The 57,671-nt window shown below is 70.0% G+C and carries 45 protein-coding genes and 2 pseudogenes (1 of these 47 running past the window's edge); 22 read left to right on the top strand and 25 right to left on the bottom strand.

What is annotated here, in order from left to right; genetic code table 11:
* From AC5WS8_RS28600 to AC5WS8_RS28585, 4 genes are all read right to left on the bottom strand, one after another.
* On the bottom strand, positions 1-885 hold the 5' portion of the coding sequence (locus tag AC5WS8_RS28600) for a TauD/TfdA family dioxygenase (protein WP_496106377.1). The gene continues 120 nt to the left of window position 1, outside the view; the window shows 885 of its 1,005 coding nt (coding positions 1-885); the start codon lies at positions 883-885; its stop codon lies beyond the left edge, outside the window.
* Positions 886-937: 52 nt separating this feature from the next.
* Positions 938-4,201, bottom strand: a complete 3,264-nt coding sequence (locus AC5WS8_RS28595; protein WP_496106376.1) for a non-ribosomal peptide synthetase — start codon at positions 4,199-4,201, stop codon at positions 938-940.
* A gap of 24 nt (positions 4,202-4,225) precedes the next feature.
* Complete coding sequence (locus AC5WS8_RS28590; protein WP_496106375.1) at positions 4,226-6,805, bottom strand: Pls/PosA family non-ribosomal peptide synthetase; 2,580 nt, start codon at positions 6,803-6,805, stop codon at positions 4,226-4,228.
* A 357-nt stretch (positions 6,806-7,162) separates the two neighbouring features.
* Positions 7,163-7,669 (bottom strand): MarR family winged helix-turn-helix transcriptional regulator, encoded by a 507-nt coding sequence (locus AC5WS8_RS28585; RefSeq protein ID WP_496106374.1) that lies wholly within the window; start codon positions 7,667-7,669, stop codon positions 7,163-7,165.
* Between the two features lie 144 nt (positions 7,670-7,813).
* On the opposite strand from AC5WS8_RS28585, the gene AC5WS8_RS28580 reads away from it, so the two are divergent.
* From AC5WS8_RS28580 to AC5WS8_RS28560, 5 genes are all read left to right on the top strand, one after another.
* Entirely contained in the window at positions 7,814-8,332 is a 519-nt protein-coding gene (locus AC5WS8_RS28580; RefSeq protein ID WP_496106373.1) for a YceI family protein, read from the top strand.
* Positions 8,333-8,600: 268 nt separating this feature from the next.
* Positions 8,601-9,791, top strand: coding sequence for an FAD-dependent monooxygenase (locus AC5WS8_RS28575; RefSeq protein WP_496106372.1), 1,191 nt, complete (start codon positions 8,601-8,603; stop codon positions 9,789-9,791).
* Positions 9,792-10,736: 945 nt separating this feature from the next.
* A complete protein-coding gene (locus AC5WS8_RS28570; protein ID WP_496106371.1) occupies positions 10,737-11,282 on the top strand; it encodes a MarR family winged helix-turn-helix transcriptional regulator in 546 nt (181 codons plus the stop codon).
* 248 nt (positions 11,283-11,530) lie between these two features.
* A complete protein-coding gene (locus tag AC5WS8_RS28565; protein WP_496106370.1) occupies positions 11,531-12,211 on the top strand; it encodes a hypothetical protein in 681 nt (226 codons plus the stop codon).
* A 1,088-nt stretch (positions 12,212-13,299) separates the two neighbouring features.
* Positions 13,300-14,001 (top strand): ribonuclease BN, encoded by a 702-nt coding sequence (locus AC5WS8_RS28560; protein ID WP_496106465.1) that lies wholly within the window; start codon positions 13,300-13,302, stop codon positions 13,999-14,001.
* A gap of 98 nt (positions 14,002-14,099) precedes the next feature.
* On the opposite strand, the gene AC5WS8_RS28555 is transcribed toward AC5WS8_RS28560, so the two are convergent.
* Complete coding sequence (locus AC5WS8_RS28555) at positions 14,100-15,257, bottom strand: alpha-hydroxy-acid oxidizing protein (RefSeq protein WP_496106369.1); 1,158 nt, start codon at positions 15,255-15,257, stop codon at positions 14,100-14,102.
* 683 nt (positions 15,258-15,940) lie between these two features.
* Between AC5WS8_RS28555 and AC5WS8_RS28550 the strand changes: the two genes are divergently transcribed.
* The gene (locus tag AC5WS8_RS28550) at positions 15,941-16,351 is read left to right on the top strand and encodes an SPW repeat protein (RefSeq protein ID WP_496106464.1); all 411 of its coding nucleotides are present in this window, start codon (positions 15,941-15,943) and stop codon (positions 16,349-16,351) included.
* A gap of 278 nt (positions 16,352-16,629) precedes the next feature.
* Here the strand turns inward: AC5WS8_RS28550 and AC5WS8_RS28545 are convergent, their stop codons facing one another.
* The 3 genes from AC5WS8_RS28545 to AC5WS8_RS28535 form a co-directional block, all read right to left on the bottom strand.
* Complete coding sequence (locus AC5WS8_RS28545) at positions 16,630-17,391, bottom strand: DUF4142 domain-containing protein (RefSeq protein WP_496106368.1); 762 nt, start codon at positions 17,389-17,391, stop codon at positions 16,630-16,632.
* A 214-nt stretch (positions 17,392-17,605) separates the two neighbouring features.
* A complete protein-coding gene (locus AC5WS8_RS28540; protein ID WP_496106367.1) occupies positions 17,606-18,037 on the bottom strand; it encodes an SPW repeat protein in 432 nt (143 codons plus the stop codon).
* A gap of 90 nt (positions 18,038-18,127) precedes the next feature.
* Positions 18,128-19,807 carry a chloride channel protein gene (locus AC5WS8_RS28535; protein WP_496106366.1) on the bottom strand — a complete coding sequence of 560 codons (1,680 nt, stop codon included), beginning with the start codon at positions 19,805-19,807 and terminating at the stop codon, positions 18,128-18,130.
* A gap of 899 nt (positions 19,808-20,706) precedes the next feature.
* Between AC5WS8_RS28535 and AC5WS8_RS28530 the strand changes: the two genes are divergently transcribed.
* The gene (locus AC5WS8_RS28530) at positions 20,707-21,300 is read left to right on the top strand and encodes an Rv1733c family protein (RefSeq protein WP_496106365.1); all 594 of its coding nucleotides are present in this window, start codon (positions 20,707-20,709) and stop codon (positions 21,298-21,300) included.
* Positions 21,301-21,331: 31 nt separating this feature from the next.
* On the opposite strand, the gene AC5WS8_RS28525 is transcribed toward AC5WS8_RS28530, so the two are convergent.
* Positions 21,332-22,729: an APC family permease gene (locus AC5WS8_RS28525; RefSeq protein WP_496106364.1), complete on the bottom strand. Its 1,398-nt coding sequence runs from the start codon at positions 22,727-22,729 to the stop codon at positions 21,332-21,334.
* Between the two features lie 647 nt (positions 22,730-23,376).
* Here AC5WS8_RS28525 and AC5WS8_RS28520 point away from each other — a divergent pair.
* The 3 genes from AC5WS8_RS28520 to AC5WS8_RS28510 are packed head-to-tail and all read left to right on the top strand — an operon-like array spanning position 23,377 to position 26,554.
* Complete coding sequence (locus AC5WS8_RS28520) at positions 23,377-24,492, top strand: acyl-CoA dehydrogenase family protein (protein ID WP_496106363.1); 1,116 nt, start codon at positions 23,377-23,379, stop codon at positions 24,490-24,492.
* Positions 24,489-25,343, top strand: coding sequence for a phosphate/phosphite/phosphonate ABC transporter substrate-binding protein (locus AC5WS8_RS28515; protein ID WP_496106362.1), 855 nt, complete (start codon positions 24,489-24,491; stop codon positions 25,341-25,343). The genes AC5WS8_RS28520 and AC5WS8_RS28515 overlap by 4 nt, the downstream gene beginning before the upstream one ends.
* Positions 25,340-26,554, top strand: a complete 1,215-nt coding sequence (locus AC5WS8_RS28510; protein ID WP_496106361.1) for a ferritin-like domain-containing protein — start codon at positions 25,340-25,342, stop codon at positions 26,552-26,554. Before AC5WS8_RS28515 ends, AC5WS8_RS28510 begins: the two co-directional genes overlap by 4 nt.
* Before the next feature lie 290 nt (positions 26,555-26,844).
* Here AC5WS8_RS28510 and AC5WS8_RS28505 read toward each other — a convergent pair whose 3' ends face one another.
* Positions 26,845-27,351 carry a nitroreductase family deazaflavin-dependent oxidoreductase gene (locus AC5WS8_RS28505; RefSeq protein ID WP_496106360.1) on the bottom strand — a complete coding sequence of 169 codons (507 nt, stop codon included), beginning with the start codon at positions 27,349-27,351 and terminating at the stop codon, positions 26,845-26,847.
* A 164-nt stretch (positions 27,352-27,515) separates the two neighbouring features.
* Here AC5WS8_RS28505 and AC5WS8_RS28500 point away from each other — a divergent pair, with 164 nt between their 5' ends.
* Positions 27,516-28,604 (top strand): PP2C family protein-serine/threonine phosphatase, encoded by a 1,089-nt coding sequence (locus AC5WS8_RS28500; protein ID WP_496106359.1) that lies wholly within the window; start codon positions 27,516-27,518, stop codon positions 28,602-28,604.
* A gap of 146 nt (positions 28,605-28,750) precedes the next feature.
* Here AC5WS8_RS28500 and AC5WS8_RS28495 read toward each other — a convergent pair whose 3' ends face one another.
* From AC5WS8_RS28495 to AC5WS8_RS28460, 8 genes are all read right to left on the bottom strand, one after another.
* Positions 28,751-28,996, bottom strand: coding sequence for a hypothetical protein (locus AC5WS8_RS28495; RefSeq protein WP_496106358.1), 246 nt, complete (start codon positions 28,994-28,996; stop codon positions 28,751-28,753).
* A 365-nt stretch (positions 28,997-29,361) separates the two neighbouring features.
* Positions 29,362-30,348 carry a cytochrome c oxidase assembly protein gene (locus tag AC5WS8_RS28490; RefSeq protein ID WP_496106357.1) on the bottom strand — a complete coding sequence of 329 codons (987 nt, stop codon included), beginning with the start codon at positions 30,346-30,348 and terminating at the stop codon, positions 29,362-29,364.
* A 1-nt stretch (position 30,349) separates the two neighbouring features.
* Complete coding sequence (gene efeB / locus AC5WS8_RS28485; protein ID WP_496106356.1) at positions 30,350-31,609, bottom strand: iron uptake transporter deferrochelatase/peroxidase subunit; 1,260 nt, start codon at positions 31,607-31,609, stop codon at positions 30,350-30,352.
* Positions 31,610-31,682: 73 nt separating this feature from the next.
* Complete coding sequence (locus AC5WS8_RS28480; protein ID WP_496106355.1) at positions 31,683-32,207, bottom strand: copper chaperone PCu(A)C; 525 nt, start codon at positions 32,205-32,207, stop codon at positions 31,683-31,685.
* Complete coding sequence (locus tag AC5WS8_RS28475; protein WP_496106354.1) at positions 32,204-32,866, bottom strand: SCO family protein; 663 nt, start codon at positions 32,864-32,866, stop codon at positions 32,204-32,206. Before AC5WS8_RS28475 ends, AC5WS8_RS28480 begins: the two co-directional genes overlap by 4 nt.
* A gap of 251 nt (positions 32,867-33,117) precedes the next feature.
* Positions 33,118-33,939 (bottom strand): hypothetical protein, encoded by an 822-nt coding sequence (locus AC5WS8_RS28470; RefSeq protein ID WP_496106353.1) that lies wholly within the window; start codon positions 33,937-33,939, stop codon positions 33,118-33,120.
* Positions 33,940-34,390: 451 nt separating this feature from the next.
* The gene (locus AC5WS8_RS28465) at positions 34,391-35,452 is read right to left on the bottom strand and encodes a YihY/virulence factor BrkB family protein (protein WP_496106352.1); all 1,062 of its coding nucleotides are present in this window, start codon (positions 35,450-35,452) and stop codon (positions 34,391-34,393) included.
* A 166-nt stretch (positions 35,453-35,618) separates the two neighbouring features.
* A complete protein-coding gene (locus AC5WS8_RS28460) occupies positions 35,619-38,048 on the bottom strand; it encodes a SpoIIE family protein phosphatase (RefSeq protein WP_496106351.1) in 2,430 nt (809 codons plus the stop codon).
* A gap of 733 nt (positions 38,049-38,781) precedes the next feature.
* Between AC5WS8_RS28460 and AC5WS8_RS28455 the strand changes: the two genes are divergently transcribed.
* The 4 genes from AC5WS8_RS28455 to AC5WS8_RS28440 all read left to right on the top strand — a co-directional run bounded on the left by AC5WS8_RS28455 (position 38,782) and on the right by AC5WS8_RS28440 (position 44,358).
* Complete coding sequence (locus tag AC5WS8_RS28455) at positions 38,782-39,693, top strand: DMT family transporter (RefSeq protein ID WP_496106350.1); 912 nt, start codon at positions 38,782-38,784, stop codon at positions 39,691-39,693.
* Positions 39,690-41,216: an MFS transporter gene (locus AC5WS8_RS28450; RefSeq protein ID WP_496106349.1), complete on the top strand. Its 1,527-nt coding sequence runs from the start codon at positions 39,690-39,692 to the stop codon at positions 41,214-41,216. The genes AC5WS8_RS28455 and AC5WS8_RS28450 overlap by 4 nt, the downstream gene beginning before the upstream one ends.
* A 146-nt stretch (positions 41,217-41,362) precedes the next feature.
* Positions 41,363-43,150, top strand: coding sequence for an esterase/lipase family protein (locus AC5WS8_RS28445; RefSeq protein ID WP_496106348.1), 1,788 nt, complete (start codon positions 41,363-41,365; stop codon positions 43,148-43,150).
* Positions 43,151-43,554: 404 nt separating this feature from the next.
* The gene (locus AC5WS8_RS28440) at positions 43,555-44,358 is read left to right on the top strand and encodes an acetate uptake transporter family protein (RefSeq protein WP_496106347.1); all 804 of its coding nucleotides are present in this window, start codon (positions 43,555-43,557) and stop codon (positions 44,356-44,358) included.
* A gap of 58 nt (positions 44,359-44,416) precedes the next feature.
* Here AC5WS8_RS28440 and AC5WS8_RS28435 read toward each other — a convergent pair whose 3' ends face one another.
* Positions 44,417-44,860, bottom strand: a complete 444-nt coding sequence (locus AC5WS8_RS28435) for a hypothetical protein (protein WP_496106346.1) — start codon at positions 44,858-44,860, stop codon at positions 44,417-44,419.
* Between the two features lie 479 nt (positions 44,861-45,339).
* Between AC5WS8_RS28435 and AC5WS8_RS28430 the strand changes: the two genes are divergently transcribed.
* The 6 genes and pseudogenes from AC5WS8_RS28430 (at position 45,340) to AC5WS8_RS28405 (ending at position 51,462) form a co-directional block, all read left to right on the top strand.
* Complete coding sequence (locus tag AC5WS8_RS28430) at positions 45,340-45,894, top strand: PRC-barrel domain-containing protein (RefSeq protein ID WP_496106345.1); 555 nt, start codon at positions 45,340-45,342, stop codon at positions 45,892-45,894.
* Positions 45,891-46,328: a PRC-barrel domain-containing protein gene (locus tag AC5WS8_RS28425; RefSeq protein ID WP_496106344.1), complete on the top strand. Its 438-nt coding sequence runs from the start codon at positions 45,891-45,893 to the stop codon at positions 46,326-46,328. Before AC5WS8_RS28430 ends, AC5WS8_RS28425 begins: the two co-directional genes overlap by 4 nt.
* Positions 46,329-46,521: 193 nt before the next feature.
* Positions 46,522-47,877 (top strand): DUF2254 domain-containing protein, encoded by a 1,356-nt coding sequence (locus tag AC5WS8_RS28420; protein ID WP_496106343.1) that lies wholly within the window; start codon positions 46,522-46,524, stop codon positions 47,875-47,877.
* 187 nt (positions 47,878-48,064) lie between these two features.
* On the top strand, positions 48,065-49,159 hold the full coding sequence (locus AC5WS8_RS28415; RefSeq protein ID WP_496106342.1) for a YVTN family beta-propeller repeat protein: 1,095 nt from the start codon (positions 48,065-48,067) through the stop codon (positions 49,157-49,159).
* Positions 49,160-49,171: 12 nt separating this feature from the next.
* Positions 49,172-49,468, top strand: a pseudogene (locus AC5WS8_RS28410) (TlpA family protein disulfide reductase); the annotation flags it as partial.
* Between the two features lie 515 nt (positions 49,469-49,983).
* Entirely contained in the window at positions 49,984-51,462 is a 1,479-nt protein-coding gene (locus AC5WS8_RS28405; RefSeq protein WP_496106341.1) for a cation:proton antiporter domain-containing protein, read from the top strand.
* 209 nt (positions 51,463-51,671) lie between these two features.
* Here AC5WS8_RS28405 and AC5WS8_RS28400 read toward each other — a convergent pair whose 3' ends face one another.
* Both AC5WS8_RS28400 and AC5WS8_RS28395 read right to left on the bottom strand, forming a co-directional pair.
* A complete protein-coding gene (locus AC5WS8_RS28400; RefSeq protein ID WP_496106463.1) occupies positions 51,672-52,061 on the bottom strand; it encodes a hypothetical protein in 390 nt (129 codons plus the stop codon).
* A 95-nt stretch (positions 52,062-52,156) separates the two neighbouring features.
* Positions 52,157-52,861 (bottom strand): DUF4396 domain-containing protein, encoded by a 705-nt coding sequence (locus AC5WS8_RS28395; RefSeq protein ID WP_496106340.1) that lies wholly within the window; start codon positions 52,859-52,861, stop codon positions 52,157-52,159.
* A gap of 475 nt (positions 52,862-53,336) precedes the next feature.
* On the opposite strand from AC5WS8_RS28395, the gene AC5WS8_RS28390 reads away from it, so the two are divergent.
* Entirely contained in the window at positions 53,337-53,918 is a 582-nt protein-coding gene (locus AC5WS8_RS28390) for a YceI family protein (protein ID WP_496106339.1), read from the top strand.
* Positions 53,919-54,200: 282 nt separating this feature from the next.
* Here the strand turns inward: AC5WS8_RS28390 and AC5WS8_RS28385 are convergent, their stop codons facing one another.
* From AC5WS8_RS28385 to AC5WS8_RS28370, 4 genes and pseudogenes are all read right to left on the bottom strand, one after another.
* Positions 54,201-54,611, bottom strand: coding sequence for an SPW repeat protein (locus AC5WS8_RS28385; RefSeq protein WP_496106462.1), 411 nt, complete (start codon positions 54,609-54,611; stop codon positions 54,201-54,203).
* A gap of 167 nt (positions 54,612-54,778) precedes the next feature.
* On the bottom strand, positions 54,779-55,360 hold the full coding sequence (locus AC5WS8_RS28380) for a DUF4232 domain-containing protein (RefSeq protein ID WP_496106461.1): 582 nt from the start codon (positions 55,358-55,360) through the stop codon (positions 54,779-54,781).
* 730 nt (positions 55,361-56,090) lie between these two features.
* Positions 56,091-56,732 (bottom strand): annotated as a pseudogene (locus tag AC5WS8_RS28375) (sigma-70 family RNA polymerase sigma factor); the annotation flags it as partial.
* Positions 56,733-57,434: 702 nt separating this feature from the next.
* Positions 57,435-57,671 (bottom strand): copper chaperone PCu(A)C domain-containing protein (locus AC5WS8_RS28370; protein ID WP_496106338.1); only part of this gene is annotated, 237 nt, incomplete at its 5' end.

Raw genomic sequence — 57,671 nt, 5'->3', positions numbered from 1 at the left:
GTCGACCAGCATCACGTCGCCCGCCTGCCACGGCTCGCGACGCGTGTGCTGCTCGTAGACGGTGTTGAGCAGGTCGACGACGTCCCGGCCGATGGGACCGCCGTCTCCGAAACGGGTGTTGAACGGCAGCCCGTCCTGGCCGTACTCGTCCACCAGGTACTCGCGCACCTCCGGCGCGAGCGTCCATTCGTTGAGGAAGGCGATCTGGTTGAACCAGCAGCGCCGTCCCGTGACCGGGTGCCGCACCACGGCGGCGCGCCTCTGCCGGGTGCGCAGCGACCCGTCGGGCCGCCACTCGGTGTCGATGGCGTTCTCTCGGCAGTAGCGCTCGACGGCGGCCCGGTCGTCGGTGCCGAACGACTCCGTCAGGGACGCCCCGATCTCGTCGTTGTAGCTGCGGGTGAGCAGCCAGCCCTCCCGCTCGAACCGCTCGCTGAGCTCGGCCGGCAGTGCCTGCAGCACCGCTTCGGCGTCGGCCACCGCGGTCGCCCCGCCCTGGCCTGGCGCGGTCAGGCACGCGAAAAGCATCAGCCCGGGACACTCCAGGGTGTAGCTCAGCTCGTGGTGCATGCACATCGGCTGGTTGGCCGGCCAGGTCGCGGAGGAGTACAGCCGGGGGCCGCGGGTCTGCCGGGGGGCGAACGCCTCCCGTTCCGTCATCAGCTCCCCGGCGAGCGCGGTGAAGACGGCGCCGACCTGCTCCGCCTCCTTCAGCCCCAGGCCGCGAAGCAGCAGTGCGCCGTGCTCGGCGACCGGCGCGCGCAGCGCGTCCCGGTTCTGCGCCGCCCAGCTCGCCGCCTCACCGGGGGCCTCGACGCGCAGGATCGGCGGTTTGCCCGGCTGCAGTGCCACTTCGGGCAGTGAGGCCAGGGACGATGACGACATACGTGTTCTTCCTTTCGGGTGCCTGACGCGGAGCTGACGGCGCGGCAGGGGCTCATGAGGAGGGCAGCAGTGCGGTCGCCCCCAGGACGGCCCGGGCCGTTCCGGTCGGGCGGGTGCGCGGGAAGTAGTGGCCGCCGTCGGGCAGTTCGAACAGCTCCACGTGCTCGGCCAGCACCTGCCAGTCGCGGTGGCGGGCACCGTACTCCGCCGTGTTCGGATCGTCGGCGGCGACGACCACGGTGACGGGTGCGGACAGCCGTACCGCGGGCGGGTTTTCCAGGGCGTCGGCGAAGTAGTGGTGCGCGGCGACGCAGTCGTGCCGGTAGGCGGCGCCGACGTGCTCCGCGTGCTCGGCGCTCAGCTCCCCCAGTTCGGTGTAGCCGCTGTCCGCGCTCAACCGGGCGGCGATCTCGGCGTTGCTCCGCCCCGTCAGCTCGGCGGCGGCGGCGCGCCGCTCGGCCGCGGTGCCGAGCAATTGGGCACCGAGGAACACCCGCGGCACCTCCACTCCGCGTTCCCGCAGCCTCCGCGCCGTCTCCAGCGCCAGGGCGGTGCCCGAGGAGTGGCCCCACAGCATGACCCTCATCAGGCCACGCCCGGTGATCTCGGCGACGACCTGCTCGGCCACCCGGGCGATCGACGCGAACGGCTCGCTCGTGGCGGCGAGGTCGTGACCGGGCAGTTCGACCGCGTACACCGCGGGGCCGCCGTCCGCCAGGGCCCCGGCCATCGGACGGAAGTTGACCGCGTTGCCGCCCGCGTACGGGAAGCAGACCAGGGCCGGCTCCGGCGACTCCGCGGGCCGTGACAGCGGCTGCAGCAGCTCAGGTCGCTGCGGGGCGGCACCGTCGAGGAGGGCGGCCAGGTCGGCGAGCACCGGGTGCCGGGTGATGTCCTTCAGGGAGACCGCACGGTCCAGGGCGATGGTGAGCTTGACCGCCGACAGGGAGGTGCCGCCGGAGTCGAAGAAGTGGTCCTGCCGGCCGACCCGGTGCTCGGGAAGGCCCAGCAACTCGGCCCAGGTCGCCGCGAGCTTCCGCTCGGTCGGGGTGCGCGGGGCACGGTCCTGGTCACCGGCCCGGTCGCCGTCCCCGTCCGGCTCGGTGCGTTCGGCGAGCGCGGTCAGGGCCTTCCGGTCGATCTTGCCGTTGTCGGTCAGCGGCAGACCGTCCTGCCAGTGGAACGCCGTCGGGACCATGTAGGCGGGCAGCACGGCGCCCAGCGCCTCGCGCAGTGCCTCCCTCTCCTGGCGCCGGCCGGTGTAGAAGGCGATCAGGTGCTTGCTGCCACCGGCCAGTTCGGCGGTGACCACCGCACCGTCGCGCACTCCGGGCACCCGCAGCAGCGTGTTCTCGATCTCGCCGGTCTCGATGCGGAAACCGCGGATCTTGACCTGGTTGTCCCGGCGGCCCAGGAACTCCAGTTTTCCGTCGGGATGCCAGCGCCCCCAGTCACCTCCCAGATAGAGGCGCTCACCGGGCCGGTACGGATCCCGCAGATACGCCTGGCGGGTCCGCTCGGGATCGTTGACGTACCCCCGCCCCACGCACACGCCGGAGAACGCGATCACTCCGGGGGCGCCCAGCGGTACCAGCGACAGATGCTCGTCGACGACGTAGACGCGCACGTTGCTGACGGGACGTCCGAGCAGCACCCGTTCGGGCACCCGGTCAAGGACCTCGTGGTTGGTGTCGTCCGAGGTCTCGGTCAGCCCGTAGGCGTTCAGCAGCCGGATCCCCGGCTGGACTGCGAACCAGCGCTGCACCAGCTCCCGTTTCAGGGCCTCACCGGTCACCGACACACACGTCAGATCCGGGAGCTCGCGGGGGTGCCGCTCCAGATACGACACCACCACCTCCAGATAGGAGGGCACGACCTGGACCACGCCGACTGCGCCGCGGACCAGGGTGTCGACGAACCGCTCCACGTCGACGACCACGTCCTGTTCGACCAGCAGCGTCCGCCCGCCGACCAGCAGCGCGGCCAGCAACTGCCACAGCGAGATGTCGAAGCACTGCGGGGCCGTCTGCGCCACGACGCGCCCCTGGCCGATCCCCAGGTCCTCGATCTTGGCGTGAAGGTGGTTGAGCATGCCCGCGTGCTCGCACATCGCCCCCTTGGGCTCGCCGGTGGAGCCGGAGGTGAAGTAGATGTACGCGAGTTGGCCGGCGCTCACCTTGACGCCGAGGTCGTCCTCCCCGTGCTCCTCTGCGTACGCCGTCTCGACCAGCAGCTTCTCGACGCCCGGCAGTGTGGCCAGAGCCTGGTCGAGGGTGACGGTGCTGCCGGACTCGGTGAGTACCAGCCGGCATCCGGCACGCGACAGCGTCGTGGCGATACGGCCCGCCGGGAAGTGCGGCTCGATGGGCAGGTAGACGCCTCCGGCCTTGAACACCGCCAGCACCGAGGCCGGCCAGTCGAGATCGCGTTCGGTGACCACCGCCACGACGTCTTCCCGGCCGAGTCCCCGTGCCAGCAGGGCTCGTGCGAGCCGGTTCGCGCGCGCGTTCAGCTCCGCGTACGTCCACTGCCGGTCGCCGTGGACCGCGGCCACCGCCCCCGGGTGGGCCCGCACCCGCTGCTCGAACAGCTCGTGCGCCCGGATGTCGGGCAGGGCCCGGTGCGCTCCGGCCAGTCCTTGGAGCTGGTACAGCATCTCCTCGGCCGACAGCAGGTTCTGCCGTGCGTGCCCGGCGTCCGGGTCGGTCGCGATCAGTCGCAGCGCGGTCAGGTGGTAGCCACCGATCCGGGCCGCGCACTCGGCGTCCAGGACGTCCGTGCGGTACCGCACCCGCACCACCGGCCGCCCGCCCCGGTCACCGAAGCCCACGCCCAGCACGGCGTCGCCGAAAGACGCGTGCCCGGCGCCGGTCGGGTCGAACACGACCTCGTACGACGGCTCCGAGAGCCCCAGCTCCCGGCGCAGCGCGTCCACCGGGAACTCCCGGTGGGCCAGCACCTCGGCTTCGACGCGGTGAGCGCCGAGCACGAGTTCGCGCCACGACCCCGGGGCGACCCTCACCCGGCACGGCAGCGGCCCGCCCGCCGCGCCGGCGGCGTAACCCGTGACCACCTCACGCTCACCCGACAGCGCCGCCAGCACCTTGGCGTGCGCCGCCAGCAGCACCGAACTCACCGGCACCCGCAGCTCGTCCGCCAGCGCGCGCACCGCCGCGGCGATGTCCTCCGGCAGCACCCTGTCCTGCTCGGCCGTACCCGCCACCGGCCCCCGCACCCAGCGGGGTACCGCGGTGAAACCGCCGGCGGTCAGCACGCCGCGCCAGTACTCCCGGTCCGCTTCCACGAGCGCTCCCATCCGATCGCTGTTCTTTGAGCTTCGTCAACTCGCCGTCGAGGCGGCCTCGTTCACCGAGGCCGCGCCTGTCGTCGTCGGGCCGCCGTCACCAGGGGCGTCGCGCAGCTCGACGGCGGGGTTTCCGCCCCACAGGGCCTTCGGGGGAACTTCCTCGCCCTTCATGAGGAAGGAGTCGGGGGCCAGGACGGCGCCGTCGCCCATGGTCACGCCGTAGTGCACATGGGCGCCGACCCCGAGCGTGCAGCCGGCACCGAGCGCGGAGCGGTCGGACTTGAACGTGCCGTCCTCCTGCGAATGGCACTGGATCTTGGAGCCGGCGTTGAGCGTGCAGTCGTCGCCGATGGCGGTGAGCGTCCGCTCCGTCACCCCGCAGCCGTCGTCGAAGACCCTGCGGCCGATGCGCACCCCCAGCAGCCGCGAGATCACGTTCTTGAAGGGGGTTCCGTTGAATACGCTGAGGTGCGCGGAGGGCACCTTCCACAGGAGCTCGTGATACCAGAATTTCGGGTCGTAGATGGAGCACAACCGGGGACTCAGCGGACGGAACAACGTGAAGCAACGCTCCACCAGGACGTAGTAGAGCGCGGTGAACGCGAGCGTGAGCGCCAGATAGCAGGAGATCACCACATAGCCCAGCACTCCGTACAGGTCGACGGAGGCGAGTACGAACGCCGTGAGCACAAAGGTGTGCAGCCAGCGCAGGAACAGGAACAGGGCCATCGAGCGGAGGTTGTAGCGGTTCTTGGCAGCCAGTCGGCGGCGCAGCTCGTCCCCGGTTCTGAGGTGGTCGAACCGGGTGTCGCGTTCCACCGTCCGCGGAATCTCGAAACAGGGAGAGCCGAGCAGTCCGACGCCTTCGCGGATTTCTCCGTCGAGCGGGACCATGACTTTCGTGGCGAGCAGGCAGTTGTCGCCCGTTCTCGCCCCCGCCGGATACGCGATGTTGTTTCCGAGGAAGTTGCGTGCGCCGATCGACGTCCGGGACACCCGAAAGGAGGTGCTGGAGAAGTCCGCGTTGAGGATGGAGAGTCCGTCGGCCACCATGGTGCCGGTGCCGACCCGGGCCAGATACGGGGTCTCGTGCTGCACCTCCGTACCGAAGTTCGAGCCGGTCTGCTCGACGCGGGACAGGTCGTATCCGAGTCCGAGCAGGTAGGGGACGATGTAGGAGCTGTCACCGAACAGCCAGGCGAAGAACTTGACGTTGGTCATAGCGGAAACGGCCCGGAACGCCGCGTAGTGGAAGCCGTAGAGCGGATAGACCGTGTCGGGTTTGATGGCCGGCTGCAGCAGGCGCGGCACGGCGAACAGGGCGGCGAGGCCCAGCAGGACGAAACCGAAGAACAGCAGCAGGGACAGCAGGAACGTGTCGACGGCGAACTCCGTCGTCAGGATGCCGACGTCGTCCGGGTTCAGCCGGTCGTCGAGCACCGGGATCCCGGTGAAGAGCATGTACAGACCGCCGACCGTCAGCGGGATGTACAGCAGAAACAGCTGGAGCAGGCTGACGAGGGCGAACCAGGCCCGGCGCGGTGTGCCGCACCGGGCCGGCGCCACCCTGACGTGGTCGATGTCCGTGGGCTGGGCCGGCGACCCGTGACGACGCTCGCCGGCCCGGACCGTCTGACCGCGATACAGGGCGGACGAGTGGCCTAGTTGGGATCCGTCGCCCATCGAGGTGTCGATGTCGAGTACGGTCCTCGATCCGATGTAGACATCTCGGCCGAGCGTGACCCGGCCGGTCTGGATGCGCCCGGCGTGCGCTCGGTAGCACAGGAGGAAGGCGTCCTTGCGGATCACCGATCCGGCGCCGATCGTGAGCAGGTCGGTGCAGACCGGTACGGACCGGGAGAGGATCGTGACGCCCTTGCCGATCCGCGCGCCGAGCGCCCGCAAATACATGACGTAGAGCGGGTTTCCGACGAAGAGGATCATCGGATTGGCGTGCAGCAGTGCCTTGACGACCCAGAAGCGCAGATAGGTCAGGCTCCAGACGGGGAACTCGCCGGGCTTCCAGCGGCCGATGAGGACCCACTTGGCGACGACCGGGAGCGCACACAGGGTGAGGAAGCCGAGCCCGCCGAAGGCGACCGAGCGCAGATAGACGTCGGCCAGCCCCGAACCGTCCGCGACCCACTCGTAGCCCTCGCCGGCGACGAGCCCGGTGACGAAGGAGTAGCCCAGAAAGAAGAGCAACTGGAGTGTGCCGCACAGGACGTAACGCGGGGTGCTTCCCGGAACCGGTGCGGGCTCCTGCGCCTGTGGCGTCGTGGATGCGGGGAGACCGGCCGGAGCCGGTGCGGCCTCCGTGAGGGCCGCGGCGAGAGAACGGACCGTGGGGTGCCGGTAGATGTCCTTCATCGACACGGACGGAAGGTCCGGCCGCTTCCTGACCCGTGCGCAGAATTGGGCCATCACCAGGGAGTTGGCACCGAGATCGTCGAAAAAATGACTTTCGGACTGCACGCTTTCCGTATTGACGACCTCGGCCAGAACTTCGGCGAATTTCCTCTCGGTTTCCGTCGCCGGGCCCGCACCGCCGCGCCGGTCGATCGCGGGTCCGTCCTGACCGAGGACCAGTGCCTCGGCAGACTTGTCTACCATTCAAGCTCCTTGAGGAAATCCGACAACGACCGGCCACGGGTGACCGGTCCGGCGTCCTCCGTGCTCGGCGGTGACCGGACCGAGCAATCCGGAAGCCGCGATGTCGCGCGCTCTTATCTGATCACGCCGCCACGCGCTTCAGTTTGTGTCGGACATACTCAAGTTGCCACTCGTATTCGATCGCGACGAAACGACAGTAGCGCTGAACAGGGCAGTGTCCCTTGTTCCGTACTTCGATGGGGTGAGTGACAAGTCACCCGTATGGGGGTTCACCCCGGTGGGGCGCGACGAGAGAGCCGAGTGGGGGAACGGTGAAGGGCCCCGGACGCGGACGCGGCTCGGTCCGTCACCCCGTGATCAGGAGTCCTGCGGGTGATCGTCTTCCTCGGAGGTGTGGGGTGCGTGGGCGAGCAGGCCGGTCAGCGCCGCGCACCGGTCCGGGCCGATCAAGCCGACCAGGACATCGGCGAGGGCGGGGGTGTTCTCGGCGAGCAGCCGCCGGCCCTTGTCCGTGAGGGTGAGCGCGATCCCGCGCCGGTCGCCGCAGACCGACTCGCGGGCGACGAGCCCCATGTGGTTCAGGCAACCGACCTGGTAGGTCAGCCGGGTCTTCGGGCGGCCGAGGAGTTCGGCGATCCGCGTCATGCGCAAAGTGGCGCCCGGCTGCTCCGCGAGCAGGCACAGCACCAGGAACTCGTCGTGCGAGACCCCGAGGGTCTTCTTCACGTGCTTGCGCAGCTGCTGCTCGATCGCTCCGGTGGCGGCCACGACCCGCATATAAGTGCGGAGCTCGTCCGGCAGCAGTCCTCCGCGGTCCGTCGGCGCGTCGGCTGACGGGGCGGCGGAGGCGGAGTCGTCGGTCATGCCGCCAGGATAACAGTGTTCCAAATCTGAACGATCTCATCGCCAAACGATGGTTCAAATTCGGATCACCTGCTACGGTGCTGTTCAAATTTGGATGAGATGTGGTCGTTGCCTCCGGCCACCCTCCGCTGTCAGGAGACCTACATGACCACTGCTGCCGTCGAAACCGGCCTCTTCGTGCTCGACTCCGCCGCCTCCACCGTCACCCTGAAGCACAGGACGATGTGGGGCCTGGTCACCGTCAAGGGCACCTTCACCTCGGTCTCCGGCCAGGGAGAGGTGCGTCCGGACGGCACCGCCACGGGCACCGTCAGCCTGGACGCCGCATCCCTGGACACCCGGCACGCCAAGCGCGACGCGCACCTGCGCTCCGACGACTTCCTCGCCGCTGACCAGTTCCCCGCGATCGTGTTCGACGTGCTCGAGGCCGGTCGGCGGGGCGACGGCACCGTCACCGTCCAGGGTCGGCTGACCGTGCGTGACACCACCCGACCGCAGACCGTCACCGCCACCCTCACCCAGGGCGGACCCGAAGAGGTCACCCTCACCACCGAGTTCACGGTGGACCGCACCGAGTTCGGTCTGACCTGGAACCAGCTGGGCATGATGCGCGGCCCGGCCACGGTCAACGCCACCCTGACCTTCCAGCGCGCGTCCGCGTGAGGAGGTCGCCGCGCCGTCTTCTCCCGCCGCCGTGTCCGGGGCCGCACGGGGTGCGCGTCCCGGACCGTCGTGGTCGCCGGCGTCGCGCGCGCACGAACTCCGTCTGCCGGCCGCTCGGCCTCACGGGTGCCGTCGGCATGGGTGGCGTCGCCCAGCGGGTGATCGAGCGGGTTGCCCCTTCGAGGACCCTGCTTGACAGCACGCTTTTGCATAGTGCAAAAGTATAGGGGTGCGGGGTTGTTGCCGAGCGGAGAGATGGTGGGCACCCATGAGGGCAGTCATCTGTGGAGCCGGTATAGCCGGGCTGTCGCTGGCCGGTCGCCTGCACAACGTGCTGGGCTGGGAGGTTGTCGTCCTGGAGAAGGCCCCACGGCCCCGCACCGAGGGATACATGATCGATTTCTGGGGGCCTGGCTACGACGCGGCCGAGGCCATGGGGGTCCTGCCCTGGCTGCAGGAGCTCGGCTACCCGGTCTCCGAGGCCTCGTTCTTCGACGAGCGCGGGCAGTGCCATGCCCGGCTGAGCTACGACAGGTTCGCCCGTTCCCTGCGTGGACGTCTGCTGAGTATCATGCGCCCCGACCTCGAACTCGCCCTGCGGGAACGGCTGTCATTCGCGGTCGGCCTGCGCTTCGGTCTCGGTCCGGCCCGCATCGACCTGCGGTCGGACGGCGTGCGCGTGGCCCTCGTTGACGGCACCAGCATCGACGCCGATCTCCTTGTGGGAGCCGACGGCATCCACTCGACCGTCCGCCGCTTGGTCTTCGGCGACGAGAAGCGCTTTGTGCGTCACCTTGGCTATCACACCGCCGCATTCACGTTCGAGGACCGGCAGGTGCACGGCGAACTGGGCGACCGCTTCTGCCTGACCGACACGGTCGGCCCGCAGATGGGCTTCTACGCCTTGCGTGACGGCAAGGTCGCCGCCTTCGCCGTACACCGAGCCGCTGACCCCTGCACCCCTGAAGACGCGCGGGGCGCCCTGCGCCGTGAGTACGGCTCGCTCGGCTGGCTCGTGCCCCGCGCCCTGGCCAACTGCCCGCCGAATCAGCAGATTTACTACGACCAGGTCGCACAGACCGACGTGCCGTCCTGGAGTCGCGGGAGGGTGGTACTGATCGGCGACGCCTGCCAGGCCGTCTCCCTGCTCGGCGGACAGGGCGCGTCCTTGGCGATGGGCGGCGCCTATCTCCTGGCCGACCAACTCGCCCGCACCTCATGTATCGAGGACGCTCTGCAAGGCTACGAGCGGCTGTGGCGGCCGGTCGTCAGGAACAGACAGCGCCTTGCCCGCCGGACCGCCCCCTGGTTCGTCCCTGAGTCGTCGCTGCAGTTGAGTGCCCGTCGTGCCGCCCTGAGGTTCGCCGATCTGCCCGGTGCCGGCCGACTCGTCGACACGCTGCTGGCGGGGAGGCAGCGGCCGTCCCTGCGCCGACTCGCGGCGATCCCCGCCGGCTGAGCACAGCCGACGTGCGCTGCGCCACGCACGGAGGGCACGCGACTTCGACCACGCCGGGGTCCACTGGCGCTGCTCCCGCCCGCGCAGTCCCGCGCTGCGGTGGGCGCCGAGGACTCCGCTCACACCCGGGAGCCGTGGAGCCCGGCATGCTTGTCCGTGAAGGACCCGGTCGCCCGGAATGCCACGGTGCACCCCGCCGCCGACACGACCGACGGTCCGATCACCAAAATCGCGGTGTGCGACGGCGCCTGCGATGGTCAAGTCCGCTCCAGAGGCAGGAACGAGTGGCCTCCGGTCCGCAAAGGGGAGGCCTTGAGCCGGCGCTTGGTGACATCGCCGGCCTGCCCCGCCCGTAGCCGGTTGGGGGGGCCTGCCGACGGCTGGAGCTCGCCTGGTGCCGCGATACCGTGCCGATTCACCCCGGACGCCGGGCGGCAGCCAACCGTCGGCAGACCCAGTGCAATAATTGTCTAATGCAAAATGCCGGTGCAAGGGTTTTGTGAAAATGAGGGCCGCCTTTTGCGGCGCGCCTGCTCCCTCGAGGACGACTGACGGTTGGGTATCCGGCGCCGGTCGGTCGCGTTGACGGTCGGGAGGCGGCGGCGCGCACGACGGGTGCCGGAGGGATGCCCCGGGGCGCTGTGCCGGTCAGGGCGCTCGGTGCCGGGGCAGCCGCACTCGATGTCGTCGGCGGACCGGGAGTCGGATGCCTGCCGTTGATCTCCCTCGGGCCGGCGTTCTCCGGGCTGGTCGGCGCATGGCGGTCAAGACCCGCAGCGCGCCCTGGATGCCCTGGCGGCCCTGCGCGAGGACCCGGTGCGGCAAGGCGCCGGGCCACACCACGGCAAGGCGTGATGCTCCCGCTGCGGTGACACGCTCATGCGGAGGGAAAATGTGTTCCCGTCGGGTGAGTGGGCCGCCGATGTGACGAGGTAGAAAGGACGCATGCCGGAACGCAGGAACCCCGAAGGGGCCATGGACGACGTCGACGCGGTCACCCGGGCGGTGCTGACAGCTTCGCGGCTGCTGGTGGCGGTCTCCGCCCGCTCCCTCGCCGAGGTCGAGGAGCGGGTGACCGTGCCGCAGTTCCGGATGCTGGTGGTGCTGTCCATCAGGGGGGCCACGAAGCTGGTCGCGCTTGCGGACCTGCTGCAGGTGGCGCCGTCGACGGCGATGCGCATGGTCGACCGGCTCATCGCGGCCGGACTCGCCGACCGGCGGGCCAACCCGGACAACCGGCGCGAGACCCTGCTGCAGCTCACGGAGGAGGGGCGGCGCATCGTCGAGGACGTCACCGCCCGGCGCCGTACCGCGCTCGCGGAGATCGTCGAACGGCTCCGTCCGACGGAGCGGCTGGCGCTGGTCGAGGCCCTCAACGCCTTCAACGAGGCGGGTGCCGAGCCCCCGGCGTCCACGGCGGACGACCTGGAAGCGCACCCGCTGGGCTGGGTGATGGACGACGCGGTCACCCGCGAGCCCGGCTCCTCGTGATGTTCGACGCCTTCCCGATTCGCCTCTTCTCTGAACCGGACTCTTTTTGCATAATGCAAGTGAAATGACGAACGTGGGGTTCCGCTGCCGCCTCCGGTGCATGCGGGCCCCACGGGCGTGTCCGGCCGGGCAGGGCGTTCACCTCTCCGGGGCGGCGGCATGCGAAACCGCCGGCGGGCGGGAAGCACTGGGGTGAGACGCACGTGCGACGACGGCATCGGCTTCCGTCCGGGGTGGAGCCGCCTCTCATGGAGCATGTGCGGTCTGCGGTGTGGGGGCCTGCCGAGTTCGTCGGCCTGCCGCCCAGGTGGCTGCTCGGCGAGGGGCTCCTGGCCGGGCTGCTGGGGGCCGGGGCGATCGTCGGCACCACGCTGGTCGGCGCTTGGACCGGCAGGCTCTCGTTGGCCGACGGCGAGACCGGCCTCGTCTGCGCGGGCGCCCTCACCCTGTATCTGATTCTGGTGCGGGCCGGCCGCGCTCTGGTCGGGACGGTCGCCGTGCTGGGCGCATGCCTGGCGCTTCACGCTCCGCAGGCAGCCGCGGGTGTGGTGCTGGCGGAGCGAGGACGCGTGGAGTCCGCGGTGGTGACGTCGGTGGAGGACGGCGGGTTGATGGCCGACGGGCGCGACCGCTACCTCTGCTCGGTGGCGGACCGCAACGGTGCCGCACTCAAGGTGCGCATCTGGCGCGGCTGCGCGCGGACGACCCGGCCGGGAGATTCGCTCCCCGTCGTCTATGACCCCGAAGGGTGGGCGGCCCCGCGTGGTCTGGGAACCGGGGAGGGGCTGGCGGGGCCGTTGCACGACCTGGCCCCGTGGATCGTCGCCCTGGTCGTCGTAAGCACGGCCGCCGTCGTTCGCTCCTATCGGCTTTCCGGCCCTTGCGATGCCTCCGAGGGCCCCGGGCGGAGTGGTGCCGCCCGGCGTTGATCGGTTGCCCGTCCGGGCCGGGGGACACGGCGGCTGTGATCCCGTGGTCGAAGTCGACCGGCCCGGCTTTCTCCGTCTGTCCGACGTGGTCCAGGACCACCTCGTCGGCCTGGCGGATGATGGTGTCGGTCAGCCGGTCCACTCCACGTGTGGCCCGGCGTCGTCGAGCGGCCCCGGCGGGGGAGTCGGGAATGTCATGGTCAGGTACTGTCGCAGATCCGGTGACGATCGAACATGCCGGCCTCGGCCGCGCGCCCGGGGAGACCGGGTCTGCACGGTCCTCGGTGCACCTCCCGATCTACGTCGGGGACCTCCTCCATGGCGGCCCTCTCCGGTTCATCCAGGGGCCGCACGACGGCGCCCACGGGCTCGCCCGGCGCCGGGAACCCCCGGCGGCGCTTCAACTGCTCGCGGCGACTGGGGGACCACCCGGCCGGCTGCGTCCTACTCCCAGCGGCGCAACCAGCACAGCACCGGGCGTCGTCTGCCGGGGCAAGGGATGGGGCAGGCCCCCAGGCCCCTACGACCTCCCCGATCAGCCCGGCCACGGGACGCGGGTCGCGCGGCATCACCGGGGTTCGGCGTCGGCGGCGCCGGGCCGTCTGTTTCGCTGCTGACGCATAGGGCAACTCGAAGAAGCCTGACAGGGTCATGGAGCTGGTCACCGGTGGCTCCTCGCTGTTGAAGAAGCAACTTCATGCCGTCGTCCCCTGGGGGTCTCGATGAGAAAGCGACAACGAGCCGGGCAGCAGGTCGACCCCATGGGTCCGGGGTTGTGCGACGTGTGCGCCACCACCTTTCCACGGGGCCGAACAGTTCGGCGATACCTTCCCGACTTCCCCTTCGCACACCCCGGCAACGGTTGGCTCGACGGCGTCCGGGCCGTCAGCGGCTGCAGCGACGCCCGCATCGCCCGGCACGACGAGCGGATGCGGCGACGGGATTTCCCGGAGCTCTGATCACATGCGGCCGCCCGCCTCGCGGAGAGCACGGAGAGCATCGTGAGACGGTACTGGCAGGCGCTTCACCGTCTGGGGGACCGGACAGGATTGAGTGCCCTTTTCCGGCGGGGCCGTGACCTGGAGCTGATGCACCGGGCCCTCGGCTTCGCGACGCTCGCTCTGGTGACCCTGGCTCCCCTGCTCATCGTGGTGGCGGCCGCTGACCCGCTCAGGCGCGGAGGCTTCGCGGCGTGGCTGGCCCAGGGCATGGGTCTGTCCGGTCGCTCGGCCCATGTCGTCACCGGGATCATCAGGCCGTCACGCAAAGTGATCAGCACCACGAGCGTGTGGAGCGGAGTGCTGCTCGCTGTGTTCGGCGTGGCCTTCGGCGGCAGTGTGCAGAACGGGTATGAGCGAATCTGGGACCTGCCGCCCGGCCCGTGGCACCGCATCTGGCGGCAGGCGACGTGGCTGCTGGCACTCACGGCCTACCTCTACCAGGAGGTGCAAGTCCGTACCGCTCTGCACGGGTGGCTGCGCATCGTGGTGTTCTTGGCGACCGGCACGGTGTTCTTCTGGTGGGGCCAGCACTTTCTCCTGGGCGGGCAGGTCCGCTGGTGCGACCTGCTGCCGGGCGCCATCGGCACCATGGTGGGACTGAGCGGCCTGTGGGTCTTCTCCTACCTGGTCTTCACGCCGCTGATCGTCAGCAACGCGATCAGCTACGGCACCCTCGGGGTCGTCCTCGTGGTGGAGTCCTGGCTCACCGGCGTCGGGTTCGTCGTCTATGGCGGTGCACTGTTCGGCCGCTGGTACCGCGACCAGCATTGGCCGCCATTCAGGAAGTGACTTTACGTGTGCCCTCCCGCGTTGCTCTTGGACCCGTCAGTGGTCCTGGGAGGTAACGCGGGTTCAGGCCGATTCTGGCTCCGCACGCCGCAGCGCGCTCATCCGACCAAGCGCAGTACGTCGGGCGTGAGGTCTTTGAGCGTGGGATATCCGTCGACGGCCATGATCAAGTCTGCCTCGGCCAGGAGCGAGCGCAGCACGTGCGCGACGCCGTCGACGCCGCCCAGTGCCAGCCCGTAGCAGTACGGGCGGCCGACCCCGACCGCGGTGGCACCCAGCGCCAGCGCCTTGATGATGTCGGCGCCCGTACGCACCCCCGAGTCGAACAGGACCGGCAGCCCGTCGGCAGCGTCGAGCACGTCCGGCAGGCACTCCAACGCGCTCAGTCCTCCGTTGGCCTGCCGTCCGCCGTGGTTGGAGCAGTAGATGGCGTCCACGCTGTGGTCCTTGGCGCGGCGAACGTCGTCGGGATGGCAGATGCCCTTCAGCATCAGGGGCAGCGTGGTCTCCGACCGCAGCCACTCCAGGTCCTCCCACCGGAAGGGGCCACCGAAGATCGGCAAGGTGCGCACGGCCACCTCGGTGGCGTTCTCCCCGGGCTGCAGTCGCCTGCGGAAGACCGGATCGCTGGTGTAGTTGCTCAGGCAGCCGCTGGGGACCTGGGGGTAGTTCGAGCCGGCCAGGTCCCGGGGCCGCCAGCCGGTGACCCAGGTGTCGAGGGTGACGGCGATGCCGCGGTAGCCGGCGGCCTCGGCGCGGTGCACCAGGCTTGCGGCCATCTCTCGATCCGGTGGCGTGTACAACTGGAAGAAGCCCGGTGTGTCGCCGAGTTCTGCCGCCACCTCTTCCATCGGATCTGCCGACAAGGTACCGGCGAAGAAAGGAACTCCGGTTCGCGCGGAGGCCCGCGCACATGCGAGGTCACCGTGACCGTCCTGGGCGCATACCCCGATCACCCCGACTGGCGCCATGAAGAGGGGCGAGGGCAGCTTCACGCCGACGAGCTCGATCGACATGTCTCGTTCGGTGGGGGCCACCAGCATGCGCGGATAAAGGCCCCAGCGCCGGAACGCCGCGCAGTTCGCGCGCTGGGTGTGCTCGTCACCGGCGCCGCCGGCCACATACGCCCAGACCTTCGGCGTCATCGCGGCCGAGGCCTTCTCCTCCAGTTCCTCGAACGTCATCGGGTAAGGCGGCTGATTGCCGTGCCGCCCCTCGGCGTACAATTCATCCTGGTATGCGGCAAATTGCGTCATAGGTTCTGAGTACCCGTGCGTGGTGCAGCCGATACACCGGCCGACGACGGCTGTGCGCCGCGGACACCCGCGTCTGTCGCACCCGACGTTCCACTTGCCTGCGTCTGGGAGATGCGAGGGTCCGGGGTGCCGCCCCGGGTCGGCAACGGAAAGAGGTGCAGCAGCTTGTCGACGGGCCCTGCCGGCTCGGACGGCCGGCGCCCCGCACTGACGAGCCCTGGGTGGGAAAACCCTGACGGCCGGTTCCCGCAGCCCCTCCGCCTCGGGGCCGGACGGCCTGGGGCACGTGGCGCACGTGGATCCGGCGTCCGGTCGGGCGTGCCCCACGGGCCCCTTACGACGGTGCTGTGACGGTGGGCCTGGCTTGCGACGGTGCTGTGACGGTGGGCCTGGCTTGCGACGGTGCTGTGACGGTGGGCCTGGCTTGCGACGGTGCTGTGACGGTGGGCCTGGCTCCCGGGCGCGCCGCTGGATGCCGGACCGGGGACGGTCTCCCCGGGGATGCGCACCATCGCCGAGTGGCTCGGCCGACCGTCTGGAGCGCATGAGTCGTGAGGGCGAGCCGAGGGTGGTGTGCGGGTCATCGAGCAATGGGAGATTTTTGACGATTACATGCCCTCTGGATGGATACGCGAGAGATGTCAAAAGGCAGCAATCAGCGGAAAAGGGGCACTGACGTGACCATGCATTCGCGTATCGAGGAGCATCCCGACATCCAGGCCATGCGGGCCCGGGCCGTCGAGGTCTCCGTCAGGCCGTCCGCGCAGGCCGCCGAGGGGCTGACCCTGCTGACCGGCCTGTATTTGGCGATCTCGCCCTGGGTGGTCGGATTCAACGGCAACCCGTTGGCCGTCAGCAATCTGGTCACCGGTATCGCGCTCGCCGTTCTCGCCCTGGGGTTCGGCTCGGTGTTCGAACGTACCTTCGGTATGGGGTGGGCGGCAGCCGGTATCGGCGCCTGGGCGATCATCGCGCCCTGGGTCGTCCAGCACGCCTCCGCCACCACGGGCACCATTGCCAGCAACACCGCCACCGGCGCAGTTGCGTTCGTCCTCGGCCTTGCCACCACAGCGATGGCGCGCGGCCGTTCGTAACCGCAGGGCAGTCGACCGGCCGGGCACCGAAGAAGCCGAGGGAGTCCGGCCGGTCAGCTGGTGTCGGCCGGCGCGACCGACAGGCACAGCGGAGCACGGGCCACGTCCACGTCATCCAGGACGGGGCCGCACAGCGAATGCCAGGCGCGGCCCTTACCGGCCGCCGTCGTTCGCTCCGATCGGCTTTCCGGCCCTTGCGACGCCTCCGAGGGCCCCGGGCGGGGCGGTGCCGCCCGGGGGTGATCAGCTGCCTGTCGGGCCGGGGGACCCGGCGGCTGTCATCCCGCGGTCGGGGAGGCCGTGGGGGCGTCGACGGACGGGCCCGTCGGTACGCCGTCCGTCGGGACCCCGGGGGGTGGTGTGAGGACCACGACCGGATCTCCCGGCTGGGGCACGGGTGGCGTGACCTGGTTGGAGGGGAGCTTCGGCGGAGTGGTCTCCTGGAAGTTGACCTGGTCGAAGTTGACCAGCCCGGTTTTCTCCATCTGTGCGATGTGGTCCAGCACCACGTCGTTGGCCTGGTCGGCCAGCTGTCGCACGAGGGTGTTCTCGGTGGTGGCGCGGATCTTGGCGATGGTGGAGAAGATCGAGCCGTGGGTGACGCGCAGGATGTTGGCCAGGTCGGTGTCGAACTGCTTGCCGGTGTCCGACGTCAGCGTGTTCAGGAAGCCCTGCTGCTGTGGGGTGGGCTGGTTGGGCAGGGTGATGCCCAACTTGGGGGCGATGTTGCGGCAGGACGCGTCGAGCGCGGCGTGCCCGATCACCAGGTGCTGGCCGGCGGTGCGCACGGCCGGGGTCGTCCCCTTCTTGAGAGCCAGCTGCCCCGAGGGGTACTCCCACAGGCCGGCGGATCGCACGAAGACGACGAAGTTGCGGTCGGCCTCGGTGAGTGGACCGTAGGGGGTGGTGGCGATCACGCGCGCGGCGTTGGTGGACACGTTCTGAACCCCGAGCATGCTCGGATAGACCAGAGCGGCGAGGGTCAGGCTCAGCGCGCCGCCCACGACGACGGTTCCGATGGTGGTGCGGGAAAAGGGCACGGTGTCTCCGGTACGAACGCGTGGATGGCGTGGACGCCAGGAGGTACGGATGTGCCGCGCGCCGGAATCTTTGGCTTGAGTAAAATTTGCAGGATGTTATGTGATGTCGGTCACGCAGCGCCTGTGCGTCCCGAGCTCGGTGGGGCGGCGGAGGGCGAGTGCGCGGCCGGCCGGGACGGCTTGCGCGGAGTACGCACCGTCCTCCGCGGGAGCGTCATGGCTGCGTCCCCTGGGGGAGGTTCGCGGCGATCAGGCCGAGCAGGCATGCGATGCCGCCCGTCAGGCTGTTGCTCCACACGATCCCGGGGGATACGCCGTGGGCGGCCGTCACCACCGACGGTGAAACGATGAGCCAGACACCGATGGGCGCCAGGGTCCACGGCAGTCGTGGCGACCGCTGCGGCGTGAGCGGCAGTCCGACGGCGGCGACGGCGAGCCCCACGATCAGGTTGCCGACCGTGAGGTATGGGTTGGTCCCGGAGAAGTGGACCACCCAGGGCGAGATCGCCGTGAAGATGCCGGTCAGCACCACGAGCCCCTCGACGGCGACCTCCCGGCCGTTCGCTGATGCCCGCCCCTGGCGAGCCCGCGTCTCGGTCGCGTCGGGGCGATCTTTGAGTTCGGTCGAGCGACGTGGGTACGGCATGACGGGGGCGCCGTTCTCTCGCGGTACGAGTTTTTATTATGCAATGGATGTACCGCGATGTCCCTTCTGCGGATTTCTGCCAGGGGGCGTCTAGGTGGCGGTGTGCACCGCTCGGAGGGCGCTTTGGTGGCTGAGCCAGCCGACCGGCTTGCCCTCTTCGGGGTCCAGGACCGGCACGCCGGTCCCGCCTGCCGAGAGGAGGGCGTGCAGAGCCTGTGCGAGGGGCTGGTCCACTGCGACCGGTGCGGGCGGCTCGGCGAGCTGTCCGATGAGCGTGGGGGCGGTGTCCGGTTGTTCGGCGAGGGCCTCGGCCACGGCCTGTGCGGTGACGACGCCGACGTACTCTCCGGAGTCATCCGTCACCGGTAGGGCCCCGTGGCCGGACAGGCTCAGCAGGTCGGCCGCGTCCGCGAGTGCGGTGGAGGCGGGCAGGGGCGAGGGCAGGGGCTCCATGACGGCGCCGACGGGCTGGCGTCCGATGCGGGCCCCCTGGGCCGGACCTTCGAGGTCGACGCCGCGGCGGCGGAGCTTCAGTGTGTAGATGGTGTCGCCCGTCAGCAGGCGGCTGGTCGCGGTGGCCAGGACGATCGCCAGCATCAGCGGCAGGATGATCGAGTACTCGCCGGTGAGTTCGAAGAGGATGACCACGGCTGTGATCGGCGCGCGCGCCGCGCCGGCGAAGACGGCTCCCATACCGATCAGCGCGTACGCGCCCACCGCGCCTGCCGCCCCGGGCAGCAGATGGTGGACGGCCGCCCCGTACGCCGAGCCGAGCGTGGCCCCGATGAACAGGCTGGGCGCGAACACTCCGCCCGAGCCGCCGATCCCGATCGTCAGACTGGTCGCCAGTATCTTGCCCACCAGCAACAGCAGCAGGAATCCGACCGCGTAACCGCCCTCGGTCGCCTTCTGCAGCACCGGGTAGCCGACCCCGTACATCTCGGGCAGCGCGAGCAGCACCAGGCCGAGCGCCAGGCCGCCGACCGCCGGGCGCAGCCATTCGGGGCCGCGCCAGGCCCAGTCGCAGGCGTCCTCGATCATGTACAGGATCCGGGAGAAGCCCACCCCGACCACCGCGGCGACGACGCCCAGCAGCGCGAACAGTCCGTACTGGGTGACGTGGTCGACGTGGAAGTCCGGCAGGTTCAGGAAGACCGCGTTGCCGAAGGCGGCGCGACCGATCACGCTCGCCGTCACGCTGGCCAGCACCGTCGCGCCGAACGCCTCCGCGCTGAAGCTGCCGAGGATCAGCTCCATGGCGAAGAACACGCCGGCCAGCGGGGCGTTGAACGTCGCGGCGATGCCGCCTGCCGCACCGCAGGCGACCAGGAGCTTCAATCGGCCCTCGGTCGCCTTGGACACTCGGCCGAGGGTGGAGCCGAGCGCGGAGCCGATCTGCACGATCGGGCCTTCGCGGCCCACGGATCCGCCGGAGCCGATGGTGAGGGCGGAGGCGAGCGTCTTCACGATGGCGACCTTCGGGCTGATCCGGCCGCCGCGCTGGGCCACTGCCAGCATCACCTCGGGAACCCCGTGGCCGCGCGCCTCCTTGGCGAACCGGTTCACCAGCGGCCCGTACAGCAGGCCACCGGCCACCGGGGCGAGGAGCACGAAGTAGGGGCCGAGCCACGGGACGTGCGGATTGCTCGTGCCCGGAGCGGCCGCGTAGTCGGCGTGTCCGGAGAGGAGGTGCGTGAAGGTCGTGATGCACCAGCGGAAGACGACCGAGCCGGCACCGGCTCCGGCGCCGACCACGACCGCGAGGGCCATCAGGACCCAGGGTGCTGACCTCAGAGCGTTGAGCGCCGGTGTCGAGGTCAGGTGGCTTGTCGTGCTGCCTCTCGCGTTGTCTGTCGTTTGCTTCGTGTCCTTGGCCGCCTCAATGGCATGCATCAGTTCCCCTTCCTTAGTTTTGCATTATGCAAAAAGATCGGGGAATCTGCCAACCGCAGGACGGGTGGCGGCACGCCTTCACGGCGTGGCGTCTGTCACCCGGGGCAGCGATCCCGCCGTCTGCCGACGGCCGGCCCAGAGGACGGTCGGCGGGCTGATCGGCCGGATGATCACCGCCGACCTCGTCGCGGACGATGCCGACTCCGGCCGACCGGGCCCTGAAGGATCTCGCGGGCATCCCGGCCTGCGGCAATCAGTGCGGCGCCCGGGACGCCGGCGGCCGTCGCGACCACGGGAACCCCGAGTACCGGGCAGGGCACCGGACGGCGCCATCAACATGACCCGGCGCAGCCGGACCGGCATGGGGTACGGGTTCGTCGAGGTGATGGTCCTGGAAGCCGACCGGCCGGCGGCCCGGTACGGGCGCGGGGTGGCCGGCGTGGTCATCCACCAGGACGGTACGCCCGCACGTTCGGGCCATTTCCAACGCCGGGGTCGTCGTCCGGGGATAGCGGCAACTGCCGGCCGACGGCTTCGCCCGGGTCGTCGATGCCACCGCCGCGACGGTGACCGATGTCACTCGGGACTCCACTGGGAGTGGGGGAGATGCGCGAGATGATCCGGGGCTTCGACAGTGACCCGGTGCCGTTCACCGCGGAGATGGGCAGCCCGGAGGATTGACCGCCCCCCGGGTCTTTCGATCACCGGCCGCTTTCCTTACCGTTCTGGGCAACACCACGGCAAGGCGCTGGTGCTCGTAAGCGGGGTGTCGGCTCATGGCGATGAGGTCGGGACGGTGCCGGACGCTCCGCACGAGGCTGTGGCGGTGGCGGCGCAGTCCGCTTCGGCGGACGAGTGACCTCATCGAGGCGTGGCTGCTGCTCGTCGCGTGGATTGCAGGCGTGCTGGGCGGGGCGGCGGCGGGAGTGGTGGCCGCCGTGATCGCCGATCGGGGCTTCGGCGAGGACCGTTCCGATCGCCGACAGGTCGTGGCGGTCCTCCTTGAGAGCGCCAGGGACGCGGCGCCCACGCACGCGGACGTGAGCACCGACGCCGGCGCGGCGGTTCGGTGGGCGACGCCCGACGGCCGGACGCGGACCGGGCGGGCCGCCGTGCCCGTGCACTCTCCCGCGGGGACACGCGTACTGGTGTGGATCAGTTCCCGTGGGGATCCGGTCTCCCGGCCTCCGGACCGGCCCGACGCGGTGCTGAAGTCCTCCCTCGCAGGCTTGGGGGCGGCCACGGCCACGGGATGCGCGGTCTGGGGCTCCGCACGAGCCGCACGTGCCCTGCTGGACCGGCGTCGTATGAAGCAATGGGCGCTGGAGTGGGAGCGCGCCGACACGCGGCGGGGTGGCGCGACGGCTTGACCCGCCACCCCCGCGGAGACTGCCTCCCGGTTCAGTCCGCCTCTGCCTGGGCCTCGACGTCCTCGATGCCGCTGGGCCGTCCGGCCCGGTTCCAGCGGACGTACAGGCCGCCGGCGATGAGGAGTGTGGCCACCATCGACAGCACCGGCCAGCCGCGCAGCAGGTTCACCACGAGGGTGAATGCCACCGCGGCGGCTGCGATGCCGTTGATCCAGGCCAGTACGGGGGTGCCCTCGGTGCGGGCGAACCGGGTCATGGCGAGCAGGCCCACCAGGAAGCTGACGAAGACGGCGACGGCGTAGAAGAGGACGAGTTCCTGTTCCTGACCGGCCGCCGCGACGATGATCAGGGCGGCGGCGGCCAGGTAGACCACCACGGACCAGTACGGGGTGTGGTGGCGGTTGGTCCGGCCGAGCACCGGAGGCAGCACGCCCGGCTGCTGGGGCGTGCCGGACAGGGCCTTGAGCAGGCCGGGCCCGGCCTGGAAGGAGGAGCTGGCGGCGGCGAGCAGCAGCAGCGAGCTGGTGAGCTGGAAGGCGCCGTACAGCCAGCCCGGGCCGGCGGCGGCGCGGGCGATGTCGGCGATCTGTGTGGAGTCCGCGCCCGGTATGCCGATGTGCAGCTGCACGGCGAGCGAGGTCAGCGCGAACGTGAGGCCGCCGACGATCACCACCAGCAGGGCCAGGGTGCCCCGCCCGAAGCGCCGGCGGTGGGTGTCGTCGAGCTGGCCGAGCTGGGCGATCGCGGTGGACGGCGCCTCGACACCGGTGGCCAGTGCCATGGCGACCGGGAAGGCCAGCACCACGGCGAGCATCGCCGGGCGGCCGGGGTCGTGCGTGGCCGCCGCGTGGCCCGCGGCGTGGGGCGCCGCGAAACCGAGGATCAGAACCGCCACCGAGATGACCACGAACGCCACCGTCATGACGGCGAACAGCAGCCGTCCACCATGCCCGAACCAGGTCAGCCCGGCCACCACCAGCAGAAGCACGAGAGCCAGCGGGATACGGACGGGAGCAAGGGCCGGGAACAGGGCGATCACCGCGCTCGACGCCGCTGCGATCGAGATGCCGATGGTGAGGACGAAGTCGACCACCAGTGCCCCGATGGGCAGGAACGTCCATCGCGGGCCGAACGCCCGCGCCGCCGCCGCGGCCGCGCCCCCACCCTTGGGGAAGCGGCGCACCAACTGCCAGTAGTTGGCGGTGACCAGGACGACGAGCCCGATCACCAGGCTCATGGTGGGCAGCAGCAGCGCCAGGTCTCCGTGCAGGGCCCGCAAGGCCGCCTCGATCGCGTAGGCGACGGAGGAGACCGGGTCGGCGATCACGGCGAAGGCGAACGCGAAGAAGAGGATGGAACGACGCGGAGCGCGCCCGTGCAGAGCTGCGGGGGCGGCTGATGTGACGGCGGCGTTGCTGGTGGCGGGCACGCGAACACCTTTCGGACCTGTCGGAAGGAAACAATGAAGAACGCTTCGCCGACCAGGCTTCCCGGCACACCGACGACAACGTTACGTCAGGAACTCGTCCCTACGCCATCAGGGTCCCGTCAAGGACGCGTCAAGGTCACCGGTGAGTGCCGCACCCGGGGCGGTGTGCCCCGGCCTCTCACGCGCGGACCGACCGCCTTGTCCCGGTCCGCCGGACACAGGACGGCGCACGACGACTCGTCCTGCGGGACGCCTGGGGCAGGTCGAGGTCGACTCGGAGATCTTGGTCGCCCGCTCCGGCTCTCTGGACTCCGGCGCACCTGCGTGCATGCGTCGTTGGAGCAGGGGCAACCGCGCCGAGGGCGTGCGGTGGGGTACGGGACGTGTCCTACCCGCAGTCGCGGCCGGGGCCTCCACGGCGAGACGGCGCGCAGCACCTGCCACGGCGCCGGACGGTGCCTGCGCCCCTGCGTCCCTGCGCCGCCCAGGCCGCGTGCCGGTCCGTCCTCGGAGTGGATTCGGTGTGTTTGTCCGTGGTGGCCGAGTCGTGGTGATTGGCTAGGAGTGAAAGCGATACGCCAGGCGATTTCCTAGGAGTTGCGTTGCCGCAGACACCCCGTGCCGTGCCGACACCGGACGCTCCACAGATGCTGGACTCCGTGATCCGGGACGTCATCGAACCGCTCGCCGAGCAGGTCGACCTGGAGGGGGCCTTCCCTCGGGAAGGTGTGCGAGCCCTCGCCGAGTGCGGGGCGCTCGGTCTGCTCAGCGCCCCGGAGCAGGGAGGTGCCGGCGGGGACCTGCGGCAGGCCGCGTCGGTCGTCGAGCGGCTGGCCGGTGTCTGCGGCTCCACGGCCATGGTGCTGCTCATGCACTACGCGGCCGTGGCCGTCATCGAGGCACACGGACCGGCGCAGATGCGGCGCGCGGTCGCCGAAGGACGCCACCTGAGCACCCTGGCCTTCTCGGAGAAGGGCTCACGGAGCCACTTCTGGGCACCCATCGGCACCGCTTGCCCGGACGGCACCGACGGCGTGCTCCTGAACGCCGACAAGTCCTGGGTCACCTCGGCAGGCGAAGCCGACAGCTACGTCTGGTCGAGCCGCCCGCTCCGGACCGCGGGCCCGATGACGCTGTGGCTCGTACCGAGCGACAGCGCCGGCCTGGACGTACGAGGCCACTACGACGGGTTCGGGCTTCGGGGCAACGCCTCCAGCCCGGTCAGCGCCAAGGACGTACACGTTCCCGAATCGGCCCGCCTGGCCGCCGACGGCGAGGGGCTGGCCGTCGCCCTGGAGCTGGTGCTGCCCCGGTTCCTCGTACTGAGCGCCGCCTTCTGCCTGGGGGTGACCGAGGCGCTCCTCGCCGTCACCGCACAGCACCTGCGCACCACGCGCCTGGACCACCTGCGGCAGACTCTGGCGGAGCAACCCGTTCCCCGCCGCGAGTACGCCCTCCTGCGGCTGCGGGCCGACGCGGCCCGTGCCTTCCTCGACGACACCCTCGCCGCACTCGACACCGCGCGCCCCGACACGACGCTGCGGGTGCTCCAGGTCAAGGCACTGGTGGCCGAGACCACCGCCGAGGTCGCGGACGGCGCCATGAGACTGTGCGGCGGCAGCGCCTTCCGCCGTGAGTCGGGGGTGGAACGTCGCTTCCGGGACGCCCTGGCGGCACGCGTGATGGCCCCGACCACCGAGGCGCTGTACGACTTCTGCGGACGGGCCGGACTGGGCATGCCGCTGCTGGAGGAGACCCGGTGAACGCGCTCCTGCTGGGAGCCGTCGCGTACGACCCCAAAGTGGTGACCATCTGGTCCGGCTTCCGCGCCTGGTTGCGGCGCAATCAGCTGCCCTTCGACTTCGTGCTCTACGCACACTACGAGCGGCAGGCGGAGGACCTGGTGCGCGGCCGCATCGACGTCGCCTGGCACTCGCCCCTGGCCTGGCTGCGCACCCGCCGGCTGGCCACGGCGGAAGGTGTCGACGTGCGACCGCTCGTCATGCGCGACACCGACCAGGACCTCACCTCGGTCCTGGTGGTCAGATCCGACGCTCCGTTCGCCACCGTCGCGGACCTCAAGAGCGAGACCATCGCGGTGGGCGCGGCCGATTCACCGCAGGCAACCCTGATCCCCCTGCACCACCTTCAAGAACAGGGCCTCGACGCGGACGCCGACCTGCGGGTCCTGCGCCACGACACCGGAATCGGGCTGCACGGGGACCACATCGGCGGTGAACGGGACGCCGCCCGTGCCCTGCTGGACGGCCGAGCGGCGGCGGCCTGCCTGATCGACAGCAACCACCTCGCCTTCGCCCAGGACGGCACCCTGCCCCCCGGCGGCACCCGGGTGCTGAGCCGCACGGCCCCCTACGACCACTGTGTCCTGGCCGCCGGGCCCTCGGCGGCCGCCGAGCCGCGCGAACACCTGACGGCACTCCTGCTGTCGATGTCCTACGCCGACCCGGACGTGCGCCACCTGCTCGACCTCGAAGGACTCACCCGCTGGGTGCCGGCGCGGGAGACGGGCTTCGCACAGCTCGCGGCCGCCGTGGACGAGACGGGCTTCTACGACACGCACGGCCGGGTCACGGCCACCGGCTACCAGCCATGACCCACCACGGATCCGCCCCCCTGCCGCTCGACCTCGCCGGGCTCGGCTTCGAACAGGGGGCGCACCTGCTGCTGCGCCGGGCCCTGAGCCAGGTGGCACCCGGTGAGGAGGTCGCGGTATCCGGCACCGACCCGGGTCTCCTGCTCCACCTGACCGTCTGGTGCCGCCGCGAAGGGCACACGGTGACACCCGCGCCCGACGGGAAATCACCGCTGCGCGCGCGTGTGCGGCGCAGCAGCAGGGCGCGGGACCGATGGAGTGGCGCCGAACGCGCCGGCGGGGCCGAACCGGGCGGTGTCGTCGACCACGCTCCGCCGCACTGGGGCCTGGCCGCGCGGGGCGCGCTCGTCGAGGCCGGCGGACCCGAGGTGCACTACGCCGTGGCCGACCGGGACACGGCCTGGACGGATGCGGCACCGCGGTTGTACCGCCAGGCGACCGCCGCCCAGTGGAATCCGCACACCGCCATCCCGTGGGACACCCCCTTCACCCTGCCCGACGACGTCGAAAGAGCCGTCGTGCAGGTGATGACCTACCTGGTGGAGAACGAGCAGGCCGCCCTCGTGGTACCCGGGCGACTGCTCGCCCAGGTCCACCCGCACTTCCGCGAAGTGCTGCAACTCCTCGCCGTACAGGCCGCCGACGAAGCCCGGCACGTCGAAGTCTTCACCCGGCGCGCACTGCTCAAGGGCGGCTGCATGGGCACCTCCTCGGTGGGCGGCCGGGCCTCCCTGACCACCCTGCTCTCCGAACCGGACTTCTCCGTCGCCTCCTTCCTGCTCTCCGTCCTCGGCGAGGGCAGCTTCCTCAACCTCCTCGCCTTCCTGGAGCGGAACGCGCCCGATCCCGTCACCCGTCGCATCAGCCGACTCGTCCGCCAGGACGAGGCACGGCACGTCGCCTTCGGTCTGGGTCACCTCGAACACCGCGCCACGGTCGACCCCCGCCTGAAGGGCCGACTCCGGGCCGCCGTGGAACGCCGCCACGACGTCCTGATCCACACCGCCGGCCTGAACGACGACGTCTTCGACGCCCTCGTGCTCCTCGCAGCGGGCTCGTGGACACCCGAGGCCATCGAACGCGGCTGGCACGCCGTGCAGCGGCTGCGGGAGGACATGGACGAAGGCCGACGCCACCGGCTGTCCCGACTGGGCTTCCCCGACGACGAGGCGGCGGCCCTCTCGGCACTGCACACCCGCAACTTCATATAGGAGCGGCTGGGAGTCCGTCCGGTTCGAAGTGCGGCAGATCCGCCCGACGATCAGCGGAATGCCATCTTCCGCCCTGCTCGTTCCCCACGCCACGGCGTGAGCCGGCGGAAGCCGTACCCCAGCGAACTGCCCGATGCCCGACGAGCCTTGATCGGGCCGATGCCGACAGCACGGAGGGAAGCCCGGCCCGCGGTCTGTCGACGACGGCGTACTCGCCGGGGCTCGGCCACCGGCCCGCGTACGCGGTGCCTGCGCCGCCGCGCACCGGCGGCGCTCGACCGTCGCTCCGGTCACGAAAGCCGGTAACCCGGGGTGGCGTCCAGACGTACGAAGGGGATGGTCCGGCCCGCCTCCCGGAAGCCGGCGTCGGTGCCGTCCGCCCGCAAGCCCATGAACGCGCACAGGCGGCGCGCGGTCCGAGGGTGCCGATGGCCGTAGCGCGCCATGATCGTGGCACCGTCGTCCGGCGAGAGGAAGTGCGCCGTGACCGCGTGGTGACAGTTGCCCAGTTGGATCACGGTCTTCGGTTGTGCGTGCAGGTTGCGGTACCAGGCTGCCCTGGGGCCGAAGCCCGACGCGACGGTCCAACTGCCGTCCTCCGGATCGTGCTCCACCACTTCGAGGACCACTCGTCGGTCGAGTCCCGTCACGCGGCCCGTGTGGTGCAGCAGGAGCAGCCGTTTGCCGAACACCCATCCGAGCCCGCAGCGGAACATGAGGATCGGTAGCCGTGCCGCGAAGCGCCGCCATCCCGTGGGAAGACGGGGCCGGTCCGGTGTGGTGGGTCTGTCGGGCATTCTCGCCTTCCGGTGGTCGGGCATGTCGGCCTCTCGGCTGCTCTTGGACAGCCGAGGGCGAGAGTCACTCGCGGGAACTTTTGCATAGTCTAAAGGCGGGGAGGGGCGTCTGTGCGGGAAGTATCCGGGCGGCTCTCATGCGCTGTGACATCGCTGGAGGATGCATGACCGTGGACAAGCCGACGTCCGGTTTCGCGTTGCTGTCCTGGATGCCGGTGGCGGCGATGGCCGTGGTGGCCGCGGCGGACGTCGTCGCCGGGCCGGGGGTGGGGTTCCTGCCGCTGGTCTCGCTCGGACCGGCGTTCGCCGGGCTGGTCGGCGGCTGGCGGCGTACGGCGCTGATCGGCGTGGTGGCGCTGCTGCTGTGCGTCGGGCTCGGTCTGTACGACGGCCTGTTCGAGGAGCGCCGGGGGTTCACCGCGATGGCGTCGGTGGCGGGAGTGACCGGTGTGGGCATCGCGGCCGCCGTGATGCGCTCGCGCCGGGAGGCCGAGCTGGCCAGTGTGCGGTCGATCGCGGAGGTGGCCCAGCGGGTGCTGCTACGGCCGGTGCCGCGGACCGCGGGCCCGTTGCTGGCGGCGGTGTCGTACACGTCGGCGGTCGCCGAGGCGCGCATCGGTGGCGACCTGTACGAGGTGGTCGCCTCGCCCCACGGAATCCGGGTGATCGTCGGGGACGTGCAGGGCAAAGGGCTGGCCGCGGTGGAGACCGCCGCCGTGGTGCTCGGCGCGTTCCGTGAGGCGGCCCACGACGAGCCCGACCTGGTGGGGCTGGGTGAGCGCCTGGAGCGCAGTGTGGCCCGGGAGTTGGAGGGGGAGAAGTTCGTCACCGCCGTCCTCGCCGAGATCGGTGAGCACCATGAGGTCGTCTTCCTCAACTACGGTCATCCGGCCCCGATGGTCGTGCGCCGGGACGGTTCCGCCGACTTCCCGCAGCCACCCTCCTACGCCCTCCCCTTGGGTCTGGGCGCCCACGGCAGCGAAGACCCGAAGCCCTATCGGGTGGACTTCGCGCCCGGCGATCAGCTGCTGCTGTACACCGACGGCGTCACCGAGGCCCGGGACGCCGCCGGCTCCTTCTACCCCCTCGGCGACCGGGCCGGGCTGCTCGAGCACCCCGACGCGGACCACGCGCTTCAGGCCCTGCGCGAGGACCTGGTGCGCCACACCGCAGGGCCGTTCCACGACGACGCGGCCATGCTCCTGCTCCGCTACCACGGTCACACGGAGGGGAAATCCGTCCCCATCGGGTGAGAGCGCAGCGACGTCGACGCGGCGGAAGGGACGCACGCCGGAGCGCGAGACGGTGCGCGACGCTCCCCGGTGCCTGGACGGGGCGCCGCAACCGATCCGGTGCGAGGCGTGGCCCGACGGAACGGGAAGGGGCGGCGGTGCCCCTGTCACCCCCCGTGCAGACGTATGGACGCGACGCGCCCAGGCCGCATGATGCGGATCTTGCGGCCCTCGCAGGCGGGGCAGCGTGGCGACTGCAGCGGCGATCGCACGAGCCTGCCGCCGAGATGGTAGGTGGCGGTGATACGCGCGTCATCCTCCTCGGTCACGTCGATGTCGTACGTGTCCTCCCAGCCGTGTCCGCAGTCGAGGCACACGAACGAGTAGGCGCGCTGGACGTGCCTCGTGTGCATGGCCCACCTCCTCTGAGCGGTCTGTCCCGTCGAAGTTCGCGTACCCATTCTTGCGCAATGCAAAATGATGCGGAGCATGTGCTGCGACGTCCTGGAACCGTTCACGTGGCCGAGTGAGCAACGTGCGGGGCGCTCTGGAGCTCGGCGTGGACGAGGGGGCCCGGGCGGCGCCCTGCTGCTGGTGGCGTACTCGGGGGCCGCCGTGCAGGGCCGGCACGGGGGTGATCGGCGGGGGCGGCGCGGCGAGCTGCCCGACGGGCGCCGGTGCGACCTCCGGCTGCTCCGCGAGGGCCTCGGCCGGGGTTGGCCGGGGACGCCACGGACGTATTCCCCGGCGCTCCCCGATGTCGGGCGCACGTGATGGTTCAGGTCGAGCTGTCGCGGGCGGCGAGTCGGGCGAGGTAGGCGTTGTAGGCGGTGAGTTCGGCGTTGTGGTCCCTGTCGGCCTGGCGGTCGGTGCGGGCGGCGGTACGGCGGTCGCTGCCGGCCCACTGGACGAGCACGGCCATCAGGACGAGCAGGGTGGGGATCTCGCTGAAGGCCCAGGCGATGCCGCCGCCGGTGCTCTGGTCGGAGAGCGGGCCGATGTGCCAGGCGGCCGGGGGGTGGGCGAAGTAGGTGGCGATCAGGGTGCTGGACATCATCACGGCGATGCCGAAGAAGGCGTGGAACGGCATGCCGATGAACAGCTCCAGGATCCGCAGCAGGTGGGAGGGGCGACGGGGGGCGGGGTCGACACCGAGGATGGGCCAGAAGAACAGCAGGCCGGTCGCCAGGAAGTGGGCGAGCATCCACTCGTGGCCGAGCCAGCTGCGCATGAGGAAGTCGAACAGCGGGGTGAAGTACAGGCCGTAGAGGCTGGCGACGAACAGCGGCAGGGTGAACAGCGGAGAGGAGACCACGCGTGCCGGACGGCTGTGAAGGAACCGGGTGAGCAGTTCCCTGGGGCCGGTGCGGCCACGCCCGGCGGTGGGCAGGGCGCGCAGGGCGAGGGTAATGGGTGCGCCGAGCAGGAGCAGGATCGGGGAGAGCATGGACAGCACCATGTGCTGCACCATGTGGACGCTGAACATCCCCATGCCGTAGCCGCCCACGCCGGTGCAGGTGACCCCGGCGACGGTGAGCACGCCCGCGGTCCACGACAGGGTGCGGGTCGGCGGCCAGCGGTCGCCGCGCCGCCGCAGGAGCCACACCGCCAGGCCGTACGCGGCCAGGGCCAGGAGGCAGGCGAGGGGCTCCACCGGCACCGGCTGGGGGTGCCAGGCCAGCAGCCGTTGCAAGGTGGGTGGTGCGGTGGGCATCCACATCGGGCCGGTCATGTGCGTGTGCTGCATGCCGTGCATGTCTGTCATGTCATGCCTCCAGCAGGCGCCGGCCGACGTACTCGCCCGGCGCGGCACCGCCCGGGACGGCGAACAGGGCACTGGACTCGTGGCGTATGAACCGGGTGAGGTGGTCGGCGCCGTCGAGTTTCGTCTGCACCTTGATGAAGGCGGCCGGGTCGGCCTGCCAGGCGATGAACAGGAGCCCCGCGTTCGGCCGGCCGTCGGTGCCGTAGCCGTCGTGGTAGGAGAAGCCGCGGCGCAGCATGGCGGCCTGGTCGTTGGACTCGGGCGCGGCGACGCGGACGTGGGCGTCCGCGGGGACGGCCAGGGAGCCGTCGGAGGCGAACTTGTCCAGGTCGATGGGGGTGGTCTCGGGCGCGTCGTCGGGGGCCGACAGGGGTGCCCCGGTGGTCTTGCGGCGGCCGATGACGTGTTCCTGCTCGGTGCGGGTGAGGTCGGCCCAGTCGTCGAGGCGCATGCGGATGCGGCGTACGACGGCGTAGGAGCCGCCGTTCATCCACGCCTCCTCGCCGTGGCTGTCCGGGACGAAGATCTTGGCGGCGAAGTCGGCGTCGGAGGGCTTCGGATTGCCGGTGCCGTCGATCTGGCCCATCAGGTTGCGGACGGTCTTCGGGCGGGCGGTGGCGCCGGGGGTGCGGTTGAAGCCGCTCATCTGCCAGCGGACCTCGGCCGTCCCGGCCGCCTCCCTCTGGAGGATGCGCAGGGCGTGGAAGGCGACGAGGGGGTCGTCGGCGCCGATCTGGATCCACAGATCGCCGTCGCTGCGCTGCGGGTCGATGGCGTCGGAGGGGAAGCGAGGGATGGGCACGAGCGCGGCGGGAGCGCGGTGGGTGAGGCCGGTCCTGGTGAAGAAGGTGCGGCCGAAGCCGAAGGTCACGGTGAGTCTGCAGGGTCCGGCGTCGAGGGCGATCTGGTCGTCGGCGGCGGGCGGGTGGCCCTGGGTCATCGCCTCGGCCGCGGCCGACCAGCGGTGCATCAGTGCGGCGGCCTCCTTGCGCCGGGCGCCGGCTGCCAGGTCGAAGGCGATGATGTGGCCGATGGCCTGCGGAGGGGTGGCGATGCCCGCCTGATGGGTGCCGTGGAAGGAGACGGCAGTGGTGCCGACAGCGGACAACGGGCTGGTACGTGCGGCGACCGCGTATCCGGCCGTGCCGCCGGCCGTTCCGAAGAGGAGTCCGGCCGTTCCGGCAGCACCGGCCGTGCCCAGCAGCCGCCTGCGGGTGATGACGCCGCGTTCGTCATGAGGGCGCGTGGTGTTCTCTTGCATGGAAGGTCCTGTGTGGGATCCGGGTGGGGGAGGGCCCGCGGGCGACGAACGCCCACGGGCCCTCGAGGTGGCGTCAGTGCGTGGGCTGGTAGACCGCGGGCTTGACCGGGGCGCGCACAGTGATCGTGCCGGAGTCGGCGAAACGCAGCCGCAGGGTGATCGTGTCTCCCACCCTGGGCTTCTTCTTGAGGCCCGTCAGCATCAGGTGGTTGCCGCCCGTGCGCAGCACCAGAGAACCGAGTGCCGGTACGGTGAACTTCTTCACCTGCTGCATCTGGTGCTGAGCCGTGGTGCGGTGCATCGTCACCGCGGTGGCGAGGTCGCTGGTGACTCCGGTCAACGTGTCCGGCAGCCGGCCGGTGTTGGTGACGGTGAGGTAGCCCGCGGCCATGTCGGCCGTCGGGGGCTGCGGTATGTAGGCGCCGGTCACCCTCAGTACCGGCTCGTCGTACGCCTGTGCCGCCGACGACGAGGCGGAGGACGAGCAGCCGGTCAGGGCGACGCCTCCGAGCAGCAGCGTGGCGGCGATTCCCGAGAGACGGCGGGCGCCGGCACCGTTGCGGCGAAGAACGGGGAAACGGGCGAGGGAACGTGTCATGGCGTCTCTCCCTTGACGAGCTTCGGCAGGTCGGCGGCGTACCGCTGCTCGGAGGTCCCCGAGGTGTAGAAGAGGTGCGCCTTGTCGTCCTTGGGCGAGAAGGCGAACACCTCGGCGCCGTGGCTGACGGTCACGGTGCCGTCCTTGTGTTTCACCGGTGCGGAAATACCCACACCCAGAGCTCGCGCCGCCTTCTGTACTGCGGTGAAGTCGCCGGTCAGGCCGATGAACGACGGGTCGATCGCGCCCAGCCACTGCTTGAGCCGCTGAGGGGTGTCACGGGATGGATCCGTGCTGACGAAGACCACGCGCAGGTCACGCCGGTCCGCTGCCGGCAGTTTGCGCGCGGCCAGCGCGATGTCCGCCATGGTCGTCGGGCAGACGTCGGGGCAGTGGGTGTAGCCGAAGTACAGCAGCGTCGGGTGGCCCGCGGTCTGCTTGACGAGGTCGTAGGAGTGGCCCTTCTCATCAGTGAGGGTCAGGGCGGGCTTGGCGTCCGGTGAGTCGAGGGTGACGGTGCCGGGTGGCGATGAGGAGGAGGGAGAGGCGACGACGGCGGCCGGCTGGTCTCCGGACGCGCCGGCACAGGCGGTCAGGCCCAGCCCGGCGACGACCAGAGCCGCGGCCGTGGCCGTCCGTCGTGGGGTGAAGGCGTGCATCGTGAGGCTCCTGCGTGCGAAGCGACGGGCATATGGCTCGGCTCCCGGAGAAGGGGCGGCACACATGCGGGGAGGGAGAGACGAGACACCCCGCGCGGTGAGAGGCGACGGTTCGGCGGCAGAACGCAGCACGAGGCATTCCGCGACCGCGAGGCCGCTCTCGGTGAAAGCCAGGGAGGCAGGAAAAGGAGGTCTCGCCGTGGGCGCCGGGCGACCGCGTTCCGCCCGCGCCCATGGGCGCGCAGGAGGGTTCAGGCCGCCGCAGCCATCGACGGCGGCCCGCGCCGGACGACGCACGTCCACAGCACGGCGGACCGCAGTCGCCGCGCGCCGTCGTCCTCTGCTCCCGGCGGGAGGAGTGCGGACAGCAGATGCATCAGCAGTGCCGCGACCCGGACCAGAATCCGGGCCATGGCGAGCAGGCCGCTCAGCCGCCGCAGCATGGCGAGGCGCGCGAGCTGGTCCGCGGCCAACGCCGGCAGGCGCACGGCCCGCCACAGCGCGACCTCGCAGCGGCGCAGCACCCAGCCCGTGAGGACGGCGGCGGCCACGTGCGCGGCGAGCATCGGCACCGTGAACATCGAGCTCAGCATCATCGCGTGCCCACCGTGGCCGGCCATGCCTGCCATTCCCGCCATGTCCGGGGTGGCGTGCCCGACGGTGACGGCCCGGGCCGGATCGATGTGGGCCTGCCTCAGGATGAGCGCCGCGCGTTCCGGTGTGAGACGAGTCGCGTCGGCACCGCACAGGAACCGTTCGGCCAGCGCCACCACCTGACTGGAACGGTCGCCCGGAGCAGGCCCCGGGGAGCTCTGTCCGAGGGAGAAGACCAGGTGCAGGCCGAACTCACCCACCAGCAGGGCGAGCGCGATTCCGGGCAGCGACCGCTCCCGTCCGGCCAGAGGGCCCACGAGACACAGCACCGCGGCCCAGCCCACCGCCAGCGACCACACCGGGATCCCGGTGCCCGAGGCCAGCACATGCCCACCTGCGGACAGCACCAGGCACACCGCTGAGAACACAGAGGCCCTCAGCAGTCTCAGATCGGCGGCAGCCTGTACCGGGACGTTCATGGCAGCCGCCATCATTCCAGCCGTCCGGAAGCCGACGAACGCCGGGGCTGCCGTCGACGCGAACGGTCCCGGCCCCGCCCAGTGCCGAACCGGGTCACTCGGCGGACCTTTTTCAGGCGACCTCAGACGTGCCGGACCAGGGTGTGACTCGCCGCCGTATCACCAGGTGCTCCTCTTCATGCCGGTCGGCCGAGTGCCGCGCCGTACGCGTGCCGCGCCGTACGCGATACGCGCCGTACGCGATACGCGCCGTACGCGATACGCGCCGTACGCGTGCCGCGTCGGCCGAGTGCCGCGCCGTACGCGATACGCGCCGAACGGGTGCCGCGCGAAGCCCCCGCCGACGAGCCTGACTACGGCCACCGCGGCGACGGCCGGCGCCGTGAGGGGGCCGAGGCCAAGGATCATGCCGCCCGAACTCGGGTCCCTGTCCGTGGCAGGCGCCCCGGGCTCAGTCCCCCAGGCGGCGCCGGTCGTCCTCGTCCCACTTCTGGGTGTCGCGGGGCTGGGTGTACGGCTCGGTGTCGGGCGGGAGGCCACCTGCGATGGCCCGCTGCCGTACGGTCTCCGCGTCGAACTCCAGGCCCAGCAGGATGGCGAGATTGGTGATCCACAGCCACACGAGGAAGACGATGACGCCGGCCATGGTGCCGTAGGTCTTGTTGTAGGAGGCGAAGTTGGCCACATAGACCGCGAAGGCACCGGAGGCGGCCATCCAGATCACCAGGGCGAGGAAGCTGCCCGGGGTGATCCAACGGAACCCCTTCACCCTCGCGTTCGGACTCGCCCAGTACAGGATCGCGACCATGCCGGTGACCAGGACGACCAGGACGGGCCACTTGGCGATCGACCACACTGTGATCGCCGTGTGCCCGAGGCCCAACGCGGTGCCGGCCCGCTGGGCCAGAGGACCGCTGAAAACCACCAGCAAAGCGCTGACCACTGCCACTACCAGCAGCACGACGGTCACCCCGACGCGTACCGGAAGGATCTTCCACATGGGGCGACCCTCAGGCATGTCGTAAACGGCGTTGGCAGCCCGGATGAACGCCGCGACATAGCCCGACGCGGACCACACCGCCAGTACCAGACCGGCCAGCGCCATGATCGATCCGATGCCTGCGTGGTTCTGCAACTGCTGAACCGCGGCCGTGATGATGTTGCGGGCGGAGCCGGGGGCAAGGTGTTTGAGATCGGCCAGCACAGCGGACGTGGCCGACTTCCCGGCTACGCCCAGCAGCGACACGAGCACCAGCAGCGCCGGGAACAGCGAAAGCACCGCGTAATAGGTCAACGCCGCCGCCCGGTCGGCCAGCTCATCCTCCTTGAACTCCCGCAGAGCCCCCTTGAGCACGGCGCCCCAGGCCCGCCTGGGCAGCTTCGTCGGCGTGTCCGGTGCCCGGCGCTCCACCTCGGGTCCGGGCCCGACCTCTTCGGGCGTCGGTGCCGCGCGCGTTTGCGCCTCGTCGCTGCCGGCGTGCGCTTTCCGCCCTGGAAAATGCAGCCTCGCCATACGCGCCGGGTAACCCTCAACGACCCGTCTACGCGTCGGGGGAACGGCCAGTATGTGCGGCGTCGGGCGTTCAAGGCGTGGCCGGGGGTGGGGTGGCGGTCGGTGATCCGGTCAAGGGCGACGAGCTTCACCACTCGGGAGAATCCCGCTGGTCTTCACGTGGTCTTCACTCGGATTCACCGGGCAATGCCTGTTCAGTCCAGACAGTCTTGCCTTCGCGCGTGTAGCGGGTGCCCCAGCGTTCGGCGATCTGAGCCACGAGGAACAGGCCGCGCCCTCCTTCGTCGGTGGCGTGGGCCCGCCGCAGGTGCGGCGCGGTGTGACTGGCGTCGCTCACCTCGCAGATCAGGAACTGTTCACGGATCAGCCGCAGAGTCATCGGGTCCTTGGCGTATCGGTATGCGTTGGTGACCAGTTCGCTGGCGATCAATTCTGTGGTGAACACCAACTGCCCCAGCCCCCATTCGATCAGCTTGTCGATGACCAGGGTGCGGGCGCGGGAGGCCGCAGCGGGCTCCCTGGGAAGGCACCAGGAGGCGACATTCCGATCGGGTAGCACGCAAGTGCGGGCGATGACCACGACGACGTCGTCGGCGGGCGGGGCGGGCACGAGGCTGTCGATGACCGCTTGGCAGGTCTCCTTCAACGGTTCCGCTGGACGGGTCAACCCGGCGCAGAGTCGTGCAACGCTCTCGTCGGTGTCGGTCCGGCGTTCGCCGATGAGGCCGTTGGTGTAGAGCGTCAGCAGGCTTCCCTCAGGCAGTTCGACGTCCCGTGACTCGAACGGGTGGCCGCCCAGGCCGAGAGGGGGGCCTGCGGGCAGGTCCAGGAGGCGGGCCTGCCCGTCCGGCGTGGTCATTACTGGAGGCGGGTGGCCTGCTCGTGCCGCGGAGCATCGCCGGGAGACGGGGTCATAAACGGCGTACAGGCAGGTCGAGCCGACGACTTGCTCGGTCGGCGGTCGTTCACCGGCTGCCTCCTGTTCGGTGGCCAGCAGGTTGACCAGGTCGTCCAGGCGGGAGAGCACTTCGTCGGGTTCCAGATCCAGGCTGGCCAGAGTGTGGACGGCGGTACGCAGTCGACCCATGGTGGCAGCGGCGTGGAGACCTCGGCCCACCACGTCGCCCACGACGAGAGCGACGCGTGCCCCGGACAGTGCGATGACATCGAACCAGTCGCCGCCCAGGCCCGGGCCCGCCCCGGCGGGCAGATAGCGGGGGGCGACCTCGACGGCGGGTTGCGGGGGCACCGCGCTGGGCAGAAGGCTGCTCTGCAAGGTGAACGTGGTCTGCTGCTGCTGTGCGAAGCGCCGGGCGTTGTCGATGGCGAGGGAGGCGCGCGAGGCCAGTTCTTCGGCCAGAGTGAGGTCATCGACCTCGAACGGATCGGAACGCCGTGATCGCCACAGGCTGATGACGCCCAGCACCAATCCGCGCGCCGTCAGCGGCACGACGATCAAGGAGTGCGCGTTCGCCGGAGGGACGTACCTGCTCCGGTCCGGCTGAAGGGTCGGCCAGATGGATGGAAGGTCCGATTCGAGGACGGGGTGGCTGCCGGCCAGGCATCTGGCCTGGGGCGAGTCCGCGCCGTACTCGATGGGCACGCCCATCGGTTCGGGCAGGCAGGTCCCCTGCGCACCGACGCCGCACGCGGCCACCCGTAGCACCGTCTCCGCCGGCGCAGGCGCCGGTTCGTCACCACGAGTCAGCGGCTCGACCAAGTCCACCGTTGCGTGGTCGGCAAGCTCAGGGACGATGATGTCGGCGACCTCCTGGGCGGTCTGCCTCACGTCCAAGGTCGTTCCGACGCGAGAGCTGGCTTCGGCGAGCAGCGCGAGCCGGTGCTGGGCGCGGTGGCGCTCGGTGATGTCTACGATCATCTCGGCCACTCCCAGGATCCGGCCGTCGGAATCCTTCATGGGGAAGGACGACACCGATGCGACGCTCTCTCGTGCCGGGTCCTGTTCCAGGCGGGCGTACTGCTCCGAGTACACCAGCGGTCTCCCGGTCCGCAGTACGTGGCGCACTCGGTCCACGGCCTTGCGTGCGTCGTCAGGGACGAGGAGAACGCCGACCGGCTTGCCCTGCAATTCCGCGGCCGGCACGCCGGTGAACCGTTCGATGGCTCGGTTGACCCGCAGAATCCTCATGTCCGGGCTGTGCACGACCAGTCCGATCGGGCACCGGCGGTACAGTCCGTCGAGCACCGCGCGGTCCCGCTGCCACTCCAGGACATGAGATGCAGGTGCCCCGGCAAGACACCACTCGCGGCCGTTGGTACGTGAAAATGTGGTTACCCTGAGTCCCAATTCCACCACGTGTCCGTCGCGGTGGCGCACCGGAACCACTCCGAACCATGCTCCGGCGCTTCGGCACTTCGCCGCGGCGTCCTTGACGGCGGTCAGATCGTCGGGCCCCACCAAGAGTTCGAACGCTGAACGATCGATGACATCAGGGCCCGGATAGCCGAGGAGGTCCTGGGCTCGCTGGCTCCATCCGACCACGGTCCCTCGGTCGTCGACCACGCCCAGAGCGGCCAGGTGCAGACCCAGTGGGTCGTCGTTGCTCTCGCTGAGCTCCCTTACCCGCTTCTCCACTGCTGCGGATCACCTCGTCCACGCGTGCCACACTGCCAGGGGTCTTCGTCCACCCGAATCGTTCGTGTGGGGCGCAGGCGGTGTCAGTGTGGAAATCGGCGCATCCCGTAGGCCGCGCTGGTCGGCCGGGATACTGATCGACGGACCGCTCCCCATGCCAATAGCGTCTCCCTGCTCATCCTCGCGCGCACGCGGGGAAAGCCGTCAAGGGGGGCACGTGTTCTTCAGCGTTCCAGCCCTCGCGACGGTCCTTTCTTCGACTCTTCCACGTGTGCGGACGGCCCAGGCTGCACGGAGTGTCCGGGACCGGCGCAGTATCAAGCGGAGCCCGCATTGCTCCGAATCAAACGGAGCCCGCTTTGCTCCGAGTCGGCGGGCGTCGCCGGCAACCGGCATGCTGATCAGCAGCTCCGCAGCAATATTCCGTGGGGAGTTCGGGCGCGATGCCGGACAGCTGCTTCACACCGTCGACAGGGCCCCTGTTGAAGCTCCCGCTGCACCACATCCGGCGTAGGACCGAAGGCGGTCGGCGGAGCACCCCATGGAAAACGAGGTGCCCGAATGCCGCGATGGTTTGAGCGTGATCACATCGGTCCCGCTTTTCCCCCATGTGCTCTGTGGGTGCGTTACCCGGCCGTATCGGGTTACCCGAGTAGGGTGCCTTTCGCGGTATCCCCCTTGTTGACCGGGTTTGCGTACCGGTTGGCGTCGTCGGTCCTTTCCTGGCGGCATCGTGCTTAGCCCCCTGCTGGCCGTGCTGGCGGCCGCTGCCAACGCCCTCGCCTCCGCCCTGCAGCGCAAGGCTGCACGTGATCAGCCGGCGGACGAGAATCTCAGCCTGCGCCTGGTGTGGCACCTGCTGCACCGCCCGGTGTGGCTGGGCGGAATTCTGTCGATCATGGCGGCCTTCCCGCTGCAGGCTGTCGCTCTGGGGAACGGCCAGATCTCCGAGGTGCAGCCGTTGCTGTCCCTGGAACTGCCGATCGCGCTGATCCTTTCCGGTTTCCTCCTCGGGAGTCGGCTGGGCCGACGCGAGTGGGTTGCGGCGGTGGTCATGGCCGCGGGCGTGGCGGGCCTGATCTTCGCGTTGGGACCTCGGAGCGGGAAGGCGGCGTCCGTCTCCTGGGCTGGATGGGTGGTCGGCTGCGGCGCCAACGTGGGATTGATCGTGACCGGTGTCCTCTGGGCACGCACGGCGTCCGGCTCCCGTCGTGCGGCTGTACTGGGAGCCACCGCAGGGTGCGCCTTCGGACTGACCGCCGCACTGATGAAAGGCATGACGATCACCTTTTCTCACGGTCTGGTCGCCTTGTTCACCGGCTGGCAGTTGTGGGCCATGCTCGCGGCCGGTGCGGGCGCGATGTTCCTGCTGCAGTCAGCGATGCACGCGGGCCGGCTGCTGGCCACCCAGCCCGGCCTGACCATGGCCGATCCGGTGGTCGGCATCCTATGGGGGACGCTGATCTTCCACGAGACCGTGCGCGGAGGCCTCTTCATCCTGCTGGCGGTCCTGTCAGCCGCAGCAGCGGCAGCAGCGGTCATGGTTCTTTCCCATTCCCCGCTCCTCTCCGGCCAAGCCGGCCACCGTGAGGACGCCGACACGGGGGATGGCCCCGCCCCGTCAGAGCGCGTGAGGAACGAATGAAGTGGCCGGCACATGTCCGGACACTCCTGGAGCGCGGAACCGGAGCCCTGGGCGGCCCGGCCCGGGCCAGGGTCGTTCTGACACTCGCCGGCACCTTGGCGGTGGACGGCGCGGACAAGGGCGCTGTCTCGGCCATGGCCGCTCAGCTCAAGGGTGCGTTCGGCATCAGCAACACACAGATCGGCCTGCTGGTCTCCGTGGTGGCGCTCTCCAGCGCAGCATTCACCGTCCCGGTAGGACTGCTCACCGACCGCACCCGACGTACCCGGCTGCTCACCGTCAGTGTGGCACTGTGGGCCGCGGCGATGATCCTGGCCGGAGCCAGCACGACTTACGCCTGGCTGCTGCTGTCACGCGTCGCACTGGGCGCTGTCACCGCGACTGCCGGTCCCACCATCGCCTCGTTGACGGGTGACTACTTCCCCGTCAAGGACAGAGCCCGCATGTACGGGTTCATCCTCGCCGGGGAACTGGTCGGCACGGGCGTCGGCTTCGCCCTGTCCGGCTCGATCGGGTCCTTCCTCACCTGGCGCTTCGCCTTCTGGTGGCTGGTCATCCCCGGCGGCGTCCTGGTCTGGTTCCTCAGCCGCCTTCCCGAGCCCGCTCGAGGCGGGCAGTCCCGTCTGGAGGCCGGTCAGGAGCACATCCCGGATGAACGCGAGGTGTCCGAGTCCGGCGAACAGCGAAAGCCGCAGGACGACGCGCAGGAACCGACGGGCGCAGGGAAGGACGACGACCTGGCCGGGACAGCCGCCAAGCGGGCGCATGTCGAACCCCGCGAGCACCTCGTCCTCGACTCCGACCCTCGAAAGAAGCCCAAGTGGTGGTCGATCCGCTACATCCTCAGGGTGCCGACCAATTTGGTCCTGATCATGGCGTCCGCGCTCGGCTACTTCTACTTCACCGGACTGCGCTCGTTCGCCACCCTTTACACCACCAAGCACTACGGTGTCCCCACCTCGGTCGCCACCTCCTTGGTGCTCGTCGTCGGCATCGGAGCACTGGCCGGTGTGCTGTCCGGAGGGCGAATCGCCGACCGGATGCTGCGCGGCGGACGCGTCAACGCCCGCACCCTGGTGCCCACCGTCTGCATGCTGACGGTACCGATCTTCTTCGCACCCGCCATCTACGCCACCTCCCTGGCCGTGGCGCTGCCCCTGCTGGTCGCCGGGGCGCTGCTGCTCGGTGCGGTCAACCCACCCCTGGACGCCGCGCGGCTCGACATCCTCCCTCCATTCCTATGGGGTACCGGGGAAGGCGTACGCACGATGCTGCGCACCCTGTGCGAAGCCGTCGCGCCGACCTTGTTCGGCTACTTCTCGACTGCCGTCGTGGGCGGGCAGAGCACCAGCACCGCGAGCGGGCTGGAGTACACGCTGCTGTTCTTCCTGGTCACACTGATCGCCGCCGGCCTGCTGGGCCTGCTGGCGATGCGCAGCTATCCCCGTGACGTGGTCACCGCGGAGGCATCCACCCGGCGGATCCGAGAATCTCTCCAGCCGGACCGCCCGCCCGACAACTGAACCAGCCCACCGTGTCGCACGGCTCGGATCACGGTGTCTCCACAACCCCGCCGCGCCCGGTCGCCACGCTGTGCGCGGAGCAGCGGTACCCCAGTCGGCGGCGGCATCCTGATTCGGCGGCATGCTGTGCGGTTACCCCACCGCACGTGAACGAGCCACAACGACGCCGGGTGGGCGCTGCCGCTGTGATGCTGCTCGCGGCAGGACTGCCGGCCATCGAGGCCGGGTGTCTGTACAGGGCGGGCGTGTCGTCGATCGCCGGGATGGCCCCGCAGGCGACCGCGCCGCCGCCCTTCGGTGTCTACCACGATCTGCGGTGGGCGTTCGTCTACCACGACTCCTGGGCCGGATTCGGCGCCGAACTGGCAGCACTGCTGGTCTTCCGCACACTGCTCAACACGGCCCTGGTGATGCTCGCCTGGCCGCCTGGGACCGCCCGGCCGCCTCGGTCACGCCTTCTGACGACGAACGCGCTGTGCGTTCTCCTGCTCGTGGTGATCTTCTCCCCCTGGGTGACCATCGCCGCGATGGGCGCGGCCACCAGCCTGTCCTGGTTCGTGTTCAGCTCACTCCTGCCGTTGCTGCTGCTGGCACTCGTCGTCAACCGAGGGGGGATCGTTCCCGGCTGGTGGCGCCATCCTCCGTCACCTGTGACCGTCGGTATCGCGGTGCTGACGTTCGTCTCGCTCACCGTCGGCTCGACCGCCGTGAGTGCCGCATCCGGTGGCTGGTCCGTGCCGGCGGCGTTCGCTTCCGGGCTGGTGAACGCCGGATTGTGGGCGTGGCTGGTCCGCACGGTCGCCAGCCGTCCCAAGCCGGTCATCCCGGCCTTCGTGACGCCGCTCGCGATCGCGCTGGTCCTTGCCTTCTTCCTGGGCATCGGGAGCCAGATCATCGGCCTGCAGCAGGCGCCCCCGGAGCCGTCGGTCGACAAGATCGACGCCGATCACCGCTCTCCCGCCAAGGGCCGGCAGGTCATCTTCCTGCAGGGGTACGGCAGCACCTACACCGGCACGAGGATGCCTGGCTACCCTCCGTCACTCGACTTCACGTACTACTCCTACCGCGGCCAGTATCCCGACGGCGTCCCCCTGCCCTACGGGCCCAACGCCACCCACCAGAACCTGGAGGTCCTGGCCGACCGGCTCGCGCGGCAGATCGACACGATCCACCGGCGCAGCGGCCGCAAGGTCGCGATCGTCGCCCAGAGCGAGGGCACATTCGTCGCGCGCGCCTACCTGCACCGGCACCCCCACCCGAACGTCGACGTTCTGATCATGCTGAGCCCCCTGGTACGGCCCGCCCGGATCTACTATCCCCCGCGCGCGGCGGACAGCGGCTGGGGGATCGGGCTGGGCTGGGAGATGCGCATGCTGACGGCGCTGTCCCGGTTGAAAACCGGTTCCACGGTGAGCGCGGACGAACCCTTCGTGCGTTCCGTGATGAACAACGGGCCGTGGTTCCGCAACACCATGCTCTGCCCGGTTCCGCGGGTGAAGGTGGTGGCCTTCGTGCCCACGGCCAGTGCGGCCGCCGTGCCACCGGGCCATCCGTTCGATGTGAGGACCGTCGAGATCGAAGCGTTCCACGGCACCCTTGATGCCCGCGAGAACAAGCGAGCCATCGCCGCCGTGCTGACCGGCAAGCAGGTCGACACGGCGCACCTGACCGCCTACCGATTCGTTCAGTGGGCCGCAGCCGGATGGCAGGTGCCGCCCCTTCCCCTCTCCTTCGTCCCCTCCTGGCACGCAGCCGGTCTCCCCGATGCCGCACTCGACGATGCGGATGGCTGCGCCGCCGACGTCCTGGGCACACGGACAGCGGGCACACGGACAGCGCCGGTTCACCAAGCCGCTGAGCCGGCCGGTGACCACGCCGGCGAGTGGCCCCGGCTGCCCGACCGACGGCTCGGGAGCGGGGGCACCGGCCAATGACGTGCCGCAGCAGCGGGTTGACACCGCACCACAGCGGCGGCACACGTCGAGCCCGTCGGCACACTGGGGGACGACCGCTGGGGGACGACCACACCGAACGGCACCCGCATGAACACCGATGCCGAACAAGTGATCGTCCTGTCCTCTCATCTTTTCGGCTTCTTCAGCGAAGGGTGGGGGAAGGCTCACCGGCGCGCTGTGCTCCGCTGTCCTCGCTGCCTGGACGGCAGCAGGCACGGCGGCCGGCCGTCAGCGCTGTGCCTGCCTCTTCGTCATGAGCATTCTTCCCCGCCGTGCGCAGACGGCCCGTCCGCGTTTTGCTGGATGGGTGGGCATCCCGTGCCCTGCTGCACCGCCTGCCGAGGGAACAACGCCCAGCAGGCAGACTGGAAGGAGTCAAGCACATGACCGAATTCCAGGGACGCGAGCCGCGTCCGGGAGCGTCGGCTCCCAGGGGTCAGGGACCGGAGTCGGGGCCGCCTTCGGGCCCCGCGACGGATGACGCGGCGGAATACGAGGAGTGGCTCGGTCGCAGCCGAGTGATGCTCACCCCCATCGCCGCCCCGTCGATTCTGGGACTGTTCGGCTACGCGGCGTCCACCTTCATGGTGGCGTCGAACCTGGCCGGATGGTGGGGCGACAGGATCCTCTCGCCGATCATCCTGGCGCCGCTGGTCGTCTTCTTCGGCGGTGTGGCCCAGCTCGCCGCCGGCATGTGGGCCTACCGGGCGCGGGACGCCGTGGCCACGGCCATGCACGGCACCTGGGGAGCCTTCTGGCTCGCCTGGGGCATGATGCAGCTCATGGTGGCCGGTGGTCTGCTGCCGCTCAACACCACCGGTACCCAGGCGTTCGGCTTCTGGTGGATCGGACTCGCCGTGGCCACCCTGTTCGGGGCGCTCGGAGCGCTGGGCCGGAACCTGGGAATGTTCCTCACCCTCATCCTCCTGGCCTCCGGGTCCGCGTTGCTGGCCGTGGGCATCCTCATCACGGCGAGCGGTGTGATCACCGCCGGCGGATGGGTGCTGGTCGCCTCCTCGGCCGCCGCGTTCTACACGGCGGGCGCGATGATGCTCGAGGAGTCCTTCGGCGGGCGGGTCATCCTGCCACTGGGCCGCTGGAGCCTGCGGGGCAACCTGCCCGGTCACCGGATGACACGCCCCATGGAGTACGCCGCCGGCATGCCCGGACTCAGGGCCGGCCAGTGACCGGTTTGCGCACCGGGGCGCGGGGCGGCCCCGAACGGGCCGCCCCCGCCCTCTGGCGTCACTTCACGGTGACCGTCACCGGCTGCGACATCGTCATTCCGTGAGTCACCCTGAACTTCTGCTTCCCCTTTGAGGTGAGCTTGACGGCCAGGACGAAAACGTTGCCCTTCTTGACCGTCGTGTAGTCGTTCATCGAGACCCACTTGGTGCCGTTGTAGCGCTGCAGTCGCAGCGCGGTCCCGGACTTCAGGCCCTTGGTGCTGCCGGAGAACAGCACCGAGTGGCCGGACTGCAACTGGGCCTCGTTGACGTGGAGGCTGATCTGGGCCTTCTGCTGGCCGGTGCTGCTGGCGGACGGACTCGCCGCGGTCTTTGACGGGGACGGTGTGGGCGCGGCCGGGCGGGCGGCGAACGCGACGGCCGCCGCCGACGTCATCAGCGCGACCGAGATCGCGCCGGCGACGAGTGCGTGACTGGCACGTATGTGGAGCGAGGATTTCATGTTCGTCTCCTGTGCTCGAGGCTTTCCTGACGGACGCCCCCCGGCGCGCGCACTTCGAGACTTCCATCTCACGGCCGTGCCAGCGACTGGAGTGTCACCGGATTGCAGTAACCAAAATCCCCGGGAAGGGGTACCGAGGGTGATCGTGGCAGGTCAGTCGGGTTACCTCGCCACGCTCCGCATTGTTCCGGTGCCCGGGTGTCATCTCCCCGCCCGGGTGACATGTGCGGTCGCTTTTCCGGACGCTCCGGTCCGCTCGCGGTTCGACGACCGGGTTGCGGGGACCCGGTATGACGAGGGCTCACAGCCGGACGAGCCGGAGGCAACGGTATGGATTGGTGGATCTGGGCCATCGTCGCTGTGGCGGTGCTGGCGGTTCTGATCGGCTCGGCGCTGTCGGTGCAGGTACGCCGCCGCAGTGGAGGAGTGATCGCGGGCGGCGGACGCCGCTTCGGCAGGAGCGGAAAGGGGGGTCGGAGGTGACGGACTACGTCAAAGCCAGCGAGCTCGTGAAGAAGCCCGTGGTCACGTTCGGTGGCGAGGACGTCGCGCAGATCAAGGATGTCGTCTTCGAGCCTTCCGACGGCAGTGTCCGCTGTCTCACCCTGGCCGGTCGCGGTCTGTTCTCCGGACCGCTGAAGAAGACGCTGGCCATCGGGCACGTGCACGGGATCGGGCGGGACGCGGTGATGATCCGCGATGAGACGGCACTGACCGATGACGGCCGGTCCGCTCGGCGGAGCGGTTCCGACGGTGACGTGCTCGGTGCCCGAGCCATTACGGAGGACGGCACCGATCTGGGAAAGGTGGTGGACGTGGTCATCGAGACCGGTTTGAGGCCAGTGGTGGTCGGCTACGAGGTCGAGACCTCCGGCACGCCGCGCAGGCGGATGCTGCTCCCGGTACCGCAGCCGGTGGGCGTTTCGGGAGAGATGGTGGTCGTGCCCACGGCCGCCGCCGAATTCACCGCGGGCAATATCACCGGCTTTGCCGAAGCGGCACGGGGACTGCGGTCCAGGCTGGAGGAGAAATGATTCTTTTCAGCCAGGCCCGAGGTCGCAAGGTGGTCGCTCTGGCCGGGGCCGAGACGGTGGGGTCCCTTGCCGCACTGACCGTGGTCCCGTCGCCCGCACACGTCACCGCACTCAGTCTCAAGGGGAGCGGCAAGCACCGGGACCTGCTGCCCTGGCAGGATGTCAAGGCATTCGGCCAGGACGCGGTGACCGTCTCCGCCATCGACAGGCTCCAGGGCAGCAAGGACACCGACGAGGAACATCTCAACCTGCGGCACGACCCCTTGGGCAAGCCGGTGCTGACGGATACGGGCCACAGCCTCGGCACCGTCACCGACGTCGAGTTCGACGAGACGACAGGACGTGTCGAGCGGCTTCTGACCACCGGCGAGGAGATCCCGGGCGAACGCATGCTCGGTGTCGGCGGGTACGCGGTGGTGGTGCGCGCCGACTGAGGTCGCGTGTGGTGTTCCGGACAGTGGATGCGGGCTGGTGCGCGGGGTGCCGCCCCGCGCCGACGCCCGGCCCCCCGCCTCCGCCCTGGTGGGGCGCCGCGGCGGACACCGCCCTTTCTCTGCCCGCCGCCCAGGTCCGCCGCGGCGCCCCCCGTCCGTTTCCAAAGGACCGAACCGACCTGGCACACGACCCGTGAGACGCGCCCGTGAGGCCCTCCGATCGCAGCTGTGGCCCTTCCCCACTGTCGGCGTCGTTCTGGCGGTCGCCGCCGGGGTCGGCCTGCCCGAACTCGATCGGGGCATCCGCTACAACCTGCCGCCACGCATCACCGGATTCCTCTTCGGCGGGGGCGCCGAAGCCGCCCGCACGGTCCTCCAGACCATCGCCGGATCCCTGGTCTCGGTGACCGCGCTGACGTTCTCCCTCACGGTGGTCGCGCTCCAACTGGCGAGCAGCCAGTTCTCCCCCCGGCTGCTGCGCACCTTTTCCGCGGACCGCTACGTACAGGTCACCCTGGCCCTGTTCCTGGCCACGTTCACCTACACGCTCACCGTCCTGCGCACCGTACGCACAGGGAGAGACGGGCAGTCGATGTTCGTCCCCCAGCTGTCGGTCACGGTGGCCTACATCCTTGCGCTGGCGAGCGTCCTCTGCCTCGTTCTGTTCCTGTCCCATCTGGCACGCGAACTGCGCGTCGAGGCGATGCTGCTCGCCGTCCACCGGGACGCCGAGCGAATCGTCGACCACGTCCTCGACGACGACGGCACCGAGCAACCGACGGAACTGCCCAGTCCACCCGAGGAGACGGTTCCCCTTCTGGCCGCCCGATCCGGCTTTCTGACGGCCGTGGACGAGGCGGCTCTGCTGCGCGCCGCCGCCGACGCCGACGCCGTCGTACTCGTCGACCGCCTGCCCGGTAGTTCCCTGGTCGCCGGAACACCCTGTGGCCGTGCATGGCGGTGCGAATCCGCCCCCTACCCCTCCGGTGCACGGGAGGACCTCCAGCGATGCGCTGCGGAAGCGATCACGACGGACAGCGAACGCACCGGCGAACAGGACATCGCCTTCCCCCTCCGCCAGTTCAGCGACGTCGCCATCAAGGCACTCTCGCCCGGCGTCAACGACCCGACCACGGCTGTCCACGCCCTGTCCCACGCTTCCGCACTGTTGTGCGAGCTGGCGCGTCGCCGACTCGGCCCTCGTGCGCTGTACGACGACGACCAGCGGCTGCGGGTGCTGTTGAACCGCCCGGACCTGTCCGACCTCCTGGAGGTGGCCGTGGTGCAGCCCCTGCGTTACGGCGCCAACGAGCCGGAGGTGCTCGCGCGGCTCACGATGCTGCTGCACGAAGTCGCCTTGTTCGCCCCACCTGCTTCCCGCCCGATCCTGGGCACGTATCTCCGCCGCCTTCGGAGCACCATCGTCCGGCAGTCCTTCCTGCCCGAGGAGCGGGACCGGCTGGACGGGCTGCTGAGGGAGGCGGAGCAGTCGATGCAGCCGCAACGGCACGCGCGCGGTGCTCCCGGCCACCCCCATGGCGAAGGTTGAGCATCCGGGACCGCGAGCACCTGGCCGGGTCGGCCGCAAGCAGCACCACTGCCGGCGAGCCGGTCATCACCGTCACCGAGCAGCGTGCGCCGTCGCGCGGTCCCGACCCCGGGGCTCGCAGCCGGGACATCTCCCAACGGACCGAGGCAGATGTTTCATCCTGGCTGCTTCCGTCTACACAGTGACCGTGAGTGGCAACCTTCCTCCTCCGCACAGCGATCCCGCCTGCCGGGTCGAATGGGCGCACAGGGTGGTCGCCGAGCCCCTGCTCGGCGCCGGTCCGGAGGCCGTGGCCGTCGACGCCACGGCACGCCGGGCCTATGTGGCCTGTTCCCGCGACAACGAGGTCGTCGCCGTGGACCTGGACCGATGGGTCCCGGTGTGGCGGGCCGAAGTGGGCAGGGAACCGATCCCGGTCGTGTTGGATCTGCCGAGCAGACGGCTGTTCACGGCCGACGCCCGTTCCGGCACGGTCACCGTCCTGGACGCCGACACAGCCGCCCGCGTGGCCCAGATCACCGTCGGGCATGACGCCTACCCCGCCGGGCTCGGACACGATCCGGCACGGCGGCGCGTCTTCTGCGGCAACACCGCGGCCGCCACGATCACGGCCATCGACGCCGACCGACTCGAGGTGATCGGGACGATTCCCGCCGAGATCGGTGCGGGCAGCATCGCGGTGGACGGCGAACGGGGCGTCGGGTACTGCGCGAACTTCATGGCCGGCTCCTTGACCGTGTTCGACACGGAGACGCTGCGTCCCTTGCGGCGGATCGCCGTGAGCGAGGGGCCGTGCAAGACCGTGGCCAACCCCGCGACCGACCACCTGTACGTGGCCGGGTCCCTGCACAGCACGGTGCTGCGTGTCTCCCTCGCGACCGGGCGTCTGCTGGATGAGATGAGGGTGGAGCAGGCTCCGGTCGGCATGTGTGTCTCCCCGGACGGCAGCCGGCTGTACGTCTGCAACCGGGGAGCCGGGACCGTGAGCGTCCTCGACACCACCAGCGGGGCCGAAACGCACCGCATCACCGTGGGGCACGCCCCGGGTGACTGCCAGATCGACGCGGCCTCCGGGCGGCTGCTGGTCTCCAACGCCGGAAGCGCCACGCTGACCGTGGTGGACAGGCCCTGGCTGCCGGGACCGGTGCGGCCCGAGGCCCATCCGGCGGTCGGCCGGGGCCTCCCCGAGTTCGCTCTGCCGGACGCGCGCACCGGTCAGGTGCGCACCACACGGGAGTGGGCGGAGAAGAAGTACGTGATCAACTTCTTCGCCAGCTGGTGAGGCCCGTGCAATGCGGAGGCGCCCGTTATCGAGGAGCTGCGCCGCCGTACCGCCCGGTCCGGGCTGGACATCATCCTGATCAACCTGTGGGAAACGCGTCACGCACGCGACGAGGCACTCGGCTTCGCCGCCGTATGGAATGTGGAGGGCACGATTCTGCTGGACGAGACAGGCGACTACGCCGCCGCGCTCGGCATCACCGGCGTTCCCACGAACGTGCTCGTCGACGAACGGGGGATCGTCCGCGCGGTCGGTGCCGTGACTCCGGCCGAGCTCGAGCGGGCTGTGGCCGATCTGCTGGAGGACTGACATGGCCGTCGACGTGGTCGGCAACACTCGTGCGCAGCACCCTGTACTGCGCCGATTCCTGCTCTGGTGAGGGGGAGGTCGCGGGCCTGCCCTCGGGTGGCGAGACAGCGCAGGCCGATATGTCATGCGGGGCACCGCGCGTGCCCCGTGCCGCGAGGCCCGGCGGGCCGGTCACCCGAGCCGCCCGACGGCGTGGAACTCAAGCGGACGGGGGTGCTCGCTGCCCATGTGTGCCGCGATTCCGAGCCTGTCGAACCGGCGTTGTGGCCGATGCCGTTCTGCCTGGTCGGCATGCCGGCGGTCAAGACGCATCGCCGAGCTGTGACCGGGTACGGCCGCCTGGCTGAGCGGCCGGAACGCCGCAGGCGCTCCGTTCGAGCCGATCGGCCGCACCGCCTGAGGTCCTCGGTGAGCCCGCCCGGATCGCTCCGGAAGGCCGTCACCGGGTACTGCGGGTCCCGTCCGCATGGTCCCGGCCGGGCGGCATCGACACGGTGCTCGAAGAAGCGGCCGGCATGACACACGAACTCATGTCCCTGGGGTGGTCCGTGCTGCTGACGGGGGCGGTCATGGCTGCCGCTCTGGCGTTCCATCCCGTCAGCGAGCGCACACATGTTCCCGCTCCGGCGTTCTTCCTGCTGGCGGCTGCTCTCGCGTCCGATCTGGTCCCGGGCCTGCGGCACGTCCCCATCGAGGCGGTACAGCGCATCGTGACCGTCGCGCTTGTGTTCGTCCTTCTGGACGGCGGGGCCTCGCTCGGCTGGCGCAGACTGCGGCCGTCCCTGGTTGCGGCGTCATGGCTGGGACTTGCGGGCACCGTCGTGATCGCCGGAGCCACCGGGTGGCTGGCCCACGTGTTCCTGGGGTTCGGCTGGCATCCGGCGCTGTTGCTGGGCATCGCGCTGGCGCCCACCGATCCCGCCGCCGTGTTCTCGGCTCTGGGGCGCAAGGAGATCGCCGGACGCACCGGCGTGCTTCTCGACGGTGAGGCAGGGCTCAACGACCCGGCCGGAATCGCCCTTCTCGCCGGAGTCCTGGAGATCGGCGGGCGGTCCGGTGGAGCCGCCGTCGGGCATGTGGCCCTGGTCTTCGTGGAGCAGATCGCGGTCGGGGCCCTGCTGGGCGCGGGCGGCGGTCTCGGGCTCCTCTACCTGCTGAGGCGGATCCGACTGCCCGGTCAGGGACTGTACTCGCTCACCGTGCTGGCGGGCGCGCTCGTGGTCTACGGACTGGCGACCCTGGCCCAAGGCTCCGGCTTCCTCGCCGTGTTCGTCACCGGAACGGTGCTGGCAGACCGGGGCGTGCCATTCGAACATGAAATTGAGCGCTTCCATGACGCGCTCGCCAGCCTGGGCGAGATCGCGGCGTTCACGGCACTGGGACTGACTATCACGCTGAGCGACATCGGCAAGCTGGGGGCCTGGAGCAACGGCACGGTCATGGCTGTGCTGACCCTGTTGGTCGTGCGCCCCGCCGTGCTGATGGTGATGCTGCAGCCGGTGAAGCTCCGTACCGGCGAGCGGGTGTTCCTGTCACTGGCCGGGTTGAAGGGCGCGGTGCCGATCCTCCTCGGCAGCTTCGTCGTCACCGGGCACGCCACGCATGGCCGTTCCATCTACGCCATCGTCTTCGTCGTGGTCGCCGCCTCCATCTTCGTACAGGGCACGCTCATCCCCTGGATGGCCCGGCGCTGCGGGGTCCCGGTCGAAGCGGCGCCGCCGCTGCGCCCGTGGCCGCTCGGGATCCGCTTCAGGCAACGTCCTACCGGAGTCAGGCGCTACGTGGTGCAGGCAGGTGCCGCGGCCGAGGGCGAGAAGGTCTTCGAACTCGGTCTGCCGGACGGCGTCTGGGTTGCCCTCATCATCCGGCGCGGTGCGTTGCTCACCCCTCGGCCGAACACCCGCCTGAGCGCAGGTGACGAGGTCGTGCTGATCACCGATCCGTCGTCGGAGGCGCCCGAGACCGTGGCGGAGGGGCTCTTCCACGCACGTTGACGGGCGCAGCCTCTGCCGCACCACGGCAGGCGGGTGTGGCGTACGGGTGCGTTTACGGTGTTTCTCTTCTCGGGCCGGGGAGTGTCAACGGCCTTTTCGCTCGTTATGGCTGCCGTCAGGTGGCCGTCCGTGAGCTGCCGACACGCAGCCCCACTGCCCCGAGGCCTCGAGGAGACGTCTCCGATAGCGGTCCAGACGCCCGTGGAGTCTCACGGTTCTCGCCTGCGCCGAGCCCCGAGGCGTTCGTTGTGCCAGGCGATGGCGCGTTTGATCTCCGGTTCGTGCAGCCCGGTCCGGCATGCCAGTTCCTCCATGGTGAGGACGGGCGGGCCGGTGGTCAGGGCTCGGGTGATCTTCGCCGCCCAGAGTTCCTCGTACGTGAACGGGCGGTGCCGGTAGATCTCCTGAATGACCGCGAGGTGCGGCTCGCTGCACGCCGTGATGAGCCGGAGGCCGTCGTACCAGTCGTTGTCGGAGTTCACGGAGGACGAATCGGGCACGTATCCACGCACCGCGACGCCTGCCTGAAAGGTGGCCGCGCACAGGTCGCACAGCTCAAGACGGCTCTGCTGCGTCTTCTGGTTCCTTCTCTTCCACATCTTCATCGGGTTTCGCCTTGCTGTGGGAAAACGGCGCCTCCGGTTGGTGCCGGCCCAGAGCCCTCGCCAGCGGACCTCGCTTCTTCGAGCAGGGCTCACATCCGCTCCTTCAGGCCCGCCCGGACCAGCCACGCGTTCACCGGCCAGGCGGTGAAGAAGCCGATCACCATCGACACCTGCATCAGCATCCAGTACGCGGCCGACGTCTTCGGCAGCCCGGGCGAGAAGATCACCTCCTGGTAGACCCACATGCCCAGAAAGAGGCCTACCTGAAATGCCAGGATGGACAGGGTGTCCGCCTTGATCGCGGCCCGGATCCCCTCGGCCCGGCCGACGTCACGCATCGGCTTGATCGTGAAGTACTGGAAGACGACACCGAGCATCCAGGCGAAGACGAAATCCAGTACGAAGTCGGCGTAGAGGGACTTGCCGGCGATGGTCAGGCCGGTCGCGAACACCAGCCACTCCGCAGCGATGTCGCCCAGCGTGCAGCCCGCACCGCAGTGACTGACCGCCTTCGACATCACCTGCCACTGCGGCAGGTTCTCCGGATCCGGCTGCCCCTGCTCCTCCATCACGGGCTGCGCGTCCTTTCGCCCGTGCGTGAAGTAGAACCAGAGCGCGACCGGGCCCCAGTACAGCGCGGTGATGGGATACACCAGGTCCATGATCCACATCTTCTGGCGGTAACCCCTGCCGAAAATGTCGAAGAGAATCAGGAGCGCGCTGGCAAAGGCGAGGCCCAGGCTCAGCCAACCGATCGTCTCGATCCAGCTCGCCGGATTGGTGCGAGCCTCCAAGGAACTCACCTGCCGCTCTAGCTGAAGGTTCCGGCCGTTGCGGTACCCGGAGTACCCGTTGTCGATCGCCCGCATGCCGTCCGAGGGCCGAGTGCGCCGAGAAGAACATGAGCGACAGGGTGAGTGTCCGCAGACCGTGGGCGGGCAGGTGCTCACGCGATGCCGGCAGCACCGGCGCCGCGCCGAGCGCAGGTCCACTGACCCGTCCCACCTGGTGAGGGACGTCGGGCAGTCGGGGGCGCTGAAGACCGGGCCGACCACCATTCGAGTGTGCACGGCCGGCCACGGTTGGCTGTGGGAACACCGCTGCTTGTGCCGCGTGGGCCCGAGGGCGAATCGGCGTGCCTGGCGTGGAGTTCGGTGACATGGCGCCGGCCACTGGGCTGCTTTCGGGGGGTGGGAAGGGCGGGACTTCGGCCTGGTGCGGTGAGTCAGCTTCACGACGCCGACGCGTTCCTCGCGTACAGTCCTGTCCGTGACACTGCGTGATGGGGCATACGGGTTCGGGGCACACGCCGGGCGTTTGGTGGTCAAGACCAGCCGTGCGGGGCTCGGCAGGAAAGCAGGACACGACCTCGTCATCGAGGCCACCCGCTGGTCGGGAAGCGCGGTGGTCGTCGCGAACGATCCCGGGAAGTCATGGGCCACCGTGACGGTCGAAACCGGGTCCCTGACCGTCAGGGAAGGGGTCGGCGGACTCAAGCCCCTCACGGACGCCGACCGGGTCGAGATCAAACGCACCTTGGAAAGTGAAGCGCTGCTGCACACGGCAGAGCACCCCACCATCACCTTCCGCTCCACCAGGGTCAGCGGGGCCTTCGAATCCTTCGAGATCACCGGCGACCTCACCATCAGGGATCGAACACACCCGGTGACCGTGCACGGGGCCCGCGACGAAAATGGCAGGGTGCACGGCTGGACGACCCTTACCCAGTCGGCCTTCGGGATCAAGCCGTACAGCGCCTTTCTGGGCACGTTGAAACTGGCCGACGAAGTCCGGATCGAGTACGAAGTGACCGAACTCGACCCGCTACCCCCTGGGTGGGCGCCCGGGTAAGCCGACACGAGAGCCCGCCGACGCCGTGATGGCTTCGCCGGGTGCGTCCCCGCCAGTGCGCGGTTCCTTCCAGACGGAACACCTTCACGTGTCCGATCCATGGGGCAATCGTTGCTGCCCCGGGCGTCGGCTCCTGCTTCTTCTCGTTGCCGGAAAACGGGGACGGCCTCGAACGGGGGTGGCCGGCACGGCGTACGTGGTCGCCGATCTCCGGTTCGAACATGAGCCGACCGGCCGGACACCGAGGTTGCCCCGGTGTCCGGCCGGTCGGTCGTCCTGCGGTTACGAACGGCCGCGTGCCATCGCAGTCGTCGCAAGGCCGAGGACGAAGGCCACGGCTCCTGCGATGCTGTTGCTGACGATGGTGCCCGTGGTGGCGGAGGCGTGCTGGACGACCCAGGGCGCGATGATCGCCCAGGCGCCGATGCCGGCTGCCGCCCACCCCATACCGAAGGTACGTTCGAACACCGAGCCGAACCCCAGGGCGAGAACGGCGAGCGCGATACCGGTGACCAGATTGCTGACGGCCAACGGGTTGCCGTTGAATCCGACCACCCAGGGTGAGATCGCCACATACAGGCCGGTCAGCAGGGTGAGTCCCTCGGCGGCCTGCGCGGACGGCTTGATGGAGACCTCGACGGCCCGGGCCCGCATGGCCTGGATGTCGGGGTGCTCCTCGATACGCGAATGCATGGTCACGTCAGTGCCCCCATTCAGCTGGTATCTGCGTTTTCGTTGCATGCTGGGTATCCGCTCGGAATACATCTAATCGCCAAAAAACGTGCACGCTCAGCGCGTTGGCCCTCCGTTCCCACGTCATCAGCTCGGACCCCGGCGTATCGAGGAGTGAGGAGGGAAGCTCAGGGATGACGTCCCGGCCGGACCGCGGAGACGTCGAAAACACCTCCACAGACCCGGAACGACCGGGCATCCGTGCGCAGGGCGTGGGTGGAGCCCGGCGGATAGCTCTGGACTCGGTCCGCCGATGGCAGGCAGGGTTTGTCCGACAGCCCCGCGTTCACGGTGTGCAGAGCCGCATAGGCACTATGACCCGGGACCAGTTCGACGGTGGGCTGCGCGCCTCCCTCGCGCCGTGCGGGCTCGCCGATGCGCCGTCCGGAGGCATCGAGCAGGGACACACCCGGAAAGCCGTGCAGTGTGCAGCGGCGGGCCCCCGTGTTGGTGAAAATGAGCGGGGCGTACAGATTGCCCGCGCCCGGTGAGACACGCCCCAGCGAGAGCGAGAGGTGATCGCTGTCGCATCGCGGTGTTCCGGCCGGGGAGGAGGTCGCCGTCGGCGCGGGCGAAGCGGAAGCGTGCTGGGAGCCGGTCGGTGACGGTGATTCGGGGGGCCGACTGGCCGCGGGACCGGTCGTCGCACCGGGATCCGCTGCCGTGGCGGAGGCTGTGCCGGGCGTGCCGCTGCCGCAGGCCGTGATCATGGCGAGTGCGGCCAAGACACCGGCGCCCGGTAGGACTTTGCCGGGGCTGTGTCGGAGAGTCACGGGGTTCCACATTGTTCTCTTCCTTCCGAAACGGTCGACGGGTCGTTGGGCGCCGAACTGTCGACGGAGTGTTCGGTCGTCTGTCGTCGAGTGCCCGTCCGTCACGTCTTCCCACAAGAGAAAGAGACGGGCCGAGCCCCGGCCGCCGGTGGTGCGGTCCGTCGCAGGCCAACAGCACCATCAGCTCAGACGCCGGGCGTCGTGGCGCGGCGCCGCGGGGTTTCCGGCCGGACGGGCGCGGAAGCAGTTCCCGGTGGTTCCGGTCGGCGCCGGCACCGCCGGGGGAGCCGGCGTGCGGGGCGGGTCCGCAGCGACCGGGGCGGTGACGCGGGCCCGTGGCTGGGGGTTCGTCGCACCGACGACCCCGGCGGCGTGTGTGATCGGTGCATGGCACGGGCAGGTCCGCCGACCGCACGGTGTCCTTCGGCGCCGTTTCGACGTCACCGCCACCGTCGACGTGAGCGGGGGACCGGTACGGCGCTGGGCGCGGAAGCCGGTCGGGAACCGAAGGGCCGCCCTGGTCGGGAGCCGACGGCTGCACGACGTCGGCCGTGGCGCGCCCGGAGCCTCGCGCTGACCCACCCGCGCCGGATGCCGGCCTGCCCAGCAGCGTTTCGCGAAGGCGGCTGAAACAGCGCGTCAGGATGCGCGAGACCTGCATCTGCGATATTCCGATCGCCTCGGCGATCTGCCGCTGGGTCTGGTCGCGGTCGAAGCGCAGATGAAGTACTCGGCGATCCCGCTCGGGCAGGCGCTGAAGAGCGGAGGCCAGGGCCACGGTGTCCACCACCCGGTTCAGCTCGTTGTCCTCATTGCCGAGGAGGGCTACCAGCGCGGACCCCTCACCGTCCACCAACTGGGCGTCCAGTGAACAGGGATTGCACTCCCGAACCGCGCGCAGTGTGGTGAGGACGCGTTGCGGGGCCAGGCCCGTGTACTCCGCAATCTCCTCAGTGGTCGGTGCGCGGCCGCCGAGCCGCTGCTCGAGTTCCTCGACGGCCTGGAAGATGCGCCCGCGCGCCTCCTGGAGCGGCCGGGGAAGCCGTATGCCGCAGGCACGGTCGCGTATATGGCGCCTGAGTTCGCCGACGATCGTGGGTACCGCATACGACAGGAACGCGTATCCCCGCGTGGCGTCGTAGCCGTCCACTGCCTTGACCAGTCCCAGCGACGCGACCTGGACGAGATCGTCGAGGTCCTCTCCGTGATTGCGGAACCGGCGGGCCAGTCGATGCGCCAACGGCAGCAACCGGCGGACTGCTTCCTCCCGGAGCGCGGTGCGCCGAGGCCCCGGCGGGTGGGCTGCCATCTCACGCATCAGCGCGTCGAGGCGGTCGGAGGAGAGTTCCGGGGCAGGGCTGTCATGAGCCGGGCGGCTGCGGGTGACTGAGCAGTGCATGGGACCTCTGCTGGGTCAGGTGAACGGCAAACGTACGGCGGCGTGAACGTGCTTGTACGCAGTGCTCGGTGAGGGCTCGTGAGGTGTGTGAAGGGGGGCCTTGTCCACCTCGGCCGGTCATTGAGCCCACCACCTCACAGAAGCCGTTCCTACCGCGCGAGTACCTGTAGTCACCCGGTGAAGCTCTCGTGAAACGGACGATGACCTCGTCGCCGAGCGTGCCCGTCGACGAGGGGCGCCAGCCGCCCAGGGGTTCTGGCTGGTCGCGGTCGAAGGCCTGACGCGAGGGGCACGGGAACCTGCGGCCCGGTGCGCCGCGCTGGAGCCACGCACCGAGCACCATGGCCGTGCGCCCGCAGGCGTGACAGCGCCGGTCGCGTCCGCCGGACACACAGCGAGCTCACCGTCTCCGGTTGCAGCGAGCTCACCGTCTCCGGTTACGGAGAACTGCCACCTGCGGACGTTCCGTATCGCTCGGGGGAGCGAAGGTGCCCCGGCCGGCCCGTTTCCGACGTCAGGGTGACAGAGCAGCGTAACCGGGGGTTACGGATGGTGCATGCGTCGAGCGCGAGGGCGCCTCGCCGCCACCGCCGGGCAGCCCTGGGGGGCGGGTCACCGGGTCGGGGAGGGAGTCTCGTGGGAGGCGGGGATGTGCGACTGGATGGTGAAGGTGATCGGTCCTGCCTTCTGGAAACGCATGGTGAACTTCATGATGTCACCGCCCCTGATCAGCTTGCGCACGTTGCGCAGCACCAGATGGGCCTTGCCCTTTTCCAGCTCCACGGGTTTGTTCACCGGCAGGACCACCCCGTCGGGAAGCGGTTTTCCACCGGAGTCGACGATGTCCAC

The organism is Streptomyces sp. PTL18 (genome assembly GCF_059510295.1).
The sequence above is the reverse complement of the archived record's forward strand: the minus strand, read 5'-3'. Positions and strand labels throughout refer to the sequence as shown.

Excerpts from the sequence above, each read along its gene's own strand:
- AC5WS8_RS28560 (WP_496106465.1), top strand. The coding sequence starts at position 13,300 with ATGCACCGGGCCCTCGGCTTCGCGACGCTCGCTCTGGTGACCCTGGCT.
- AC5WS8_RS28385 (WP_496106462.1), bottom strand. The coding sequence starts at position 54,611 with ATGCATTCGCGTATCGAGGAGCACCCCGACATCCAGGCCATGCGGGCC.
- AC5WS8_RS28510 (WP_496106361.1), top strand. The coding sequence starts at position 25,340 with ATGACCCACCACGGATCCGCCCCCCTGCCGCTCGACCTCGCCGGGCTC.
- AC5WS8_RS28535 (WP_496106366.1), bottom strand. The coding sequence starts at position 19,807 with ATGGCCCTCGCGGTCGTGGTCGGCGCCGGAGCCGGTGCCGGCTCGGTC.
- AC5WS8_RS28400 (WP_496106463.1), bottom strand. The coding sequence starts at position 52,061 with ATGTGGAAGAGAAGGAACCAGAAGACGCAGCAGAGCCGTCTTGAGCTG.
- AC5WS8_RS28540 (WP_496106367.1), bottom strand. The coding sequence starts at position 18,037 with ATGCCGTACCCACGTCGCTCGACCGAACTCAAAGATCGCCCCGACGCG.
- AC5WS8_RS28435 (WP_496106346.1), bottom strand. The coding sequence starts at position 44,860 with ATGAAATCCTCGCTCCACATACGTGCCAGTCACGCACTCGTCGCCGGC.
- AC5WS8_RS28495 (WP_496106358.1), bottom strand. The coding sequence starts at position 28,996 with ATGCACACGAGGCACGTCCAGCGCGCCTACTCGTTCGTGTGCCTCGAC.
- AC5WS8_RS28425 (WP_496106344.1), top strand. The coding sequence starts at position 45,891 with ATGATTCTTTTCAGCCAGGCCCGAGGTCGCAAGGTGGTCGCTCTGGCC.
- AC5WS8_RS28570 (WP_496106371.1), top strand. The coding sequence starts at position 10,737 with ATGCCGGAACGCAGGAACCCCGAAGGGGCCATGGACGACGTCGACGCG.
- AC5WS8_RS28505 (WP_496106360.1), bottom strand. The coding sequence starts at position 27,351 with ATGCCCGACAGACCCACCACACCGGACCGGCCCCGTCTTCCCACGGGA.
- AC5WS8_RS28565 (WP_496106370.1), top strand. The coding sequence starts at position 11,531 with ATGGAGCATGTGCGGTCTGCGGTGTGGGGGCCTGCCGAGTTCGTCGGC.
- AC5WS8_RS28585 (WP_496106374.1), bottom strand. The coding sequence starts at position 7,669 with ATGACCGACGACTCCGCCTCCGCCGCCCCGTCAGCCGACGCGCCGACG.
- AC5WS8_RS28440 (WP_496106347.1), top strand. The coding sequence starts at position 43,555 with ATGACCGAATTCCAGGGACGCGAGCCGCGTCCGGGAGCGTCGGCTCCC.
- AC5WS8_RS28550 (WP_496106464.1), top strand. The coding sequence starts at position 15,941 with ATGCATTCGCGTATCGAGGAGCATCCCGACATCCAGGCCATGCGGGCC.
- AC5WS8_RS28530 (WP_496106365.1), top strand. The coding sequence starts at position 20,707 with ATGGCGATGAGGTCGGGACGGTGCCGGACGCTCCGCACGAGGCTGTGG.
- AC5WS8_RS28475 (WP_496106354.1), bottom strand. The coding sequence starts at position 32,866 with ATGCACGCCTTCACCCCACGACGGACGGCCACGGCCGCGGCTCTGGTC.
- efeB (WP_496106356.1), bottom strand. The coding sequence starts at position 31,609 with ATGCAAGAGAACACCACGCGCCCTCATGACGAACGCGGCGTCATCACC.
- AC5WS8_RS28595 (WP_496106376.1), bottom strand. The coding sequence starts at position 4,201 with ATGGGAGCGCTCGTGGAAGCGGACCGGGAGTACTGGCGCGGCGTGCTG.
- AC5WS8_RS28490 (WP_496106357.1), bottom strand. The coding sequence starts at position 30,348 with ATGACAGACATGCACGGCATGCAGCACACGCACATGACCGGCCCGATG.
- AC5WS8_RS28480 (WP_496106355.1), bottom strand. The coding sequence starts at position 32,207 with ATGACACGTTCCCTCGCCCGTTTCCCCGTTCTTCGCCGCAACGGTGCC.
- AC5WS8_RS28405 (WP_496106341.1), top strand. The coding sequence starts at position 49,984 with ATGACACACGAACTCATGTCCCTGGGGTGGTCCGTGCTGCTGACGGGG.
- AC5WS8_RS28465 (WP_496106352.1), bottom strand. The coding sequence starts at position 35,452 with ATGGCGAGGCTGCATTTTCCAGGGCGGAAAGCGCACGCCGGCAGCGAC.
- AC5WS8_RS28470 (WP_496106353.1), bottom strand. The coding sequence starts at position 33,939 with ATGAACGTCCCGGTACAGGCTGCCGCCGATCTGAGACTGCTGAGGGCC.
- AC5WS8_RS28590 (WP_496106375.1), bottom strand. The coding sequence starts at position 6,805 with ATGGTAGACAAGTCTGCCGAGGCACTGGTCCTCGGTCAGGACGGACCC.
- AC5WS8_RS28580 (WP_496106373.1), top strand. The coding sequence starts at position 7,814 with ATGACCACTGCTGCCGTCGAAACCGGCCTCTTCGTGCTCGACTCCGCC.
- AC5WS8_RS28500 (WP_496106359.1), top strand. The coding sequence starts at position 27,516 with ATGACCGTGGACAAGCCGACGTCCGGTTTCGCGTTGCTGTCCTGGATG.
- AC5WS8_RS28380 (WP_496106461.1), bottom strand. The coding sequence starts at position 55,360 with ATGATCACGGCCTGCGGCAGCGGCACGCCCGGCACAGCCTCCGCCACG.
- AC5WS8_RS28450 (WP_496106349.1), top strand. The coding sequence starts at position 39,690 with ATGAAGTGGCCGGCACATGTCCGGACACTCCTGGAGCGCGGAACCGGA.
- AC5WS8_RS28520 (WP_496106363.1), top strand. The coding sequence starts at position 23,377 with ATGCTGGACTCCGTGATCCGGGACGTCATCGAACCGCTCGCCGAGCAG.
- AC5WS8_RS28555 (WP_496106369.1), bottom strand. The coding sequence starts at position 15,257 with ATGACGCAATTTGCCGCATACCAGGATGAATTGTACGCCGAGGGGCGG.
- AC5WS8_RS28575 (WP_496106372.1), top strand. The coding sequence starts at position 8,601 with ATGAGGGCAGTCATCTGTGGAGCCGGTATAGCCGGGCTGTCGCTGGCC.